This is a genomic window from Pseudogracilibacillus sp. SO30301A, from assembly GCF_037072025.1.
Classification (GTDB): Bacteria; Bacillota; Bacilli; order Bacillales; family Amphibacillaceae; genus Pseudogracilibacillus.
Window position 1 is genome coordinate 1 of sequence record NZ_JAXHDD010000028.1, and the last position, 56,095, is coordinate 56,095.

Sequence of the window (56,095 nt, forward strand, 5' to 3'; positions counted from 1 at the left end):
CTTTGGATAAAACGGCACATTTTTCGAGGATTTGGCACATCTTTGGATAAAACGGCACATTTTTCGAAGATTTGACTCATCTTTGGATAAAGCGGCACATTTTTCAAGGGATTGGCTCATCTTTGGATAAATCGGCACATTATTCAAGGGATTGGCTCATCTTTGGATAAAGCGGCACATTTTTCAAGGGATTGGGCTCATCTTTGGATAAATCGGCACATTTTTCGAGGATTTGGCTCATCTTTGGATAAAGCGGCACATTTTTCGAAGATTTGGCTCATCTTTGGATAAATCGGCACATTTTTCGAGGATTTGGCACATCTTTGGATAAATCGGCACATTTTTCGAGGATTTGGCACATCTTTGGATAAATCGGCACATTTTTCGAGGATTTGGCTCATCTTGAGAAATAACGGCACATTATTCAAGGATTTGGCTCATCTTGAGAAAAAACAGCACATAATTCGAAGATTTGGCTCATCTTGAGAAATTAACGGCATATTCTTTGAGGAAGCGGCACATTCTTTAAAATATTACACATTTTAGATGAATACTACACATTTTTTACGAAGCTAATATATTTGGGACGGGAACATCAAATTTTCCTTAGTTTCCTTCTTTAACAGAACAAACAAGAAAAGGGTTACGAAATGTAACCCTTTTTAACTTCAATTTATTTTGTTACTTTTTCACTCATTAACATTGAACCATGTTCTTTTAGACGTGTATGCCATGAGAATGCTTTATCAAGCATATGCGGTGTATGCCCACCAACTTTTTCTTTTGCCTCTTCAAAGTATTCACGTAACTGTGCTTTGTACTGAGGATGAGCGCAGTTTTCAATAATTTTTTCAGCTCTTTGAACTGGAGCTAGACCACGAATGTCAGCAAATCCTTGTTCTGTTACAATAACATCTACATCATGTTCTGTATGGTCTACATGAGATACAAACGGAACGATTGTAGAAATATCTCCGCCTTTTGCTAATGAAGATGTTACAAAAATTGTAATTCTAGCATTTCGAGCAAAGTCACCAGATCCACCGATTCCATTCATTACTCTTGTTCCACTTACATGGGTTGAGTTTACGTTTCCGTAAATATCAACTTCAATTGGAGTGTTAAAGGAAATAACACCTAAACGACGAATGTTTTCCGGATGGTTAGAAATTTCTTGTGGTCTGAATACAATTTTATCTTTATATTTAGCTAAATCTTCTCCTAAAGATTCTACACGTTTTTTAGAAAGTGAGAATGCAGTTGCAGATGCGAATTTAACAACTCCCGCATCAATTAGGTCAAAGATACCGTCTTGTAGTACCTCAGAGTAAACTTCAATATCTTTAAACTGAGAGTCTTTCATTCCGCTTAATACAGCGTTTGCTACAGAACCTACTCCTGACTGAAGCGGTGCTAAAGATTCTGGTAAACGGCCTGCTTCAACCTCACTTGCAAAGAAATCTAGTAAGTTATCAGCAATTTGCTGTGTTTCTTCATTCGGTTCGAATAATGGAGATGGAATGTCAGGCTGTTCTGATAAAATGATTCCTTTTACCTTATCAGGATCAACTTTAATTCCAATATCACCGATACGATCTCCAACACTGTACATTGGAATTTCTTTACGCTCACCTTGTTCCTCGAGCACAACAATGTCATGCAACCCTTCGTACTCTTTTGGTGCTGATGTGTTAAGTTCGACGATTACATTATCCGCTTTTTCAACGAAGATTGGTGAATTTCCAACAGATCCAGTTGGAATGATCATACCGTCTTCAGTAATTGCAGCTGCTTCAATGATAGCGTAATCAATGTTACCCAAAGTTCCTTTTCTTACCTCTTCTGCTGTATGAGATAAATGTTGGTCAATATAGAACATTTCTCCGCTATTGATCTTTCCACGCATTACCGCATTACCTTGATAAGGAACACGTAAATTTATAATATCTGACTCAGCCATTGATTGGTCTGCAGTTGGCCCTAATGATGCTCCAGTATATAGGTTTACTTTGAAATTTTCATTTTTACCACGTTCTGAAAGTGCAAGAGGAAATTCCTTTGGCTCTCCAAAAAGTGTAAATCCGCTCATTCCCAAATTCATACCATCTTTGATCCATGAAGCAGCCTCTTCAGCTGATACAACCTTGTTTAAGAACGCTTTATTTCTTATGAATTGGCTTAAATCAATTCCCACAAAAATCACCTCTTAAAAGTTTTAATTCTAACATTATTTTATCATTTTTAATGTAATATTCATGTCCTTATGTATGAAAGGGCTTAATTCTTTACTGAACTACGTTTTTCCGTACATTAAAGACATATTTAAAAATGACTATTTTTCTTAAAAACCCATAATCTTCCTGAGCCTCTTCGAATAAGTCTGACTTACCGGAACACGTGACTCATCTGACATGATTAGAATAAAGCTTGAATGTGAATCAGGTTGAATTTCCTTTATTTGATTTAAATTAATTATATACGATCTATGACAGCGATTAAACGTATTTTTTGGCAACACAACTTCAAGTTCAGTTAAATTGAAACGATGCGTGCCTTTTTTATTTTTTGATGTTACATACGTTTTGCGATTTTGCGCTTCCATATAGATGATCTGACTAAAATGTATTGGCACCCATCTATCTGTTATCTTTACTGTTAAATAAGGGATGGAGAGAAATTCAGGTTCTTGGGGAAATATCGCAGTCATAGCTCCAATTACTTTTTTATCCTGCAAAATAGGATGAGAAATTGCATAGTAATCAACACCAAACCTGTTATTATCTTTAATTTCTTTCACACGTCTTTTTTCCTGAATTGCTTTAAAAGTAACTGTGTCCGAATGCACAGGATCCCCCGGTTTAATGTTTAAATCGATATCCAAACTTGGCTGATAATAAATAAAATGGGTTAGATCTGCAATTGCGATTGAGCTTCTGTTCGGGAAAAGATTGTAATAGCTATTAAATAGTTGGTGTACAATTGATTTATCCAATTTTTCACCCCACATTGATCACTCTCTTTAAGATACTTGACAGTTTATTAGTCAAATAACATTTTTTCAAGTCGAAGTGGTTCAACATAATTCCCATTTTGATCATATACCCGCATATTGCCACCGGAAATTTCATCTATTAACATGATTTTCTCTGTTTCCTTATCTCGTCCGAATTCTAGTTTTATATCGTACAAAGATAAACCTTTTTTCTCCAATTCATTTTTAATTATTTCAGAGATTTCTTTAGTTAACTTTTCTAATTGTGCATATTCTTCTCTTTTTAAAATATGTAATGCGTCAAGTGCGTCTTTTGAAATTGGAGGATCCCCGCGTTCATCATCTTTAATTGTCACCTCAACAAACGAATCAAGTGGCTGCCCTTCTTCACAATATGCACCATAACGGCGATAAAAACTACCTACTGCTCGGTAGCGGCAAATTACTTCTAATCCATTACCGAACATCTCCGCATCCTTTACCGTCATCGACACATCATCCATATCTGCTTTTATGTAATGAGTTGGGATATTTTTCTCGTGTAATTTTTCAAAGAAATATTTCGTCATTTTTAGTCCGGACTTTCCTGCGCCTTCGATGGTTAAACCGACTGTATTCGCTCCCGGATCAAAAGTTCCGTCTTCACCTGTGACATCATCTTTAAATTTCAATTTAATATTGCCATCATTCAATCGATAGACATCCTTCGTTTTTCCTGTATAGATAAGGTTCATTAGACTTTTTCCCTTCCAAATCTCTAGATACTTCTAGTATAAAATAGTTACGAGAAAATAAAAAGAAAAAGCCCCATTGCAAAGGACTTTCAAAATTAATTAAATATTGGCAGTGTAATAACAATCATCATACCGAACACAATCGTTAAATAACTTAACGAAAAGTAAAACATGTTATTTGCATATTTCTTATGGTCTTCCATAAATAATCCACGAATCGCAAGAACGAGCCAAGCAATATTTAAAATTGACGTGATTACGACAAAACCTGTCCCTAATGAAGTTAAAAACAAGGGGAGTGGTAGTAAACACGCAATATAAACAGCAGATTGTCTTTTTGTAATATCAAATCCATAAACAACAGGTAACATTGGAACCTTCGCTGCTTTATATTCCTCATAGCGTCTGATTGCAATCGCAAAAGTATGCGGAATTTGCCAAATAAATAAAATAATAAATAATACGATAGGGATGATATGATAAGCGGATGTTACAGTTGCCCATCCAATTAGCGGTGTGAACGCACCAGAAACACTCCCGATTACAGTGTTTAACGTATATTTTCTCTTAGACCAGAATGTATATAAAACGACATAGGTGAACCAGCCTAAAAATCCATAAACCGCTGCTTCCAGCGTTGTAAAAAACAACAACACCATACCAAGAGCAGAACTTGTAATGCCCAAAATTAGCACAAACTTCATTGAGAAATTACCAGTTACCGTAGGACGTTGTTGTGTCCGGTACATCTCCTTGTCCAAATCAACTTCATACCAATTGTTTAAAATTAACGCTCCAGCCATAATGAGTGTTCCGCCGATCGTCATATAAAGAAATTTTTCCCAAATATCAAAAAATGAAACCTCCGTAAAATATAACGCAAGCCAAAATCCACTTAAAATTGGAAGTATGTTTGCAATTAACACAATGCCTTTTACAAGAGATTTTAAGTCGGCTAAAAAGCTACGAATAGTTTGTTTTTCCATACACTCCGATGAAATCAATGAACTGCACCTCTCTACACCATTTATCCAATCTTATTATAACATGCGGTTCCATGACATTCTATTTAAAAATATTACATAATACGGACATTTTATAATAGACCTAGGTTCTAAATCATTGTAAGTTACAATAGTATAATAAATGATAAAATTTAAGCACCGCCAATAAAATAGCTTTTGTGTTAAAAAATACAAACAAATATGAGGAGTGAACTTATGCTAGAAGGAAAACGGATTGCGTTAATTGGTGGAGATAAAAGATATGTACAGGCAATCCATCATTTAGCAAACAAAAATGCCGATGTTTTTATTGTAGGTTTTTCTGATATCAATTTCAAACAATCAAACATCCATCAAAAATCTATCCATGCAATTAACTTTAGTCAAATTGATCACATTGTTCTTCCAATTCTAGGATTAGATGAACATGGTTGCGTTGAATTAAATTACCCAGCCAGAAAAGCAACAATAACAGAAGAAATGATTCAAAAAACACCAGAACACTGCGTCATTTATACAGGTACAGCAAATGATACATTAAAAAAATTGGCGAAAAATTGTAACCGCAAACTTATAATCTTATTTGAACGTGATGATATGGCAATTGCCAACTCAATTCCTACAGCGGAAGCAACTTTACAAATCGCCATGGAAAATACGGATTATACGATTCATGGTGCAAATGTATTAATTACAGGTTTTGGACGTGTTGGGATAACGACGGCTCGATTGTTTCATCAAATTGGGGCAAATGTAATAGTAGCCGCCCGGAAACAGGCTGATTTTGCTAGAATTAGAGAGATGAACATGCAGCCTATCTCATTAACTAAGCTTATTGAAGTCGTTGAAGATACAAATATTTGTATCAATACGATCCCTCACCTTGTACTAACTAAAGATATAATTAATGTTATGAACAAAAATACGCTTATTATTGACATTGCGTCCAAACCAGGAGGCATCGACTTTGATGCAGCAAAAAAAGCTAGAATTAATACTTTTCATGCACTTGGACTGCCTGGAAAATTTGCTCCAAAAACAGCCGGTAACATTATCGGACATACGATTGCTGAATTAATAAATGAAAATATATGATACTATCGGAATCGTTGAAAAAGCATTCTCTACGCTTTTTTAACGATTTTTCTCATTGTAAAATTAGACAATCTAAAATAATACTTAAAAATAGGTTAATGAAATTATTTTTGCTATAGTTAAAGTAATTTACAGAAGGAGGCATAAAGCGCATGAAATTACTACGGGCTGGAGTACATTTTTATTTAGTTGGATTAATTATTCTAACATTAGGGATTTCTTTAGCTGTTTTGTCTGCGCTTGGAACTTCTCCCTATGATGCCCTCCTTGTCGGACTGTTTCGTACATTCGGGTTAACCATTGGCAGTTGGGAAATTATCACTGGTTTTATAATCGTTTTCGGAAACGCTTTAGCGGAAAGAAAACGTCCACAATATTTTGCATTAGTCACATCATTTGTTACAGGGGTTGGGATTGACGGTTGGTTGTTTTTATTAAAGTTTGGGAATTTTGCTGATTCATTAACTGGTCAATGGATTTGTCTCGTATTAGCAATTCTCTTTACTGGACTTGGCATCGCAATTTACATCCAGTCTGAAGTAGCACCTAATCCGGTTGATCATACGATGCTCATCGTTTCCAATGCAACAGGCTGGAGCGTGACCTATTCCAGAGCAACTATTAGTGTTGTACTCGTTATCACAGCATTTTTCTTCGACGGGGCTATTGGAATTGGTACACTGTTCAATGCTGTTTTAGTTGGTATGCTAATAAATTTATTCCTTCCTCATGTCAAAAAAATACGGGAATTTAGTTTACAAAAGCTTCAATTAGATAGAAAATACGCGGAAGGTGAATAAACAAAAATAGCTATGTTTATGGCATTGCCTCTTCTAACTACACCTTTTTTAGATTTAGATTGTTTTTCTACTCCAACAGGCAATACGGAATTTTCAATAATTGAAATCTTCCTTCTCATTCCAATTATGTGACAATATATAAAATAGTAGTTACAATTGTAGTTAACGTTAACAAAAAATCTAGTAAAACTTTAAGGAGATTGTATGAACAAGTACATCTATGGACTATTAGTAATTTTAACAACTTCACTAATGGGATCTGCTTTTGCAATTGGAAAAATAGGATTAATCTATTCATCTCCTATTCTATTAGTCGCTTTTCGCTTCTCTCTTGCAGGCATATTGATGGCGATATTTGTAGTTCTCTGGAAAAGACCTCATCCAAGTACATTAATAGATTGGGGTAAAATATTTGTAATTGGATTTTTTCAAACAGCTGGTGTAATGGGCTGTATTTTCGTTAGTTTGGAAACAATTACAGCTGGGGAATCTTCAATTCTTACATTTATCAACCCATTACTTGTCATCATTTTCGGCACCGTATTTTTGAAACTAGCATATAGAAGGCTTCAATGGATTGGAGTTATTCTAGGATTTCTCGGTGTATTTATTACATTTGGCGCACATTTATCGATTAAAGTCGGAACTATTTTAGGTTTTTTATCAGCCGTTTCTTGGGCAATTGGAACTTTACTTATCAAAACATGGGGACAGAAAATTGATGTTTGGGTTTTAACTGCCTACCAGATGCTATTTGGGGGTCTCATCTTATTTTTAAGTAGTTTCATTTTAGAAAAACCTTTTTTCGAAGTGACAGCAACTTCCATTCTTATCTTGCTATGGCTTGCGATTATGGCTTCTATCGTTCAATTTGCCGTATGGTTTTATTTACTCCATATCGGCGACCCGGGAAAAACGAGTGCTTTTCTCTTTTTAGCCCCGTTTTTCGGAGTCCTTTCCGGATGGATTTTATTGCAAGAACCTATTCACTGGTATGTCATGCTAGGGGGAGTTTTTATTTTCATTGGAATTTTCCTCGCTAATTGGACACCAAAAACGAAATATTTATAGGGGATTACTCAACATATGAAAACTTAAGAAAATTAGTTTATAGTGCGTGTTCAAAACTCCCATGTCTTATTAGACACCGCAATGAATGAAAATGGGGGTGTGGCGTTTAATAATTAATTACTTTGTTTATTATAGATACTATAGAGCTTGGTGATCGTACATTTCTATGACCAACACTTCTACCAGAGGAAACAACATTTTCGATGATTAGTATTCCTCGCATTAAGGGATGCCCTGGCGGAGCATCTAGTGGAAGAAAGTATCCATAATGTTCAGATTTCCATTTTGGTAGTTAATAAGCTCAAGTCCAATCAAAATGGGGGATAAAAAGCATCATATAACAAATAAAAAAAGTAATTTTACTTTTTAGAGGGGATGCTTTTTTGTGTCAAAATTGAGCTTATCTCCCATTTTCGTATAAAAAGGAGGATAAAAAGGACCAAGAAGTTCGAGGCGGCGCAGCTCCCGTCAGCGGCATGTATGCATTTTAGATACATGAGCAAAGATCTGGCACGCAGGAAAAGTGATCTTCTTTTCCAAGGAAACGCTTCTAGCACGCAGAAAAAGTGCTTTCCTTTTTCAAGGAGCGGAGAAACAAGCATTCGTGCGAAATTCGCAGTGCCATTTTTACCGGACTTTTTGAACATCCTCTAGAACTGACGTAATACCTGATAAATCTATCATAACCGCAAAAATACCTAATAAAATATAACTAAGTGCAGTTTGTGATTATCCCCAATTCCTGAAATCATTGTCGTAACGAATTCTTCCAACCCTATGCCGGACATTAAGCCTGCTGTTATGGCAGCGATAATAAGTGCAAATAGTACGTTGATTCTAAACTTGCTTAATATAACTATAACAAATACACTCATGACAACAGCATTAAGCATTAATAAACCCTCTACTATTGCTAATTTCAATATTACTTCCCTACATTAAAGTGTTACGAATGCACATTGATAAAGCATTTATGCATAAAAAAATATTTTTTCCAAATAGTAAAATGCTATAATCCCGTGATTTTAAAGTGAAAACGCTTCCTTTCCATGACAGAAGAGCTCTTGACAAACATTTTCTTTATTGTAATATGTTTGTAACATGGGAATGGGTGGATTATTTCGGCAAATAACCCCATTTTGCGGACTAATATTTTAAAGATTCTCACCTAGATACTACACCGAAGATTCATTCAACCGACCTCTAAGACTACACATCATGCTGTTAAAAACAATACAAAAATAAGATACCATTTTATAATTACGACTAAAATTTAATGTATATTCTGAAAATTACACCTTGTTAGAAATGGAGATGATTTTTTGACGAATCAACCCGTTTTAGAAGTGGATAACTTGAAAACATACTTTTATCTTGAAGATGAAAAAGTGGCTAAAGCTGTTGATAATGTTTCATTTAAAATTTATCCCGGTGAAACTGTTGCGCTAGTAGGCGAGTCTGGTAGTGGAAAAAGTATGACTGGTCTTTCAGTAATGCGTTTAGTAAAAGATCCTGGAAAAATTGTAGACGGTTCTATCACTTTAAATCAACTAGATTTGTTAGCTTTACACGACAGAGAAGTAACTTCGATTCGCGGTAACGATATTGCGATGATTTTTCAGGAACCGATGACTGCTCTAAACCCCGTTTTTACAATTGGAAATCAGATAACGGAAGTGCTACGAAAACATAAAAAAATATCAAAACAGGCCGCTAAAGAAAAAGCTATTGAACTATTACATATGGTTGGAATTCCACGAGCTAAAGAAATCATGAAAGAATACCCACATCAGTTATCAGGTGGGATGCGGCAACGTGTTATGATTGCAATCGCTATTTCTTGTGAACCGAAGTTATTAATTGCCGACGAACCGACCACAGCACTCGATGTAACAATCCAAGCCCAAATACTCGAATTACTAGAAGATTTAAAACGAAAGCTTGGCATGGGCCTTCTACTAATTACCCATGATTTAGGCGTCGTATATGAATATGCAGATCGTGTCATGGTTATGTATGGGGGACAAATTGTTGAACATTCTCATACGAAAGAATTATTAAAGCTGACAAAACATCCATATACAGAAGGATTATTAAAAAGTATACCGAATATGGACAGTGAGGTTGATCGTTTAGGAACAATTAAAGGGATCGTCCCGCCATCATATCAATTTCCCAAAGGTTGCAGATTTTCAGACAGATGCCCTTATGTTATGGAAAAATGCATTAAATCTAATCCAGACATGATTAAGATTACTCCTAATCATGATGTACGCTGCTTTTTATATGCAGAAGGGGGGAATAAGAATTGACAGAAAAAGAGGGTATCTTAGTAACAGACAAGCAAGAAATTGAACAACCCCTTCTTCATGCAAAAAATATTAAAAAGTATTTTCCAATCAAAGGTGGAATTTTAAAACGAACGATTGGTCAATTAAAAGCAGTTGACGATATTTCTTTTCATGTTTATGAAGGAGAGACATTAGGTGTTGTTGGAGAATCGGGATCAGGAAAATCTACGTTAGGTCGTGTTCTTCTTCGACTACTCGATCCTACCGCAGGACAAATAATATTTAATAGTGTAGATATTTCTACGATGGCCAATCGCGAAATACGCCCTTTCAGAAAAGATATGCAAATTATTTTCCAAGACCCTTTTGCTTCCCTCAACTCCAAAATGAGTGTTGAGGAGTTAATTGAAGAGCCTTTAGTTATCCAACAACAATTACCAAAATCGGAAAGACGTAAACGCGTAATTGACATGCTTGAAAAAGTTGGACTACGTGCTAGCGACAGACTAAAATACCCCCATGAATTTTCTGGTGGGCAAAGACAACGGATAAGTATTGCTAGAGCACTTATTATGGAGCCAAAATTCGTCATTTGTGATGAACCGGTTTCCGCCCTAGATGTTTCAATTCAATCACAAGTATTAAATTTAATGAAGGATCTTCAAGATGATCTCGGTCTTACTTATTTATTTATCGCTCATGATTTAAGTGTTATTAAACATATAAGTGATCGGGTCGCTGTAATGTATTTAGGTAGATTTGTAGAACTTACATCAAAAGAAAAGATCTATGAAAACCCTTTACATCCGTACACACAAGCGTTGCTTTCAGCGGTTCCAGTCATTGGAATCGATGATGAAGAACCAAATAGAGACAAAATTATTTTAAAAGGAGATCTTCCAAACCCAGCTGATCCACCAACTGGATGTGCTTTTCGAACAAGATGTCCACATGCCTTTGATCGTTGTGCGGTTGAGCGACCAAACTTGGTAGAAATAGAGAAAGATCATCTCGTTGCATGTCACTTATATTCATAGAAAACTTGGGAATCTTGTTACCTATTTAGGGGGGGTGGTAGGGAGCGTTCATGATTTCGTTTTCTTTACAGACAATATTATTTAAAAGGGGAGGAATTTTAGTGTTTAAACGTAAACAATTAGTTGCTTTACTCGCTTTATTATTTACCTTATTTATGTTAGCAGCTTGTGGTGGCGGGGCGGACGAAGATACTTCTACCGATGGCGAATCAGATGATTCAGAAACAACAGAAGAAGCCGAAGAATCCTCTGGCGAACCTCAAGATGGTGGAACCATTACTGGTGCAATGCACACAGCGCCTACCGGACAATTTAACCCACTTTTTTATGAAGAGGCTTATGAAGCTAATATTTTAGATTTCACTCATGAAGCATTATTTGCTCAAAATAATGACTTAGAATTTGAACCAAGTATTGCTAAGGACTGGGAATTAAATGATGACCAAACAGAGTTGACGGTTTATATGGAAGAAGGCATTAAATGGCATGATGGCGAGGAATTAACCGCACATGACGTTGTGTTTACCTATCAATCAATTGCTGATCCTGATTATGTTAATGCTGGTGGAGTGCGTGGTTATTATGCAGACCAATTAGAAGGATATGAAGCATATAACTCAGGGGAAACAGATGAATTTGAAGGTGTAATTGCAGAAGATGATTATACAGTCGTTTTCAAATTTGCCGAACCAAATGTAACACCTGAATATCTTGCAAGTTTCGCCATTGTTCCTAAGCATATATTTGAAGATATTCCTGTCAAAGATATGCCTGAAGCCGAAGAATCATTACAACCCGGAAAAGTTATTGGGTCAGGTCCATTTAAATTTACTGAAATGGTTGAACGTGAGCAATATGTTTTAGAACGTTTTGATGATTACTGGCAAGGAGCAGCTCATTTAGACAAAATAGTTTGGAAAGTTATCGAACAATCCGTCATGCTTAGCCTGCTTGAAACCGGAGAGGTTACCTTTATCGCTGAGCCAAGTAGTATTGCTCCAGCTGACTATGAAACTCTTGCGGCCAATGACCAATTAGAGATTATTGAACAACCTGATTTTGGGTATCAATTATTAGGATTTAAACATAATCACCGAACTGCAGAAGATGTAGAGTCGGGAGAAATCAACCCTGATAACTGGGTTCCAAATGAAAATATTCCAAAAGAGGTACGACAAGCAATTGCATATGCGATTGACCGAGAAGCATTAATTGGTTCTGGACCAGGGGAAGGTATACTACATGGACATGGTACCATTATCAATTCTCCTATTGCAGTACAATTTTGGGCATATGACGAAGATGCTGCAATTCCTTATGATTATGATCCAGATAAAGCAGCTGAAATCTTAGATGAAGCTGGCTATGAAATGGGTGATGATGGCTTCCGGACAGATCCGGACGGAAATGAGTGGGTCGTTAACTTGAACTATCCTACTGGAAATGAACTACGTGAGAGAGCAGCCCCAATTATTCAAGAATTTTTAGAAGAGGTTGGAATAATGAAGAATCAGAAAAACTATTAAACGAGGCATTAAAAGCTCCTGAAGCATTTGAACAAGAGTATCGTGCCGAAAAGTATTCTGAATGGACACATGTTTTCTCTGAAGATCTTCCAGCATTAATTTTATTTGCACAAAATAAAATTTGGGTACATGATAAGCGATTGCAAGGTCTTGATGTAAGACCTTACGAGTTCAATAATAACGCTCATTTATGGTGGCTAGAACCAGAAGAAGAATAATTATTAAATAAAGGGATTTTAAGAGTATGCTTCACGAGCATACTCTTCTCCTTCAAAAGGGGGATAATTTATGTACCAATATATTTTTAGACGAATTCTTATTTTTATTCCGATGCTATTTGCCTTATCCATTATTGTCTTTACATTAGCAAAAGCCGCCCCTGGGGATCCATTTACCGGGAAAATATTAGACCCAAACGTTAACCCGGAAGTATTTGAACAACAAAGAGAAGCACTTGGATTAAATAAACCTGTTCATATCCAATATGTAAATTGGGTTAGTAAGTTTGTTCAAGGTGAATTTGGAGAATCGATTACGTATAATGGTCGAACTGTAAAAAGTTTAATCGTTGAACGGTTTGGAAATACTGTTAGGTTAGGTGTGTTCTCCCTTTTTTTAACACTGATTGTATCCATTCCAATTGGGATCTATTCAGCCCGTAAACCATACTCACCACTCGATTATGCAGCAACAACTTTTGGTTTTATGGGGCTAGCTATACCAAACTTTTTCTTCGGACTTGTTGCTATTTATATCTTCGCAATTAAACTAGGTTGGTTCCCTGCACAAGGTACTATTGCTGGACCTGGAATGAAAGGAATTGCTGAATCTATGAGCCGAATCCATCATCTTGTTTTACCAGGTATAACATTAGGACTTGCTGGAACTGCAACCTATATGCGCTATATGCGTTCTGAAGTACTTGATGTATTAGATAGCGATTATGTTCGAACGGCTAGGGCAAAAGGGATGTCAGAACGAAATGTGCTTTATAAACATACATTGAGAAATGCACTTATTCCTATTATTACATTAATGGGTTTTGAATTTGGAACATTACTAGGGGGAGCGATTATTACAGAGCAAGTATTCAACTTTCCTGGACTCGGTGCACTATTCATCAGTTCTGTTGTAAATCGGGATTATCCCGTTGTAATGGCTATTTCACTCTTTTTAGGAATTGCAATTCTAGTCGGGAACTTACTTGCCGATATTTTCTATAGTATAGTTGATCCGAGGATTCGTTATGATTAAGGCGGTGATGATACATGCAATCAAATGATATGCGAACGGACGACATACAACCTCCAATCGAAGCAGATAATTATTCAGTAGTTCCTAATGGTCGTAATCGAAGTCCTCTCCAATTATCGATACGTCGCTTTTTAAAAAATAAATTAGCCATTTTGGGTCTCATTATTTTAATCTTTGTTGTCTTGGTTGCTATTTTCGCTCCTTTTTTTACCGAACATGATCCAACGAAGACAAATATGTTAAAGATAGAACAGTCACCAAGTAAAGAACACTATCTGGGCACAGATTCTTCAGGACGAGATAATTTTTCAAGACTTGTCTACGGCACTAGAGTGTCTTTAACTATCGGTTTAGCAGCAATGCTCTTTACAGTAGTAATTGGTGTTGTTCTCGGTTCATTAAGTGGATATTACGGTGGTATCGTGGACGGAATTATCATGCGAGCAACAGATATTGTTCTCGCCTTACCGTTTTTAGTGCTCGCCCTTACCATCATGTCGATTGTAGAGCGAGTTACAATTGGGGTTTTCGTAACCGTTATTGCACTTACGACGTGGCCCACATTGACGCGAATCATCCGAGGTTCTTTTTTAACTTTAAGAGAGCAAGAATTTGTTCAAGGGGCTAAAGCAATTGGCGCAAGCGACTATCGAATTATTCGCAAGCACTTCTTACCTAACGCCATTGGTCCTATTATTGTAAACGCTACCTTACTAATGGCAACAATGATAATCGCTGAATCAGCGCTAAGTTTTATTGGAATGGGTATACCTCAACCGACCCCTACCTGGGGGAATATGATTACAGAAGCACAAAATATTCGAATTTTACAGAGTCATCCTGAAGCTTGGATACCACCAGGACTAAGTATACTAGTTACCGTTCTAGCAATAAACTTTATCGGGGATGGCCTAAGGGATGCCTTTGATCCAAAAAGATAAAAAGCGATATTAGAAAACTTTGCATTCGTTAAAGAAAAATTGCCCCCACTAGGGGTATGCCGACGTTAGGCTAAAAAGCCTGTTCTTAGTCTACCTTCCTAATAGAGCCGTAATGGCGAAAGACAGAGTGATGTTGCACTTATGCTTCGTGAGCGCAATCCTTCGGGTGAGATTATGAGTTGCACTTACGAATGACCTAGTACACGCGCCTAAGACAAACGCTTTTCGGTGGAACGAATGAAAGTGCAAATCCTCTTCGATAGGGTGAGTAAGCATAGTCGCTTGCACGACGAAGTGGCTCGAAAAGATGCATAGTTGCCCCCTCACGTCGCAATTTTAGCCAGTGAGCGAGTCATAAAAGGATTTATACTTTGTTTTGAAAACCCTCTCATGATAAATGGTGACTGCACAATGCGGAGCCATGTTGGTTTCTTAACTACCAAAAAAAAGAGAGCAACATCTGCTCTCTTTTTTGATTTAATTAGTTGCTACTTGTGCTGGCGGCTCCCCTTTTGACTGATTACGGTTACTAATAAATTGCGTAATTAACATAAATACAAAAATGATTACTCCGCCGATATCTGTATATAATCCAGGATACATGAGCATTAATCCACCAATAACCGAGATTATTCTAAATATCCAATTTAATTTAGTGTACCAATATCCGATCATTCCTGCTCCAACCGCAACCATTCCGGCTACCGCTGTGACTAGAACGAGTAATACTTCAAAAAATGTCGTATCTATCATTAATAACTGTGGTTGCAATACGAACATATATGGAATGATGAACGCTGCAATTGCAAGTTTTGATGCGTTCACCCCAGTCCTGATTGGGTTTCCACCAGATATCCCCGTTGCCGCAAATGCCGCAAGTGCCACAGGTGGGGTAATATCTGCAATAATTCCAAAATAAAATACAAACATATGACCAGCTAACACTGGAATTGCTACTGGTAACATGTCATTCAATGCCAAAATTGCTGGCAAAGCAATTGTTGAAGTAATAATATAGTTTGCAGTTGTAGGTGATCCCATACCAATTATAAGTGATGTAATCATAGTAAAGACAAGCGTCAACATTAATTGCATTTGTACATTAGTTGAAATGCTTCCTGCAATACTAACTAAACTATTCCCTAGCTTTAAACCAAGACCCGTTTTTGTAACTACTCCAACGATAATTCCCGCACATGCTGTTGCAGAAGCAACTCCTAGAGCAGTCCGTGCACCAGATGTAAGAGCTTCTATAAATTTCGTAAAGTTTATTCGCGTATCTTTCAGAAATAAACTAACAATAATTGTCGATAAAATGCCATATAAAGCTGTTCTTTCAATACTGAATCCTTGGAATAATAGAACGACGATTACTAAAATTGGAATAAGTAAATGTAGCTTTTTAAGTACTACATTATATTTAGGTATTTGATCAGCTGGAAGACCAAGTAAGCCCATCTTTTTTGCTTCAAAATGTGTCATAATCCATATTCCCGAAAAATAAAGTATTGCTGGAATGATAGCAGCTTTTGCAATGGTCCAATAACTTACACCAGCAAACTCAACCATTAAAAATGCAGCTGCTCCCATAACTGGTGGCATGATTTGTCCACCCGTTGATGCCGCAGCTTCAACAGCTCCTGCAAAGTTTCGGTGATACCCAAGTTTCTTCATCAATGGAATTGTGTAAGAACCAGTTGTAACTGTGTTTGCTACAGAACTACCTGAGATCGTCCCTTGTAAGGCACTAGAAAATATTGCCACTTTTGCCGGTCCACCAATTCTTTTTCCAGCAATCGTGATCGCGAGATCGTTGAAATAATTTCCCACGCCCGTTTGAACAAGAAATGCTCCAAACAATAAAAATAAAAAGATGTAGGTTGATGATACTTGTAAAGGCGTACCCAGTATTCCCTCTGTCGTAAAGAACATGGAATCAACTAACTGGTGTAGAGTAAGCCCTCGGTGTGCAAACATACCTGGCATATAAGGCCCTAAATAAGCATAAAGCAAAAAGCATACAGCAATTATTGTTATAGGTAAACCTACTGCTCTACGAGATGCTTCTAAAACGAGCAAAATAGCAATACTACCTATAATCAATTGAGTGGTTGAAATAGTTCCTATATGCTGCACCAATGTATCATAAAAAAGTGGCCAATATGCGCAAACGACAATAGATAGTAAAATCAATATCATATCATACCAAGGCACACTATTTCTAACCGTTGATTTTTTTGCTGGAAACAAGAAAAATATTAATGTTAAGGCAAATCCTAAGTGAACAGTTCTTTGAATGTACGCCGTGTATTGCCCAAATGCTCCTGTATACAATTGAAATAATGAAAAAGCGAGTAATAGAGCAAATACAATACCAGCAGCGATCCCAGTCAACTTTCGAGTATTTGATTCTACATCAAATTTCTTCATAAGCTCCTGTTGCTGCTCTTCAGTCAGTTCTTCAATATGTTCCTCTTGTTGCTTATTATTATTATTATTTTCTTTTGATTCACTCACGAATCTTCACCTCTTTCCATATTTTTAGTAAAGATAATTTTTCAACTTTAACTGTATACCATTCTCCTGGTTCAAAATATTGATTAAAATTAACCATATGCTCTTTTCCTTTATTATCTTTCCAAATTAATCTGTGTTTTGAAACCGTCTTTCCATTTCGAATATTCATGGATGGAAAAAGGTTATTCATGTTTTTAATATGATACTTACCGTTTTCATAAATAAATTCTTCATTTCCTTCCGCATTCGAAGGCATACCAATTCCAAATTCTTCAAATACAATTTCATATTGTTTAATTTGTCTATCTTCCGTTATTTCGTATTTTTCAACTACATCTGTTAAATGAATCGAGTGCGTGAAAATGATCTGAAATGTTTGACCCACCTCAATTGGTAAGTAAGCAGAAACTTTATCGGTGTTTTTTTCGTAAAAGATTAATGCTGACTTAGTAGGAATAGTTATGAAAATAACTATGGAAAGGCTTGCAATAATGATTAATATAATAAACCAGTTTCGTTTTCCCATAACGGAATGCCCACTTTTATATTAGATTTAAAAAACCGGCAGTATTTGACCACCGGCCTTTTCTATAACCTATTATTCTACTTCAAGTCCCGCTTCTTCAAAATATTTTTTAGCACCAGGGTGAAGTTCGAAACCAATACCTTCAAGTGCATTATCAAGTGAAATATACTCTGCTTTCGCATGAGCAATTGCATCTGCATTCTCATAAAGTGCTTTTGTAATATCGTAAACGACACCTTCTGAGAGATCGTCTTTTACAACTACCATTGCATATACCGCAACTGTATTAATATCTTCTTCTAATCCATACGTCCCTTCTGAAATTGTATCTACAGCATAGTATGGATATTTCTCAATTAGCTCATCTGCTTTGTCTTGCTCAATTGGGAGGACATACACGCCAGCGGTTGCTTGTAATTCTTCTACAGCACCTGTAGGAGTACCAGCAGTAATAAATGCGGCATCAATGTTACCGTCTTTAATTCCACCTGCAGACTCACCGAAATCAAGGTTTTGTGCATCAATATCGTCCATTGTCATACCGTGTACTTCAAGAATTTGTTCCGCATTAACATACGTTCCTGATCCCGGAGCACCTACGGAAACTTTTTTCCCCGCCAAATCCTCAACAGATTCGATACCTGATTTATCCGTTGTTACAATTTGAACAGTCTCAGGATAAAGAGCTCCTAATGCGAGTACATTATCAACCGGCTCTCCTTCAAAAGCATTAATTCCTTCTACTGCATAAGCGGCAACGTCAGTCTGAGTAAAAGCTAGTTCCGCTTCCCCATCTTTTAATGCAATAATATTATCAGCAGATGCGTTGGAAGATAAAGCATCTGTTTGAATTCCAGTTTCATCAGAAATAATTTTTGCAATTGCTCCACCTAACGGATAATACGTACCACTAGTTCCACCGGTTAGGAAACTTAAGAAATCCGGATTATCTCCTCCATCACTAGAGTCCGTAGATCCCTCGTCGGATGTATTCGTTTCTTCGTCTGCATCAGTGTTAGCACCTTCATCTCCGCCGCCACAAGCGACTAGGAATAGTGATAACGTTAACATAAGTAATAGTGATAACCATAGTTTCTTCTTCATTTAAAAGTCCCCCTTATTAAAATATAGTCATCTACCAAAATACCATTTTTTATATAAAACTTCAACTAAAATATTAAATTGTTATGTACTAATTGTTATGTACTAATATAGATTGGTAGGGTACATTGAAAGGGGATTCATGACATGTACTTTCACTAAACAACCTTTAAAACAACATAATAATTCATTTGGGTGAATGCTATAAAACATAAAACACTAGTGAATTAATTAATTGTTTCAATCCACGCACACATAAAGGATGCGACAGCGAATTTTCTAGAAAACAATCATAATATTACTGTTTTACTTCTAGATAATCCACTAAATTAAAAATAATCCGAATCTTTTGATCAAATTTACCTGATTTTTAACAAATTCTTATTCAAATTAAGTGCGAACCTAACAGCATATTCATGATCGCCTTTACTTCGCACTAAAATATTAAAGGATCCTCAATATTAATAGATTCTTTCGCACCAAAATGCCCAACTTTTGTTTTATAATTTTTCCCCAATCGATAAAACCTTAAACTGTCTACTTCCTCATTAATTACCTCTTGTAGCTCAATTTTTAATGTTGTATATTGTGTAGAGGAAACGACACATTCAAAGACAGAATTTTGAACTCGTTGACCATAATTTTGACATATTTTTGCAACCTTTTTCAATCGTTTTGCACCATTCTTACTTGTAGTTTGGACATCGTAAGTTACTAATATTAACAACCGATTCACCTACTTCCATAAAAAAGGTGGATACTGATCGATATCTCCACGAAAATATCGAGCTAATAAAAGTGACTGCGTATAAGGTACAAGCCCCCAAACAATCTTTTCTTTTAAATATGGATGAGTTAATTTATCTTGTTTTCTCATTTGCCAAGCCGCTAGAAACTTTTTCCTCGCTTCATCTTTCATCAAAACTGCTCCATTTTCTTTCTTAACAAAATCATTACTATTGATAATTCTATTATTAATTAAGTTTAATACAAACTTATCTGCATAAATACTTTTTAACTCTTCCATCACATCTAGAGCAAGCGAGGCACGACCTGACGCTCTCGATGTAAGAAACCTACATAAGCATCAAGACCTACCGTTTCAAGTGCCGATGTTACATCATTGGCAAGTAAGATATATGCGAAAGAGAGCATAGCATTTACATTATCTTGCGGTGGTCTTCTTGATCGTAACTTAAAATAAAAGTCTTCTTTTTGTTGTAAGATCATTTGATTAAAAACTTTATTATAATCAATTGCTGCCTGACCTTCCCATCCCCTGAGACTTTCTAATTCACTACACTCCATGACTTCATTAATAACTGTTGATAATTGAGTAGACGTTTCTTTAAATTGATTCACATCAATTCTCATAGGATGGTCCCGAGTCATTCTTTCTATGACCCACTTATTATTAAAAATTTTTCCAATAATAAAGTTTCTTGCAATAAGAGCAGAGTGCTCCTCATTATCAGAAATTCGATATTGCTTCTTTCTTAATACAACATTGCCTCTTCTCTTCCCAATTACTCTAGCTAAATATCTACCGCTCATTGTTAAAAAAACGACAGAAATATCCTTTTCAGCACAATAACCCATAAGTGCTAGACTTGCTCCTGTATATCCAAATGCTACAATTGATCCTAAATTATGAAGGGGAACCCTACCTAACTTTTCCTTTTCCTTATTGTCTCCATCAAATGACAAGTATACATCCGGCTGGGTAACAAATAGTGTATTAAGTAGTTTCCTCATTCGTTGATCATCCCTTCAATATAACTCTTAACCGATCTCTTATTCATTAAAGTTGGTAAACAAATATTTTGAAGGGAGCAACTTCTACAATGATTACCTATCTTAACTTTAGGTGTATATCTCTTGGAATAATATTCATGCATTTCTGAAACTACTTTTTTAAATTTATCTTGCAATTTTTCTGTAATAGGCACTTCTATTCTTTGCTTAACTTCGTTATAAAACAAAAATCCAATTTTAACTTCACAAACTAGCATTTCTTCTAAACAAATTGCTTGTGCTGTTAATTGTAATAAATTAGACTCTTGACTCTTAGGCTTTACCCGCTTATATTCAACAGGTACGGGAATATATTTACCTTTCTCACCAAAAATCTCAACACCTTTATCTTCTTGAATAAACTCTACTACATCACAAATACCGGTAACTTTTAAACTTTTAGATTGAATAGGCATACCTCTTACGACAAGCTTGTTTTTTCTTTTTTCTCGTAAAAATGGTTGATCAGCTCTTTTATGAATGTGCTGTCCTTCAACAGTTCGAACGTTCTCCTCCCATTGTTGTTCGACATGAATTAATGCCCATTGGCGTTTGCAAAATTCATAGTGCTGAATACCAGAGATCATGAGATACTCTTCTTCGTTATCTACCTTCGATAATTTCAACTTTCAAGCCCTCTAGTTCTTCTATATTAAAATCGTAGTTTTCAAAAGAATTATGTTCGTCTACGTTAGCATTTATTTTTAGTGAGCGATGTACTTTAGCAGAAGAATATTGTCCCATTTTGTTATTATGCTCCCACCAGTAAACATGATGCACTTGCATACTCCCTTCTGGACGTGCAGTTGAAGCATCATTTTCAAATAAACTAACTAGTGACTCTTTTATTTTTTCAGCATCTTCTTTTGTAAATCCAGTTTTTTCAGCTAGTTGGGTATTAATACTTCCGTAAAAAACATAGACTCCAAAATCAACTCGATGCTTCATTCCGATCGTATCAGTACCTTTTCCTTCTCCCGGTTCACTATTCACACTTTTTGTAATCTGCATACTGGTTATGTTGATCGGATCGACACTTGTTGCAGTATGTACTGAGACTGGTCCTCTAACACCCACTGATACTCCCTGACTACTCCCTCTACCTTTTTTAAAAGCGAATACTTGTCCAAAGCTACGAACATCTATCCATTTCTCACATGCAACTGTAGCAAACTCCTCACTACTTCTTTTTTTATCTTTCATAATTTTTGCTAATGTTTCATTTGCTTCCGCGCGTTCTCTTAAACTAGAAAAATTATCTACCTTTTTGTCATTAGATTGAACAAAAACATTCTCACCCATATCTAGTAAACGATTTCTAATTTTACGTTTGATCGCCACATCTGAGATTTCTCCATAACCATCATAATTTTGTCTAGGCCTGTTCCCGTTCAATGGATCACCATTTGAATTAGCCTTTTCAACCGAAAGAACTACAGCGAGATCAATTTTATTATCTAATACTGACATTATTTTAACCCCTCTTCTTGAGTATTTTCTTCTCTATCTTTCTTTTTATATAATTCATGATGTTGACTATACATGCCCAAAAGATATATTCCTGATAATGGTTGGTCATTATAATCTTCAATTCTCAATTTAGATCCTATTTCGTCCATAATTTTCGTATAATATGTTGCACGTTTACCCAATTTTGCTTGATAAGGCTGTGTGCTTTCTTGAATTGTTTTCCAAGTTCGTGCAGGGTGAGTTGAGAAAGAATTCATATATTTGATAGCGTTTGTAGATCTCTCTTCTTTCTTATCCATTGCGCTCCTTTCAAGTACATCTGCAACAGCTAACAGTCTACCAAACAAATAATCCCGATCGTCATCCCATACAAGTGAGTGAATTTGTGAATAGCGCATAATCACCTATTTAAAGAAAACTCGACCCCATTCCACAATGCTTTCACCTCCTTCAAACTTTATTTGCCTTTCAATTATTTCCATTATACGCCAATAAAAACAAAAGTAAAGTTGAATTGTATATTGTATGAATAATCTTATGAATAATACTTTGTTAATTTGTTATTTTTAATAATAAATGTTAAAATAAATTGTCGCAGAAATGCGTGGATTGAAATATACATTATACTATTCAGGAACCTATCTAAATGAAAAGATAGGTTTTTGAATAGTTAATAAGACAATAAATGAAATTCACTATCCCCTTCAACGTCTACTCCATATTCAAGATCATAAGCTCCTTCTTTTAATGCATAGACTTTATCGTCAAATAACTTTATTAAACTTCCACTTTCATTTAGTAAATTTAATTGATTTTGATATAGATTAACGGTATATTGTTGTGCTTTTTGAAATAACGAAGAAAGATCCTCAATCTCCGTGTCACCATTTAATTCAGCGATAGTGTCATTCCCTTCCCTATATGGGACAATAACTGAAGTAGTAGGACTATCAATAACTTTAAAATTTTTAGCAGCAGTGTTATAACTGTTTGCAATACATAACGAGGGCAGCTTTTCATATTCAAGGTAATATTCTTTTAAATAACTATTCTCAAAACCTTCTGCCATTAATAATTGCACCATTGTTTCATTCATACCTTTTATTGGATAATCCAAATCCACTTCAAAACTTGAATAGAAATCCTTAAAATACTTTTCCATTGCCTGCATAGATAGGATACTGCCTCCATGTGCTGATACATCTTTTTTTATATCAACTAAAATGTTTTTAGAGATTTCTTTTCCTGTCAAAATTCCTTTCAGCGCCCCAAATTTTCATTTTCATAATCTATTACATAAACATTCTGCTTATCTGTTTCCCCGTGACGATTACACCTTCCAGCTGCTTGCGCAATGGAATCTAATCCGGCTAAAGATCTAACAACACATTCAAAACTATATTGACTCCAGCTTCAATTAGCTGTGTACTTACACAAATTACTTTTTCTTTGTTTTCTAAGTGGTTTATTACCTTCTCCAAAATATGAACTCTATGATTCGGACACATGGATGTACTTAAATGATAGACATGAAAGTTATTTTCTGAAACTAGAAGCGCTTCATATAGATCCTTCACGGCTTTTTTCGTATTTAATATAATTAGCACATTATTAACGTCATTTAATTTTTTATTAATAAAGTTTATTAACTTGTCTTGGTTAAAAAGAGAATCTGTTGCTTTATCAACAATGGTCACCCGGTTTAAAACTTTCTATTATATCTGGAATATCATTTATTATTTCCGCATCTGTATTTATCTCCAATTTATGTTTCACAAAATCGAGGGCTAGTTGTGTTGCTGTACATAAGATAATACTGGAATCGCAATAGCTTTTTAAAAAATTTAAAGCCTGGTTAAATAAAGAAATGCAATGTACTGGAACCTTCAGAACTTCATCAAAAATAATAATAGATTCACTTAGATCATGAAGACGTCTTATATTTCTACCGCCATACCCGTAAAAAGTATCTAAAAATTGCACCATAGTTGAAAAAACAATCGGTGAGTCCCAATTATCTTTTGCTAATCTTAACTTTTTTTGACTAATTGTATAGTCGTCATCCGAGCCACCGATATCTTCATGAATAACATTAGAATGATGTTCTAAAACATTTTCATAATCTTCAAGTATCTCTCTTACTTCTTGGGCATTTTGCTCAATGATTGTAGTATAAGGAACGATATATATGATCCTTTTCTTATTAAATAACTGCGCATGTTTTAAAGCATAACGTAAGCTTGCTAAGGTTTTTCCTCCACCAGTTGGAATAGATAATGTATAAATTCCGGACGGGTTTTTAGCAAATTGTTCACATTGTTCTGACATATTGCTTCTCAATTGATTTATAAGCGTTTGTGATTCACTATTATTTTTAAAACTATTTAATTTATGTATTAATTTTTCATAATAAGTAGAAAATACATTTGTATCATGATCATTTATTTCTGTATAGTCATTTTCTTCAAACTGTCTAGAATTTGTTCAGTCTGCATCAATCAATGTGCTGAATATAAACTTCGTTAAATACATTATCTTCCTGGCGTTACTTTTATCATTTTCTTTTTCCATATAGTCTTTCAGTTCGAGCCTGGCTATTTTCACATAAGCATTTAATTCCGTTTCATTCATAACATTATTAAAAAATGATTGTTTCATTTCCTCAAAATCTGATATTTTTCTGTCCCGTACTCTAGTTAAATAAGTTGATTCCAATTTAGAATTTAATTAATCTTGCAAATATGATTGGTGAGAAATAATTACATTGCCGATTATCTCTGCTAATAAAGTACTATAGGTGTCTTCTATAACATGATATAAATCATATAAAAATTTCCCTCCAGCTGTTGAATGATCGACACTTCCTCTTGTTGGTGGATTATCCGGCTGGTAAACCGCTTTTAAAATATAGTCTTTAAAATCTTCACTGTACTTTCCCATATCATGTAATAAACCAGCGAGTCCACATAAGGTTCCAACACCGATCTTACTTCCATATTTCTCGGCTAACTTCTTAACTTCAATCAAATGATTTTCTACAGTTTGAATTTGATTTCTCTAATATGAGCAATCGATGACATTTCTTCACCTCTGTACAAATTATTTCACTCCTTTTAGGTCATAATAATCATAACATATTCCCTATACACAAAAATGTATTTCTACAATTATTATCCAAATTGTTTAATTCGTCATTTTTCGATATTCTTATCCCGTTTTTTAAACTGTTTACTTCCTTTGCTTCTACATTTTTCTCGGTGTATGCTATAGGATACACAATTTGATTTAAGAAACTGGTGATACAATTGAAAGTAGCAATTTTTGATTTCGATGGGACGTTATATAGAAAGGAAACTTTTACACTGTTAATGAATCATTTAAAAGAGCATTCCGTATATGGTTCACGGTACAAAAGTTTTTATCGATCCATTTTAGCTCCGTATATCGGATACAAGATGCGTGTCTATCCAGAAGGAAAAATGAAAAGGGAATTAATGCAACGCTATTTACGGGCATTTTCTGGGCTGACTAAAAATGAATTAGAAGAATATTTTGCGGAAGTCGCAAAAGAAATGAAGGAAGATTTTAATAAGGAAGTTATATCAAAACTTCGTAACCATGCAGAAAAAGGTGATTACGTTATGATTGTTTCTGGCGCGTTTACTCCTTTACTCCAAGCAGCGGTAAAAGAGTTTCATACTCTCGTTGATAAAATTATTGGTACTGAAGTTCCACTTCAAAATGGTTTATTGGATGTTCATACAAATATAGATCATGTTCAAGCAGAACGGAAAACAGAACAAATCTATGTATGTTTAAAAAATAAACAAATAGACTGGGATAACAGTTATGCTTATGGGGATAGTTATTCCGATCTTCCAGTATTAAAAATTGTAGGTAATCCTGTAGCCGTTTGTCCAGACGATAAATTAAAAATAGTTGCTAATAAAAACAAATGGGAGATAATTTATTAAAATTTTAAATTCTGCATAATGATATTTTTTTATTACAATGGTAACAAGAGAAAACTTGAGGGAGGAACGATGTAACGTATGGATAACTTTAAAGCACTTGTTGTAAACAAACATGAAAACGATTTCAATATAAATATTTCTACTCTTAGTTTAGATGATCTACCTGAAGGTGATGTCGTTATTAAGGTAGCATATTCCAGCGTCAACTATAAAGACGGCCTTGCTGCTACTCCGAATGGAAAAATTGTTCGTAATTATCCGCATGTCCCAGGGATTGACCTTGCGGGAACTGTAGTTAGTTCTAAGAATAATAGATTTAAAGAAGGCAATAAAGTAATCGCTACAAGTTATGAAATTGGAGTCTCCCATTACGGCGGATACAGTGAATATGCGAGAATTCCAGCTGAATGGATTGTGCCATTACCTGAAGGATTAACCATGAAAGAAGCAATGGTGTACGGAACTGCCGGCTTTACTGCTGCACTCTCCATCCATCGATTAGAGCATAAAGGTTTGAAACCTGAAGACGGACAAGTCCTCGTTACTGGTGCGTCTGGTGGAGTAGGAAGTTCTGCTGTTTCAATGCTTGCAAAACTTGGGTATGAAGTCGTTGCAAGTACAGGAAAAACTTCTGAACATGATTATTTACATAAGATTGGTGCAAAAGAGATTATTTCTCGAGAAGATTTACAACCAGAAAAAATTAGAGCCCTTGATAAACAACGTTGGGCAGCTGCAGTCGATCCAGTTGGTGGAAAAACACTTGCATATGTATTAAGCACAACGAAATACGGTGGATCTGTAGCCGTAACTGGTCTAACAGGGGGTTCAAATGTACCGACAACAATCTTTCCATTTATTTTAAGAGGAGTAAACTTGCTGGGGATTGATTCAGTCTATTGCCCGATGGAAGTTCGTGCTGAATTATGGAAGCGAATGGGCGACGACTTAAAACCGAAACAATTAACAGAAATCTCGAATGAAATAACTTTGGAAAAACTGTCAGCTACATTAAATGATATTTTAGCTGGAAAGGTAAAAGGAAGAACGATAGTAAAACTAAATTAGACCTTGACATAATAAACCACGTTAGGAGTTCACGATGAACTAGCCTTACGTGGTTTATTATTGATAAACTATCAGCTTAAAAGGCAACTCTATTTATATCGGCGATTTGCTGATTTTAACAGCGGGTTAAAAGGGTTGACGGTTTTAGCGACGATTTGGCGACTTTAACGGCGGGTTGCTGGTTTTAACGGCGATTTGCACATTTTATCGGCGGGTTGCGTGATTATCGGTGATTTGTCGGTTTTATCGGCGAGTTGACAGTTTTATCGGAGCTTAAAAGCCCTCCCATCAATTATGTGAACAAATCATTTTTTCCCACTTTTATCATTCATATCGTAAAGACTCAATTGGATCAAGTCTGGATGCTTTGTTCGCTGGTAATAATCCGAAAATAATCCCGATAAACATGGAGAATAATATTCCACCGATGATTACTGGTAACGAAACGAGTGGTGGCCAACCTGCAAAATGCGATACCGCAAGAGCAGTACCAGACCCTAGTAGCATTCCAATAATTCCTCCCATTAAGGTTAACGTTATTGCTTCAATTAAAAATTGAAATAAAATTTGACCCCGGGTAGCTCCAAGAGACATTCGTACCCCAATTTCTCTTGTCCTTTCGGTTACGGATACGAGCATTATATTCATCACACCGATTCCACCAACTAAAAGTGAAACTCCAGCAATACTACTAATAATAATTGTCATAATCCGGGTGATTTGTCCAATCCCTTCGGCAATTTCTTCCATATTTAAAATTTGGTATGCGTCCTCTTCATCATGCATTTGATTGAGCAGGGTCGCTGCTTTTTCTCCTGCTTCTTGCAATTCATCGGTACCAACTGCTTTAATTGCCACTTCTGTAATCGATGTTCTGGCAAAAACAGATTGCCATGTTTTCATCGGCAAGTAGGCTGTATTGGAACCTAGACTAAATATTCCCCCTTCGCTCTCCATAACACCTACAATTTCAACCGGTTGCCCACCTATATAGACAACTTTTCCTAACAACTTTTCATCCTCTTCTTCAAACAATTCTTCTTGGAATTTATCACTAACAACAGCAACTCTTGCCCCTGATAGAAAATCTGCTGCCATTAAATTTCTTCCTTCAGCAATCTCTAAACCTTGTACATCTAGATACGCCTGATTTATCCCCATAATCATTCCATCCGTCGTCTCCTGTTGGTAGCGAACAGTCGACGTTTCCGTACTTGTTGCAACTACTTTTTCTACTTCCGGAATTGCCTCAATTGCTTGAATATCTTCTTGGGTAAAAGCATCTTCAAAGAGTGCACTGGAATTTGATTCAATTTCTGCATCTGAAGGCATGTAGAAAAGCCCGATTGTATTAGACTCTCCCGCAAACTGGGACTTTAATACCGCTTCTCCACCTTGCCCAATTGCGACAACCGCGATTACGGAGCCGACGCCTATAATTATCCCAAGCATTGTTAAAATGGAGCGCATTTTATGGGCACGGAGGGAGGCGAAAGCCATTTTAATATTTTCTAAAATACTCACGCCTCTCCCTCCCCTATATTGCTTCTATTACTTTCTGAATCTATTTCTACCGGTTCATCTAATTCTATTAATTTTTCCAAAGCTTCTTGACCGACCACTTCTTCAGCAGATGTCAACATTCCGTCTCTAACAAATATTGTCCGATCGGCATAACTAGCAATTTCGGCTTCATGTGTAACGAGGATAACGGTTGTTCCTTCTTTGTTCAGCATTGTAAACATATCCATTATTTGCACACCTGTTTTGGAATCAAGCGCACCTGTAGGTTCATCTGCAAGGATAATGTCAGGTTCATTGACAATTGCACGAGCAATTGCGACACGTTGTTTCTGTCCACCTGAAAGCGCATTTGGTAAATGGTCTGCTCGATCGGATAGCCCAACTTTTTCAAGAGCCTCCTTGGCACGCTCAATGCGCTCACTTTTTCCAATACCGGCATAGATCATCGGCAACTCAACATTCTGTAGTGCATTTAGCCGAGGTAATAATTGAAATTGTTGAAAAACAAATCCAACAGATTGGTTTCTAACTTGCGCTAGTTCTTTTTCGTCATAATCAGAAACCTGTTTTCCATTTAGTAAATATTCGCCACTTGAAGGTTTATCCAAACAACCAATAATATTCATTAATGTTGATTTACCTGATCCGGATGGTCCCATGATGGCTACAAATTCACCTTTATTAATTTGGAGATTGATATCTTCTAAAACGACTAAATCATCCCCGGCTACGGGATAGCTTTTTATTACTTTTTTTAGTTGAATCATTTTACTGTCACTTCCATCCCCTCAGAAATATCTGCAGGAGGATCAATGATTACTTGATCTTCATTTGTAATACCATCTTTTATCTCCATCTTTTCTGAATCGACAGACCCAATCTTCACCTCAACTCGCTTGGCTTTGCCTTCCTCTACAATATAAACAAAGTTAGCATCATCTATTTGCTCGACTGCATTGAGCGGCAATGTATTAACTTTATCTTCATTTGTAACAATTTCAATTAGCATTTTAAATCCAGGTTTTAAATTAATATCTTCATCCAAAGTAACACGAATTGGATAGGCAACACTTGCATCCGTCTGCTCCAATTCCAATGCTGTTTCCTCTGGCAAGTCCCCAATGAAACTTACTTTCCCTTTCCACTCTTCATCTGGAACGGCATCAGAGGTTAAAATAACTGCTTGCCCAACAGAAATATTTAAAGTATCATATTCCGAGATTGTTCCTTCTACAATTACTTTATTTAAAGTACCGATTCGTATAATTGATTCTTCCGCCATTTGACCTTGTGAACTCACTTCTTCATTCACCTTTAAGACTGTTCCATCGACATCAGCTTTCACGATTAATTCCTTTAACTGAGAAGCAATGGATTCTTTTTGCAAATTCGCTTGTTCAAGTTCAATATTCGTCATTTGTTGTTCTAACTTTATTTGATCATGCTCCTCCTGCAACATTTCATTGTCTTTATCCTTTTCTAACTCTTTATCTATCTCATTATGCTTTTTACGAATATTTTCCAGGTTAATTGCCGTTGATCTAATTTGTAAATCATTTTGTTGTTGTTCAAGTTCTAATTGTTTATTTTCATAGCGAATTAATTGATCCCCTTTTTCTACTTTGTCACCTTCTTCGACAAAAATCTCGGCGACTTCCCCTTTTTCAGGCTGCACATATACATATTGTTCTTTTTCTAACTTTAACGTTCCTGGAGTCATGACTGTTTCTTTCATTACTTCTTGGCTTAATGTCGCTGTTTCTACTTTAACGGTTGAACTAGCAAAGCTTTTCCAAACATTAATGCCAATTAATAAGACAATTATTGTGATAACTCCGATTACTATCCATTTTTTCTTCATGTATTAAACACCCATCATCGTATTAAATCCTGCAGAAATCATCTGGAATATGAGGCTAACAACATAAAAAACTATAACGATAGTCCAAGATAACCCTTTTGAAAATCTAGCTACAATTTGTAAACCTAACGCAGTAATAATTAATACCCATATAGAAAATACTTCAATTGAATTAAAGACAGCCCCTAAAATTCCTTCGGCACCAATGATTGAATTTAAGCTGGTAAACATTTTTTCTGGGTCTCCGCCAATAGCCATAAATACAATTCCGTTTACTATCATACTTATTGCACTAATAATAAAGATGTACGTGTTCATAGAAAACAATTGCTTAAACGTTACTTCAGAACGAACAATTTTAGCGATAATAATATGTACGACTGAACTAATAAGAAGCGTGATAACCGGTGTAAACACACCAACGATCACAAAACCAATTTGGATGAACATTGCTACCATCATCATTTCTTCTTCACTCATACCTGCCGAAGCCGAATCATCCATGAAGTCCATCCCACTCATCATAAGTAACAACCCGACAATTGAAAGTATAGTCACGATAATTAAAGCAACAATTATTTTTGGGTTTTCTCGAATTCTCTCAAACTGTTCTCGTGGATTCATGATCATCCCAAAAAGAGATGGTTTTTCTAATTTCGGTTGTTCTATTTCTGTGTTCATTTCATTTGTCATTATTCTTCAACTCCCTAAAGTTTACTTAATTTCTTCCATTTCCTCTGCCCACTGTTTCACCATGTCTAACGTGACATTTGGGTCTATAATCTCAATCGAATAGCTTAAACCTCCTTCACTCCAACTAATAAAATGTAAATCTTCAACATCAATATATACTCCTTCTTCTCCTCGAATTGTTTCTTTTTCAAAACCTGCTGCAAATATATCTTTAGTATCTTCAGTCTCTTCATCAGCGGTGAAGATGGTTAATGTCATTAAAGGTAATCCATTTCGTTTATAATCAATCGTCACATCTTGATAACTCGGATCACCTTCTATTTCTATAAAAGAAATCTTGTCTACCTCATGTTCCTCGGTATTTGGAATATGTAATACAGAAGGATTGTTCATTTTCTCCGGTATATCTGTTAACGTTATTTCCTCTTCCTCGTCAAAGTCATCAAAAGATTCAATTTCAACATCCTCAGGCAAATCTAGTTGAAACCGGGATTCGTCTATTTTAGCATTAAAATCTATCTTTTTATACTCCGTATTGATTTGGACATCTCCACTCGCTGAATTCATTTTTAAGACTACCCAATGTTCCTTATCAATCCATATTTCTTGGTCATCATATAAGGACTTTTTGTCTTTTTGCTTTTGAGCGACCATATGAAATGTCGATCTACCATTAACTTCTTCTTCCCCAACGTTTTGAATATCATGCGTATCCTGTATCATTTCTAGTAACATTTCCACTTGCTCTTTGGGATTCATATGTAATTCCTGTATTTCTCCAGCTTCAAAAGAGAAAGCTTTCTTTTCTTTTTCTTCATACACGATGAGGGATTTCCCATCATTAATCGCAATTACTCGACCGCCATCAACCTCCATTTCTACACGTGACCTTTCATTTTGACGCCACTCTTTTAAAAATGATGTTTCATTTTCACCCATACCTACAATCGACATTTCCATTTCTCCGTAATAGGACGTGCCATTATCTGTTTCTAGCGCATTGGAGAAGACTTGCTCTGGTGAATATTGATTCATGTTGCTACAACCAACTACGAATAAAGAGGATAAACCGATAAGGGCGAATATTGCTTTTTTCATACTCATTCCTCATTCCTTTTCGGTATTGAACAAATAAAACATGCTCCAATATTTTCTTTTGACAGTGCCTCCACTTCACCACCATGTTTCTCTATTATTTGTTTCGTAATCGAAAGTCCTAGCCCTGTACCATGTGAATCTTTTTTACTTCTCGCTTGATCCACTTGGTATAAAGGATCAAATAAGAAATCTAATTTTTCTGCTGGTATTCCTTCACCTTCGTTTTGTACAACAAGGTAGGCATATTGTGTAAAGTCAAATGTATACGCATTTTTCACAAATTCAAACAACCTATTTTCTAGATTATTAGCTTCAGAGAGTGTAATGATCCATATTTTCCCTGACTCAGGTGTATGTCGAATGGCGTTCATCATTAAATTATCAGCAACTCGCATCATTTGTTTTGGGTTAACTTCATATTCGCCATGAACAATATTACAAGCGAATAATTGAATATTTTTCTTATCACATAAAGCTTCATAATCAGAAATAATCATATCAAAAAATTCTTCTCCATCGACAGTTACCAGTTCTAGTTCATATTCTCGAGATTGTAGTAATGAGTGTGTAATTAAATCATCTAACATTTGTTTCATAAAGTCTGACTTATCTATAATTATGTTTTGATAGATTTCACGATCCTTGAAAGATAGTCCTTCTGTAGCATTTAGCGACTCCGCATATGCCTTGATTGATGTAAGCGGCGTTTTTAGATCATGAGAAATTGTTGCGACCATATATTCTTTTTCTTTTTGTTCCCGGTCAATTTCTTCCCGTGCGGCGTTGATTTGTTTTCGCATCGCATAAAAATGCTGTTTTAATTCACCGATTTCGTCTTTGCCCGTCTCTGTTTCCGCACGAGCATTTCCACTAGCAAATGCTGACATCTCATCCATTAATCCGTACAATCTTTTATTCAATCTTCTATTAACAGTAATAGCAATTGCCGCATAGATCAGGATGAAAGTAGTAACAAACAACCCAATTACGATCCAGCCGCGCTTTATAATTGTAGAAATTAATTCCTCTCTGGCAATTTCGATATCAAAAAAACCGACGATGTTTCCATCTTCAAAAACTGGTTCTTTATACTTGAAAGATCTTAGTCCCTGCTGTAACTCGTATAAATTTTCATATAACCTTTTGCTAGTTGCTTGCTGTACATTGTCAAAATTTACATTCGATGAATATACATTTAATCCGTCACTATTATAAAGTGAAATAGATAGTTCGCTGCTCGTTAATTTTTCAATTTCTTCCTTGGATGATGTGGGATCATATAACGCCGGATCAATTAAAACATCTTTAAGTGATTGGATTTCAGTGTATACATTCGCATATTCTTCCACCTTCTGTTCATTATGATAGGAACCAACCCATGCAAATAAAAAGTAAGCAGAGAGAAGTGGAAGTATCATAACGACAAAATAAGAAATGAGTAACCATGTTTTAATTTTCACAATAATTCCCCAATAAACTGATAGCCTTTTCCCCAAATAGTTTGGATATATTGCGGAGTTTTCACAGGGTCTTTTAATTTTGTACGTAATGATTTGATATGAACGGTAACCGTATGTAGTCCATCTTGATCAACTTGTCTCCATACATGTTCGAACAATTCTTCTTTAGAGAAAATTCTTTCTGGATTTTGTGCTAGTACTCTTAAGAGATCAAATTCCTTTACTGTTAACGGAGTTTCTTCCTCATTAACATGTACTTTGTTTTGGTCCCAATAAATCGTCACTCCACCATTAAAAGATGACTTATTTTCATGACGTGGTACTCCTTGATATCTATTCCACCGACGTAGCTGTGATTCAACTCTAGCCTTTAGTTCTTTTAAACTAAATGGTTTTGCAACATAGTCATCAGCTCCGATATCAAGCCCTTCAATTTTATCCTCATCTTCTTTTCTTGCACTTATAATAATTAATGGAATATCGCTGTTCCAACGAATATTTTTACAAAGTGTAAAACCATCCATCTCTGGAAGCATTAAGTCCACCAAAGCTATATCATAATGTGCTTCCTGAAAATCTTCCCAACCTTCAAGACCTGTTGTCGCCCAAGTAACATGATATCCGTCGCGTACAAACATATCACGAACAACACGAGCAATTTCCGGGTCATCTTCAACTAAGAGTAAACGCGTTTGCATCGTTCATTCCTCCTATTGTTTCTACTATAACATAAGCAAAAGGATACAATTTTAATTTTACAATATTTTTATTTTTAAATTAAAAGGTAATAATTGGAGAAGGTTTATGTTTATAAACAAATAATATGATAAGCGTTTTCAACTGTGTTATCCTTAAAATATAAACGTTCGCTTAAAATTTTTATAAGGAGTTGTTTTCATGGAATCAATGAAGTTATTCAAGTATTCTCGTACCTCTACGTTAATCATCCTCCCAAAGTTGGATGAAAGTCTGTGGGACATACAGCCGAAAAATTGGCCGAATACAATTCGTTGGCACGCCGGTCATATATATGCCGAAGCTGAAGGTTTTATGCATGATGCAGATCATGATTATGAAATAACTCGCCCTGGTTGGATGCCTCTATTCCTTGATGGATCTCGTCCGTCAGAATGGGAGGGAGATGTGCCTTCCAAAGACGAACTTCTTGAAGCACTTCGAGAACAAGAAGGACGCATTGAAAACTTCTTTAAAGATAAATATCATAATAAAGTCTCCAAAGTACGTAATCTAAACGGAATGTTACTCGATACAGTTGATATGTCCTTGCAGTTTATTACGTGGCATGAAGGAATTCATATTGGAGATATAAAAGGATTAAGACTAGCTACAAAATAAAAGGATTTGCCTTTCAAACTAAATGAGTTTTTAATTTTGGGAGCGAAAAGTCCATATAGCAATTGAGCATAGATTCTATCGAAATATGATACGTAAAAAACATTAAAAACTCAGATCTAATTCTGAGTTTTTAGTTTTCAATTAAAAATTTATGCATTGAATGCGCACGTTTGCCAAAAGAATCACTAAAATAGAGGTTCCTCTTGGTTAGATATTTCAACAAACAAAGGATAAACTCCAAAATATATCGGAATTAAACCTAACAAAACAAACAAGGAAATATAGGATGGGCCAAAGAAAAGATTCCCCAACATGATGAGGGTAATTAGGATGATAGAAATGATCGAACTTCTTTTTCTCAACCGTGCAGTTAGATATTGTTTTTCCTCACAATAAGGACACGGCATGCCACCACCTAATGTAAAAGACCTTTTAAAAGTTTGCTTCCAACTCCACTTTTTATGACAGTTCTGACAGGTTGGCATTTTAATCTACCCCTTTGTTCAGCAATATGATTTGATTAATAAAACAGTATACTCATTGGTTTAACTGCTATTTTCTGATACAGGCATATATTTAGTGAAATAAGCTGCTAATATTAATAGTATCACACTAATAATCCAACTGAATAATCCTAAAAGTTCAAACCAATAAGCTAATAAATTTGTTAAAGCTATAAGAAAGAAACAAATGGAAGTTAACGCACTTTTTATTCCAGTAACATTTGATTTTTTTCTTCTCCTAATGACTACAGGTATAGCAATGATAAAAATGATTGCTAGAATTATATATAAAATGTTCAGCATTTTAAATCCCTCCTCTTACAATAATAAATAACATCTTTCCAATACTAACGATCCGTTATATAAGTTTCATCTTTTCCACAATGACCCGATTGCGTATGAATAATATAATATTTGTATTTATACTAACCACTGATCTTCGTATTTTCAAACCAATTTCATGATTCACATACAAAATACCCCTCTATAATTGATATGTGATTTAATCTAGTTAACATATCCATACTGAAATTTCCAGACAAAAATGCCGAAATTGTACACTTTAATTGTTTATTATAGTCAACAGTTAAAACATGACATTTGTCACATAGAAATGATGACATATGCGTCTACCCTTATATGAGTTACTCGATTAAGATTAATAGTAAGCAAAACTTGAGGAGGATTTTATGTCTAAAGAAAAAACGAAACAATTACATAAAAGTGTTGCCCCATTTACAAAAGCCAATAATAAAAAGAGTATACTACAACTATATAATACGTTGCTACCTCTGCTTCTATTTTGGATATTAAGTTTTATAAGTCTCCAATTTTCTGTTTGGTTGACACTTCTCTTTTCCGTAATAGGATCAGCTTTCATTGTACGAACGTTTATCATTTTTCACGACTGTACACACGGTTCATTTTTTCATAATAAAAAGCTAAACGACCTCATTGGAACGATAACTGGGATTATCACATTATTTCCTTATGAAAAGTGGAAACGAGAACATGCAATTCATCACGCCTCGAGTTCCAACTTAGATAAACGAGGGATAGGCGATATTTGGGTGCTGACAATTGATGAATATATTAATGCATCAAAATGGGAACGGTTAAAATACCGATTATACCGAAATCCTATCATTATGTTCGGTCTTGGACCACTTTATTTAGTCTTGGTGTCCAACCGAATCAATCGGAAAGGTGCTCGTAAAAAAGAACGAACGAATACGTATGTGACAAATATTAGCATCATTATTTTATACGGTATCATGATCTATGTTATTGGCTGGCAAGCATTTCTGCTCGTGCAAGGTGTTATGGTATATGTGGCAGCTGCTCTAGGTATTTGGCTATTTTATATTCAGCATACATTTGAGGATTCCTATTTTGAAGAAGAATCTGAATGGAATTATGTAAAAGCAGCAGTAGAAGGCAGTTCTTACTATCAATTACCAAGGGTTTTACAGTGGTTAACTGGCAATATTGGCTTCCACCATGTACATCACCTAGCGCCCCGGGTACCTAATTATAATTTAGAGAAAGCGCATATCGAAACACCGCCCCTCCAACAAGCGACAACGATCACGATTAAAACAAGTTTAGCTTCTCTTAAATATCATTTATACGATCCAAAAACCAAGTCGTTTGTCACCTTTCGCATGCTTAAGCATTTATTAAAAGAACCGAAGAAGCATTTAGAGTTTCATAATATAAAACCAAAACGTACTAGTATAGAATGAATACATAAACAGTCGTCCTTGAAAACTGGCGACTGTTTTATCGTATAAAAAATTGGTACAATAAATAGAAAAGGTTTTATAGATGGTGTTTTATAGATGGTGGCGAATTATGTTTGTTGGTCACCAATTAATGAGCACTACGATTACGGTGAAAACAAGGACGGTGAGTTTCATGCATAGCTGGTACAGTATTTTTCCTAAAAATCCATGGCTAAGTATTTATACTTGGATCATATTTTGTTTATTACCGTTCTTTTTCATATTTAGATCTTCTTCTCTGTTCGGGATTGCAATTGGAATTATATTATTAGTTCTCTTTTTTATTTCTTATATTTTTTCATTTAAAGCAAAAAGCAATATTGTCTACATGTGGTTAAGTTTCGAAATGATTATTAATATTCTAATGACACTGTTGTTCGGATTTGTTTACTTTGCTTTATTTACTGCGTTTTTTATTGGGAACATCAGACATACTACCGGCTTTTTTATTATGTACGGGATCCATATTGCGACAACAATAGGTGCAGTTATAGCGGGATTTTTTATAAATATTGAACTATTTTTACCACAACTTCATTTCATCGTTATCTGCTTAATTGGTACTGTTCTATTACCTTTTAATCTTTACTATCGTAATAAACGAGAGAATTTGGAAGGCCAATTGGAAATCGCCAAGGAACGAATTTCTGAACTGATTGTTTACGAAGAACGACAACGAATCGCACGAGACTTACACGATACACTTGGACATAAGTTGTCGCTTATTGGATTAAAAAGTGACTTGGTTGGAAAACTTATTTCACGGGATCCAGTTCGTGCCGAGAAAGAACTTCTTGATATTCGAAAAACAGCAAGCACTGCATTGAATGAAGTAAGAGATCTAGTTTCCGATATGCGTTCAACGAATATAATGAAGGAATTGACTCGTGTGAAGCAAATTTTAAAGGCCGCAGAAATAAAATTAATTATTGTTGGTACCCCTGCCTTTTCTTCCGCATCTCCTTTAACAGAAAATGTGTTGAGTATGTGTATGAAAGAGGCTGTCACAAATGTGGTTAGACATAGTTATGCAAAGGTTTGCCAGATTACATTTTTAAGTAAGACAGATTCATTTGAAATCGAAGTGAAAGATGACGGAATTGGAATCCCAGGAGCTGGTGAACATTTACCAGGAAGCGGACTGGACGGTATCCGTGAGAGACTTGAATTTGTTAATGGAAATTTGACACTCGAAGTATCTAATGGAACTACACTCAAAATTAGTGTACCAGTAGTTCTTAAGCAAGTTACACGAGGAGGAATAATATGATCAAAATTGTCATCGCAGAAGATCAAGGCATGATGCTTGGTGCATTAGGCTCATTATTGAATATAGAAGACGATTTTGAAGTAATTGGAATGGCGAAAAATGGGGTAGAAGCAGTTGAGTTAGTTAGAGAATTAAAACCCGATATATGTATTATGGATATTGAAATGCCCTTAAAAACGGGTCTAACAGCTGCAGAAGAATTAAAAGACATTCCCTGTAAAATTATTATTTTGACGACATTTGCCAGAGCCGGATATTTTGAACGCGCACGAAAAGTTGGAGTATCCGGATATTTATTAAAAGATAGCCCAATCGAGGAACTAGCAGACTCTATTCGTACAATTATGTCCGGACGAAGAATTTATGCACCTGAGCTAGTCGATATAATATACGATTATGAAGATAGTACGGAAAATCCACTAACAGACCGTGAAAGTGAAGTGCTAAAATTAGTTTCGGAAGGGAAAACGACCAAAGAAATTGCAAACGAACTATATTTATCTCACGGAACCGTTCGTAACTATATTTCTATTATATTAGATAAATTAAATGTTAAAAACCGGATTGAAGCCATATCACGTTTTAAGGAAATGGGATGGTTTAAATAAAAAGACAGACAGGAATTAAATATCATTTCATCTAGTTTTCATCTAAGCTCTTTTCTAAAAACTTTGGAACTGCACACTGCTCGTCCCACTGAAAAGCGTTTGTTGTTTTTACGCTAAATCCATAAACTGCGACGTAAGGCTCTGCTTATTAATAAATCGATACGGATCGACTCGACATGTTTGAAAAAGACTCGCCGTTTTCCATGACCCCCACCCAAAACGGTCACGATTAACATCAAAACATGCCCGTTTTCCATGACTCTTACTCAAAACGGTCACGATTAACATCGAAACATGCCCGTTTTCCATGACTCTTACCCAAAACGGTCACGATTACTATCGAAACATGCCCGTTTTTCATGACTCTTACCCAAAACGGTCACGATTACTATCGAAACATGCCCGTTTTTCATGACTCTTACCCAAAACGGTCACGATTATTATCGAAACATGCCCGTTTTCCATGACTCTTACCCAAAACGGTCACGATTAACATCAAAACATGCCTGTTTTCCACGACTCTTACCCAAAACGGTCACGATTATTATCGAAACATGCCCGTTTTCCATGACTCTTACCCAAAACGGTCACGATTAACATCGAAACATGCCCGTTTTCCATGACTCTTACCCAAAACGGTCACGATTACTATCGAAACATGCCCGTTTTTCATGACTCTTCCCCAAAACGGTCACGATTACTATCGAAACATGCCCGTTTTTCATGACTCTTCCCCAAAACGGTCACGATTACTATCGAAACATGCCCGTTTTCCATGACTCTTACCCAAAACGGTCACGATTACTATCGAAACTACCCATCTTGCAGATCGACTCGACATGTTGGAAAAAGACTCGACGTCATGCGGATCGACTCGACATCTTAGATCTGGACTCTGCATGTTGTTAATCGACTCACATTCCGGAGCGGAGGTAGAGTCACTTTTCCCCAACGGTGATAAATAGTTACGTCACAGTATTCTTCAACTACGTCTAATCCAACTACTGAAAACGCCTATCTCTTAATCGTTCGTCTTTGGAGTGAAACGTTTTAGTTAGGTTGCCGACTTACTTTTGTATACTATTTTAAATATAAACAAAATGAAGATAACTTTCTAGTAAATAAGTCACAGGGAATTTTAATCATTTAATTTTTCCATAAACTTTTTCCCGGTGATTGTCTCTTCTTCAAACAGGTATTCCGCAATTTCATGAAGTTTACCTTCGTTATCTTTTATCATTTCGAGCGCTTTATCATAACAGGTTTTAATAGTCATTTGTACTTCTTCATCTATTTTAGAAGCAGTATCTGGGGCTACGAGTAAAGTGGTATCCTCTCCTAGGTAAGGATTTTTCACAGTTTCAAGTGCCATCATGCCAAAGTTATCACTCATGCCATATCTCGTGACCATCGTTCTAGCAATTTTAGTCGCTTGCTCAATATCATTCGCTGCACCGGAAGTAATTCGATTAAAAACAAGTTCTTCTGCAGCTCGCCCACCCATTAACGTTGTAATCTTATTCAGCATCTGTTCTTTACTCATTAACACTTGATCTGTTTCTTCCACTTGCAAAGTATAACCTAAAGAGCCTGACGTTCTTGGCACAATGGTTATTTTATGAACTGGTGCTGAATGAGACTGTTTTGCCGCCACGAGTGCATGTCCTACTTCATGATAAGCAACAGTCCATTTATCGTTTTTCTGAAGTACTTTATTTTTACGTGGATACCCAGCAATAACTACCTCAATCGACTCTTCTAAATCTTCTTGGGTTACCGCTTTTCTACCAAATTTTACAGCTCGAAGTGCACCTTCGTTCACGATATTAGCTAGATCTGCTCCGGATGCACCAGGCAGCATTTTTGCAATCTCATGTAAATCAACATCTTCCGCTAATTTAACATCTCGTACATGAACTTTCAATATAGCTTTCCTTGCAGTTAAATCTGGTAACTCTACCGGAATCCGGCGGTCAAAACGTCCCGGTCTCAGTAATGCTTTATCCAGCACTTCCGGTCTATTCGTAGCTGCCAAAATAAGAATACCTTTATCTGCATCAAAGCCGTCCATTTCAGAAAGTAATTGGTTTAATGTCTGTTCTCGTTCGTCATTACCACCTTGAATGCCACCAATACCGCGTCTTTTCCCTATTGCATCTAATTCATCAATAAACACAATACAAGGTGCTTTTTCTTCAGCTTGTTTGAACAAATCTCTAACTCTAGCAGCACCTGTACCAACGAACATTTCTACAAACTCTGATCCTGATATAGAGAAAAAAGGAACTTTTGACTCTCCTGCAAGCGCCTTTGCTATCAGTGTCTTCCCAGTACCTGGAGGACCGACTAATAAAACACCTTTAGGCATTTTAGCACCAATTTCTTTAAAGTTCTGCGGACTATGGAGAAATTTAACTATTTCTAAGAGCGCTTCTTTCGCCTCATCCTGACCTGCAACATCATCAAATGATTTACCGACTTCTGCTTCTACATACACTCTTGCGTTACTTTTTCCAAACGTTAATGCGTTTCCTGTTCCACCTGTTCCTATTCTTCTCATTAGTAGTTGTCCAATAAAAAGAAAGATGATAATAGGCACAATCCACGATAAAATAAATGTAAGAATCGGGGAATTTTCTTTCGGAATTGTTTTCGTAAACTTCACATTTGCTTTATGAAGTCGATCTACTAACCCTGGATCATCAATTACTCCCGTTTTATACTTCAGCTCATCATTCTCACTAGTCGATGTAAATTCAATAAAGTTTTGATTCATGATTACTTCATCAACATTTTCATCATCAACCATCTTTAGAAAGGTACCATAATCTACTTCTTTTATTGACTTTTCCGAAATAGCTGGAAAAATATACGCATTTAATAAAATAACGACAAAAAAGATTACTAGGTAAAGATATATCGGTTGTTTTTTCTGTGGATCCTCTTTTTTCATATCTTTTGTCATCCCCATCATGAAAATTTCTCCAAAAATGGAGAATTATCGTATTATTCATCTCTTTTATTTTAGCAAATTAGTCTCTCTCTAACTAGTGCTCTTCGCCATTATTTGTGAGGAAATAAGTACACTTTTGGTTTAAAAAGTCTTTTCACTGTTCACCACATCGTATACAGTAATGAAGTGGCTCAATTTCCCCATAAAAAAGAGCCTTTTCACAAAGTATTAACTTCGTAAAAAGACTTGAACTCAAAAAGCTATAAGTGCGTGTTCAGGAGGATAAAAAGGACCAAGAAGTTCGAGGCGGCGCAGTTCCCGTCAGCGGAATGTATGCATTTAGATACATGAGCGAACGCTTTTAGCACGCAGAAAAAGTGCTTTCCTTTTTCAAGGAGCGGAGAAACAAGCATTCGTGCGATATTCGCAGTGTCATTTTTACCGGACTTTTTGAACATCCTCTATAACATCAATACGTATGCTAATATTGTTCCAAGTAAACCACAGATCAATGTGAATGCAATATTATCAAACGTTATCCGATAAGGATTTTGTTTTGTATTAAAAGATGTTATTGTTACGAGTAATCCATACGTACTGACCGCAAAAGTAGATACGGAACTAACAATTAAAATTATCGCTAGACTGATAGGTTCAATAATTTCCATTAATGGAACCATCAATCCACTAAGAATTCCAATGGACGCAATGGAATGAACTCCGAACAAGCTCATTATCAAAATAAATAATTGAATTGCGATCATGAGCATGAGCGGAGAGTCTGAAAACTTTAAGATAAATTCATGGATATACGTCGATGCATCTGATTCTGTAATCCCGTTACTGAATAAAGCAAGTGAAATAAATAAAACAATAAAATTATGCATCCCATTTGTACTGCTTTTCCAGGCATTCCATCCGACCACAGTGAAACGTCGCAAGCGTTTGATGACAATTGCCCATAGGAACGTAAATGGAAGAATTAACAGGGTGATTGTCATAATAAAATCGATCTTGTCAAAATAGCCGGCGATGACAATAATAATTAAAAATAGTGCTAATGCTCCAATAAGTCCAATGATCTTTTTAAAGTCTTTTCTTGTGAACGTTCGTGTTTTTCCGCCTTCACGGTAAGGGTATTTTTTATATTTCAGCTTACCAATAATGTTATCTAGTATAAATATTAAGACTACAACCAACAATAACCACGGCAGTACTTCAACATATTTTACCCCTGTAACGAATACACCGACAGCAACGATAATTTCTAACGGACTCCACAATAATGCAATCGTATAACTTCTTACCGAAGCCATATTAATAAATTGATTTCTCAGGCGCTTAGGGATCGTTTTTAAATTTGATTTTATAATGCTTTGCGAAATGGTTATCGCCGGTAAGTTTAAAAACGTTCCCAAAGAAAAAGTTGCTAGTGAACTTCGATTATATAATGTCCCCAACTCTTTTGTATTCACTTTCATAATCTTACTAAGGAGTGAATCGTACCGTCCACTTCTAACGACACTATTCATCCAAGGTAACATCATAAAAAGCGTTAATAACGGGAAATTATCTTTTAATACACAGATTGTCTCCATAAAAGTTGTAGGAGTCGTTACATAAAAAAACGAACCAATTGATACAAATACAATACCTAGCACCTTAAAAATAGTTGTAGCTTTTACAAATGCAAACAAAAACATAATAATCGCACAAATGGATAAAATCAAATCAACAAATGGTATTTCCAAAAATACATTCACTAAATGAATAAGTAAGACTGCTGCATAAAATATATATATATGATTATAAATTGACTTGCTCATGATTCACTCCTTGAGCTTTTATTTTTTTGCAATTGGTGAACCATTTAATTAATTGCATCATTTTTACTGTCTATATTGTATACTAACAAGTTTACGCCTTTATATCATTATTTCAGTCTGTAAAAAGCTTGTGCTAATTTGAAAAAGTTCTCAACCACAGTGATTCACTTTTCTTATTTACTAAATAAAGCGAGCGAGAATAAGGTAGCTGCGGAATATATGCAACCATTAATAATACTGTAATCATTGCTGCATAGAATGGCAACATCCCTTTAGCTGCTTTCTCAATTCTACAGGAGGAGCGACAAACCCAATACCTAAAGTACTCGCTAATACGTTACCCAATGCGAGACCACCATGGAAGCTGATAAATCTGAGCAGTCGCCGATATTATGTGGAAATCGCTGATAAAATGCGTTAAAAGATTGCACGGATAAACCGGAAGCTTCGCGGATAAATCCATGAGCACTAGTATAAATCGAAGTCCTCCCGAAAAATTTCAAATGAATTTTTCCAAAAAGAAGCATATACTTAATAGAGAAACTATTGAAGGCGGAAAACTATGTCAAACATACCATTCAAAAAACTCCTTTCCTGGTTCCCGGTTTTCATCTGGATGGGGGAAAGGAATTTACCGGATTTTAAAGCGTCTCGTCGAAATCGGCGCAGACGGTGTGTATGGGGGATTCACTTGAAAAATGATATTCCGTCCGGAAAAATTTCAGTAGATGCTGGGCCGCGGATGGCGGGGATTTTCCCATTTGAAGTCTTGATTTGAGAAAAGAGTGGACATGTTCGCGTCCAGATTTAGCGACTTCGCCAATTGCATGTTTTATCGATTTTTATAATGATTTACAGGCGGCACGGATTCGGTCATTAAAGCCGTTTGAGCCGATTACGTATTCGGTCGGGAGCATCCAAGCCGGTTCATCTGCAAATGTGATCCCTGATGATCTTTGCTTTAGTGGAACAGCACGTTTTCTCCAAGAGGAACAAGGGAAAGCGGCAAGGCAGCTGTTTATTCGCCTATTAGATGAAGCATGTCATAAAAATAATTGTAACTACGATTTTATACAGGAGCCCGTACCGATTCATTTATTTGTAGATAACGAAGAAACTTGTTCAGAAATTGCGGCGAATGCAATTATAAAAACATTAGGAAAAAATGCGTTGACTGAACATCATGCATGGATGGCGTCAGAGTCATTTGGACTATACCAACAGTGTTTTCCAGGTGTGTTTGCTTTTGTTGGAATAAAAAATGTAGAAAAAAGAGTCGGGGCAGAACACCATAATACTCATTTTGCTATTGATGAAAACGTGTTAAAACTTGGTGTTGCGACAACCGTTCAATATGCAATTGACTTTTTAAATTATGGAGAAGAGATTCCGTATGAGAAAGAAACACGGGATGTTACGACATTGTTTAATGAGCTGAATTTCGCTATATACGAGCCTGAGGATGAGTGGACTTTGATAGGACTGTAAGTGGTGCAATTCAGGATGAAAGTCGCATGAGTCAAGCAAAACTCGCGCAAGTCATATCCGCAATTAACCCTCAAAATAAAAGAGGTGATCCTCAATCTCCCGATCACCCTTTTCGATATTTCCTTATTAATTTTGAAGCGCGGGATTGACTGATGTTTAAGTGTGTTGCCAATTTCCGAGTGCTTGGATGATCCTTGTACGCTTCTAATACGATCTTTTCCTCTAGTTTTTCAATTGCAACATCAAGGCCATGATGTTCCAGGTTTACATCATGGATGATTTGCTGTTGAAGATTATGTGATAAGTCTTTTGGTTGGATAATAGTGTCAGAAATTACAATGGCTCTTTCAATCACATTTTGCAACTCTCTAATATTTCCCGGCCAGGCGTATCTAGTAATTAATTGAAGTGCTTCCTCTGATATTAATTTATCGAAATTATAGTTTTTATTGTATCTATTTAAAAAATAATATGTCAAAGGGACGATGTCGTCAGCGCGCTCTCGCAATGCGGGGATTTCTAAATCGATCACATTCAAGCGGTAATATAAGTCTTCTCTAAATAACTTTTCCTTGACGAGTTGTTTCAAATCCTTATTCGTTGCGGTAATAAACCGGACATCTACTTTTACAGCCTCATTTCCACCGACTGGAATAAATTGCTTCTCCTGAATGACTTGTAAAAGTTTTACCTGCATCGCCATAGAAATTTCTCCGATTTCATCTAAAAACACGGTTCCTTTATTTGCAGATTCGATCAGTCCTATTTTTCCTGACCTTTTTGCACCGGTAAATGCACCTGGGGCATAGCCGAATAATTCGGATTCGATTAAACTTTCTGGAATAGCTGTACAGTTAATCGTCACCATTGGCCTATCTCTTCGTGGACTTAATTGATGAATCCTATTGGCAATAATCCCTTTCCCGGTTCCAGTTTCCCCGTGAATATGAATTGTTGAATCGACAGGTGCAACACGCTCTAACATGTTTAATAGGTGTTTCATTTTATCGTTATTCGTAACGATTTTTTCAATTTGTCCAGAAGATTCTGGTACGTCTAATTGTTTCTGTTGATGTACTGTTTTAAAGGATTGAACTTCTTTAGCTGAGATGACGACAAGTTCCAACTCATTCGTTTTGTGATCAATTATTGGAACTCCGGTCGTTAAAAGTTCCGTTCCGATATACGTAGTTTGCAGGATCGTGACAGGTTCCTTCTTTTCCATAACAGTATCAACGATCGACGGAGTCCAGTAGCCATCTTGTACGAAAATTGAATTATTTTTTCCCAGCAAATCGGTGGCTTTTAATCCGTAATGTTTTTCACATTTGTTATTAACGTAGACTATGTTCCGCTCCTTATCCAAAACATAAATCTCGTACGAAGCATAGTCCAAAATTTTTCCTAATGGACTATCTTTATCATTTATCAATTCTAAAGGACTCATTTCTTACCCCTTTCGATAATTATCAGAATTATAAATTTACTATTAGTTTAGCATACTTTTTTGGCAAATAAAAAAGTATAAAACTTTCTTGACTTGCATAAGTGCAACTTTAACTTTCACCATAAAGGCTTGGCGAATGCCAAGTTTTCTAAAAATTATATGTTGGAAAATGTCTAATTATTCCCTTTGGTGAGTTATTTACTATTCACTGAGTTCAATTAAACTCACATTCTATATAAAAATGGCTTATTAACCGTGTTTTCACTTAAAAATATAGTTGGCACGGTTTTTGCATCTAAATAAATAGAACCGTTTTTTAGGGGGAAGGTGAGGAACTATGGGATAAATATAGTAAAAAGGGACTCGATTTTGGAAATTACGCTTGATCGCCCGAAAGTAAACGCCATTCATACCGGGGTAAGTAACGAGCTAGGAGAAATTTTCAAAGAATTTAACGATGATGACTCCTTAAGGGTTGCAATTATTACAGGAGGTGGGGATAAGTTTTTTTCCGTGGGATGGGATCTAAAAGCGGGGGAAGCAGTAGATGCCAATCATGGCCCGGGTGGGTTTGCTGGATTGACGGAGATGCATCATTTACACAAACCGGTGATCGCGGCGGTAAATGGGCTTGCGGTTGGGGGGGGATTTGAATTAGCGTTAGCATGTGATTTAATTATTGCCACTGATCATGCAGAATTTTTTCTCCCTGAAACGACAATTGGAATTATCCCTGATTCAGGAGGGGTGTTACACTTGCCAAAAAGGCTTCCTCGAGCGATTGCGTTAGAAATGATGTATACGGGTATGCGATTGTCTGCAGAAAGGGCATATCATTTTGGCCTTGTAAATAAAATTGTCCCATTAGAAAAGTTGCTTGATGAAGCGTGGATGCTCGCGAAAAAAATCGTTGAGTCAGCACCACTATCCATCGCTGCTGTCAAGGAAGTATTGAAACATACCGAACATCAAAGCATTGAAGAAGGATATCGCACGATGAGAAGTGATGCACTCACCTTTTATCCGAAAATGCTTAAATCAAATGATGCAAACGAGGGGATGGCGTCGTTTGCGGAAAATAGAAATCCTATCTGGAAAGGTAATTAATAATAAATTCGTATTCAATCAATAGAAGGAGGTGTTTGGATGGAAAATGAACAAGTTTTTATTGCTGATCTATTTAAAGGAAAAAGAGCGCTCATCACAGGAGGAGGAACAGGAATAGGTTTTGCGATTGCAGAATTACTCGGAAGTCTAGGAGCGCACGTCATTATTGCCGCACGAACAGTGGAAAAGTTAGAAAATGCTACTCAACAACTGCGTGAAAAAAATATCAAAGTTGACTATCTCCCTGTAAATATTCGTGACGAAACAGAGGTAGAGGAACTATTCAAGAAAATTTTTTCAAAATGGGAGACGCTCGATTTTTTAATCAACAATGCTGGCGGGCAATTTGCCGCCCCCGCTAAAGAAATTTCACATGGTGGGTTCCGTGCAGTTGTCGATTTAAATTTACAAGGTACTTGGCATATGAGTTCGACATTTGCTAAAAAACTCATCGTAAAAGGGAGTGAAGGGCGGATTATTAACATCGTACTCTGTCTAAAATCAGGAATGCCTGGAATGGTGCATGCCGCAGCGGCACGTGCTGGAGTAATGAATATGACAAAAACTTTGGCGTATGAGTGGGGAAGTCAAGGAATTACGGTAAATACGATTGCTCCCGGAACAATTCAAACAGATGGATTAGAACAATATGATGAAAAACATTTGCAGAAATCAATTGAAGAACTTCCGATCAATCGAATGGGTACAGCTAATGAAGTTGCTCATGCTGTAGCATATTTACTATCTCCTGCCGGAAGTTATTTTACAGGGACTACGCTTGAAATTGATGGTGGGGAACATTTACTCGGTGCAAGAAGTCAGTTATAGATTTAGAAAACTTGGCTTATAGCCAAGCCTTTATGGCGAAAGCCTTAGTTGCACTTATGCAGTAAGAAAGGATTTATACTTTCTTAACTGCTAAAAAAGCCTTTAAATAATTATTTACGAGGTGAAGTCTTATGGAAAATAAAGTGAATCAAAGTTTTTATCAGTCTCTAAGTGAGGAACATCGTGAATTACAAGATAAAGCGAAGCGTTTTTCAGAAGAAATTTTAATGCCTTATGAATTGCAATGTGAAGAAAATAATGGATTACCGGCCGAAGAACTAAGCACCATTAATAAAGCGGTGTTGGACTGGGAACTGAATGCGATCAATCATTCGAAAGAAGACGGCGGGCAAGGATTGACCATTTTTGAACAAATGCTCGTTAACGAACAATTAGGAAAGGTGACGAATGCAATTTGGGATACTGTTTTTCAGCCCGCATATCCGATGCGTGATGGAACAAAACAACAAAAGGAAGAATATTTAATCCCAACGAACTTAGGAAAACGACGGGATGCATATGCGATTACAGAAGAAAATGCAGGTTCCGATCCGAAACAATGTATGACCAGAGCGGACAAAATTGATGGTGGCTTTAAAATCAACGGGGAAAAGTGGTTTGTCACTGTTGGGGATGTTGCAGATTATTTACTCGTACACGCACATGTAGACGGAGATCCTAATAAGGCGACGGTGTTTTTTATCGAGAAAGATTTACCGGGAGTGAAGGTGAAACGAACGCCGCTCTACACACACAATTTTGTATATGAACATCCGGAGTTTATTTTTGAAGACGTCATTGTTGATGATAACAAAATTTTAGGGGAGATTGGAGAAGGTTATGAGCTGACGAAAGATTGGTTTGTGGAAGCACGACTCGGTATTGCGGCAAGATGTGTCGGTGCGGCGATTCGAGCGACTGATGTGGCGAACACATTTGCTTCAGAGCGTAAGCAATTCGGAACGAGTATTCGTGATTTCCAGGCAATTGAATTTATGTTAGCCGACATGGCGATGGAAATTATGGCGGCAAAAAGTATGCTTTACCGTGTTTGTTGGGATTTATCAGAGAGCAATAACCGAAAACTGAATCATGCACTCGCTGCTGCTGTAAAACTTTTTTGTTCGGAAATGGTCGGGCGGGTTTGTGACAAGGCGGTGCAAATACTTGCTGGTCGGGGCTATATGCGTGAAAATCCGGTAGAAAGACTTTGGCGTGACGTAAGGGTTGATCGGATATGGGAAGGAACATCTGAAATCCAACGCGTCATCATCGGTGGACAGATCAAGAAGCGTGGACTGGATATTTATGTGAATTAGGGTGAGTTGGGGGTATATTTTTATGAATCTAAAACATGCAAATTTGCGTCAATTTCTCTCGCCGAGAAATATTGCCTATATTGGGAATAAACATTTTGTTCAACAAGGAATTCGGAATTGTAGAAAGTTAGGTTATAAAGGGGAAATCTTTGCAATTTGCCGTTCCGAGGAAAAAATTGACGGAATCCCGTGTTATAAAACAATTCAAGAAGTGCCTGGGAAAATTGATGCTGCGTTTTTGGCAATTCGTAACGACCGGACCATTGAAGCTATAAAGGAATTGGCTAATCTCGGTACGGCAGGATGTGTGTGTTACGCTGCTGGATTTTCTGAAATAGGGAAGGAACAGTTACAAACAGAATTGATTCAAGCAGCTGGGAACATGGCGGTAGTTGGTCCGAATTGTTATGGGGTGTTGAATTACCTTGACCGTATTTCATTGTGGCCTGACCGCCACGGTGTTTCGAATGTGGAAAAAGGGGTCGCAATAATAAGTCAAAGTGGAAATATCAGTTTGAATTTAACGATGAATGAACGTTCCTTACCACTGGCATATGTGATCGATGTAGGAAACCAAGCAGTTTTAGAAATGGCAGATTATATTAGTACTTTATGTGAAGATCCAAGAGTAACAGTCATTGGACTGCATATTGAAGGGGTAAAAGATATTAATGCCTTTAGTAAAGCTGCAAAAAAAGCGTTGGAAAAAGGTATTCCACTCGTAGCTCTGAAAACTGGAACATCAGAAATGGGGAGTAAACTTACGATGAGTCATACGAGTTCGCTTGCTGGTTCCGACGAGTTGTACCTAGCTTTATTTGATCGTTTGAATATTTGTCGTGTTCATTCTTTACACGCATTACTTGAAACGCTAAAACTATTTGCCGTGGTTGCCCCTGTTACAGGAAGGAAGTTAGGCGTACTTACCTGTTCCGGCGGGGAGTCGACGCTCGTTGCCGATTTAGCAGCGACATACAACTTCACTTTACCTAATTTACAAGAGGAGCAAGTGGAAGTCTTGGAAAAACATTTTACTGAATTTGAACATGTATCCAATCCACTTGATTATAATACGTCGATCTGGGGGAAAAAGCAGGAATTAGAAGAATGTTTTTCTGCAATTTTAAAAGGAGATTTTGATGTTTCCCTGTTAATTTTAGATTTACTAGATCAAGATAATGGTGATGTTAAGGCTTGGATTGCAGCGGTTAATGCTTTAATAGAAGCAAAAAAACAGACGAATACGAACACACTCGTCGTTTCTACTTTACCGGAAGGATTGCCGACATCTATTAGAAACAAATTAATTGAACATGGCATTGCCCCGATGCAAGGATTAAATGAGGCATTTCAAGCACTTTATTTGGTTCACCGCTATTTTGCCAAAAGAAAAAATATTGAGGAAATTCCTACTAGATTTCTAGTTTGCACATCATCAGACGCCTCAAGCGCATATGCTTTAAATGAGTGGGAAGGTAAACAGGCGTTACAAGCATACGGCGTTCCAGTACCAAAAGGAATGGTAGTCACGAAGGAAGAAGAACTTGTATTAAGTGGGATGAATGCTCCCTTTGTCGTAAAAGGTGTCAGTAAAGAACTCGCTCATAAGACGGAATTTGAAGCAGTAAAGTTACATTTACAAAACAAGACTGAAATTATCGATGCAATGGAACAAATTAATCAAAATTTAACCCATCTTCCGGTCAACGATAAGCAATTTTTAATTGAAGAGATGATTTCGAATCCGGTTGCCGAATTAAATATCGGAATCAAACGGGATGATCAATTTGGATTAGCTTTAGTGATCAGTATGGGCGGGGAACTCGTACATTTACTTAATGATAGCGTAGCAATTTTACTGCCGACTACAAGCAAAGAAATTATGGAGGGGCTGCTTACATTAAAAGGGGTAAAACTTTTACAAGGATTCCGAGGGAAAGCAGAAGGCGATATCGAAGCGGTAATTGCTACTGCAAAAGCAATTGCTTCCTATGCAGAAGACCATAGAGATAGTTTGTTGGAGCTTGACGTGAACCCGTTGTTAGTATTAACAAAAGGAAAAGGCGTCATCGCTGTAGATGCATTTATTCGTAAACAATTGATACAAGATTTAAAGATCGTTTTATAGAAATCTTGTATATTTTTTTTCAGTAAACTGAAAGCGCTAACAAAATTGAATGGTTTTTTAGACATACTCATGATATATTTATATATATTTAGAAAATTTAAAAAAAGGGGGATAATCATGATTCGGTTTCATCGAGTAAGTAAAACGATCAATGAGACTCCAATCATTAAAGGAATCGATCTGCATATTCATGAAGGAGAATTATTTGTCATTATTGGCCCGAGTGGGTGTGGTAAAACAACCGCAATGAAAATGATTAACCGGTTGATTAATCCTACCTCAGGAACGATAGAAGTAAATGGAGAAGATATTTCCCAAAAAGATCCGGTTCAGCTCCGGCGGGGTATTGGATATGTAATCCAGCAAATCGCATTATTTCCACATATGACAATTGCTCAAAACGTTGCCCTAGTACCTAGATTGAAGAAGACGCCCGCAAATGACATTCAAAAAAGAGTAGACGAATTATTAAGTATGGTCGGTCTTGATCCCGAATCGTATAAAAAGAGGTATCCATCGGAACTCAGTGGGGGGCAGCAGCAACGAGTAGGGGTAATACGAGCAATGGCTGCCGAACCGCCTATTATTTTAATGGATGAGCCTTTTAGTGCGCTTGACCCTATCTCTCGTGAACAATTACAGGATGAATTTGTCCGCCTACAACAGACGATTAAGAAAACAATTGTTTTCGTTACACACGATATGGATGAAGCCTTAAAAATTGCTGACCGGATCTGTTTAATGAAAGAAGGTCGGATTGTACAAATAGATACACCGATAAATCTATTGCAAAATCCTGCTGATGATTTTGTTGTTGAATTTATTGGTTCCGACCGATTACGAAAAAATTTAAGAGAATTTAATATTTCTTCCCGTGAAACTAAAGTTACCGAATTATCCAATGAAAAACTTCCAAGAGGGGGGGTTACATGAGTGAATTTATCGAATTCATTTTAGAAAGACATTCCGATATATTAACTGTTATTTGGGAACATCTCTATATTTCTTTCATTGCAGTCATTGCAGGGTTTATCGTTGCCATACCTATTGGCATTTTATTAACGAGAATGACATCAATCAGTACTATCGTCATTGGAATGGTAAACATCATTCAGACGATCCCTACTCTTGCACTCTTAGGGTTTATGATTCCGTTAATAGGAATCGGTACATTCCCGGCGATCGTTGCTTTATTTCTTTATTCGATTTTACCGATGCTGCAAAACACGTATACAGGAATTCGAGGCGTAGATCCTGCGATGGTAGAGGCTGCTAAAGGAATGGGAATGACAGATTTTCAAATATTATTTAAAGTTGAAATCCCTATGTCCATCTCTTTAATAATGGGAGGTTTTCGAACAGCCACTATTTATACAATCAGTTGGGCAACATTGGCATCATTAATTGGTGGTGGTGGGCTAGGATACTTAGTATTTACCGGACTTACGATTAACAATAAAAGTATGTTACTTGCGGGAGCAATTTCAGCTGCATTATTGGCAGTTTTAGCTGATTTTTTTACGAGGAGAATTCAGAAACTTGCAACTCCTAAAGGGTTGCGTAATTAACAAAGGGGGAAAGACATTTGAGAAAAATTAGTTTACTATTGATGACTTTTCTGGTACTGATTCTTGTAGTCGTTGGTTGTTCTAAAAGTTCCGGTGGAAAATCGGATGTCATTAAAATAGGATCATGGTCCACATCCGAGCACCTCATTTTATCCCATATGATTAAACTGGTCATCGAACAAGAAACGGATTTAAAAACAGAGATTGTGGAAGGGCTAACGTCCACACCTGTTGTTCTTGAAGCGATGGAAAGTAATGAAATCCAAATTTCTTCTGTTAGATATGTAGGAACAGACATATCGAGTAGTTTACAAATCGATGATGCACCTCGTGACCCGGAGGAAGCTCTTAAAATAGTACAAGAAGGTTTACTGGAAAAGTATGATCAGAAATTCTATGACTCTTATGGTTTTGAAAATACGTACGTTTTTACAGTAAGGCAAGATTTAGCGGATGAACTCGGACTTGAAAAAGTTTCTGATGTCGCAGATCACGCGGGTGATTTACACCTTGGAACAGATAATGCGTGGTTAGAACGTCCAAATGATGGATATCCAGCTTTCAAAGAAATGTACAATATGGAATTTGGAAAAACGTCACCGATGGAAATTGGAGTGGTGTATAAAGCTGTTAATAATCAAGATGTAGATATTGTTTTAGCTTATTCAACAGATGCTAGACTAAAAGAATATGATTTAAAGACATTAGAAGACGATCAGAATTTCTTCCCACCGTATCAAGCAGCGCCAGTAGTTCGAAATGATTTACTGGAAAACCATCCAGAAGTGGATGAGGCAATCAGTATGCTTATCGGCAAAATCGATACAGAAACAATGACAGAACTAAATTATTTAGGAGATATAGAAAAAATTCAGCCGGCTGAAATTGCCGAGAACTACTTAAAAGAAATCGGGTTGTTAAAAGACTAATGTTTTCCTTTCATAGGTTTGAAAGTGCAAGGTTGCACTTCCCCTACTGCGTGCAACTAAGGCACTCGCCATAAAGACCCGGCGAATGCCAAGTATTCTAAAAGGAGTGACAGTTTTATGGATACGCTAGTGAATACGCTCCAATATATGTTGGATGATTGGCAAAGTATTCTTACATTGACGATAGAGCATCTGTATATGAGCTTGAGTGGTGTATTATTTGCAATTGTCATCGGTGTCCCGATTGCTCTCATCATGACACGTAATGAAAAGTTAGCAGTCACTGTTCAAACGACAGTCAGTATGATACAGACAATTCCAAGTCTGGCATTACTATTATTAATAATGATTGTTTTTGGGCTTGGATATACGACGACGATCATTGCGCTTGTCTGTTATTCATTTTTACCAATTATAATGAACACGTATGTAGGTCTGCAGAATGTCGATGAACATTTGATAGAAGCAGGAGAAGGAATGGGAATGACACCGCTACAATTATTATTGCAAGTAAAATTTCCATTAGCTTTACCGACGATGATGGTTGGGTTTCGCGTCGCCATGGTTATTTGTATAGGAATTGCCACGATTGCAACATTTGTAGGTGCAGGTGGACTTGGCCAATTAATTTTTCGTGGCATTTTATCAACAGATGATGTGAAAATTTTAGCAGGCTCAATACCAGCGGCTTTGCTCGCCATTAGCATTGATTTTCTACTTAAATTTGCGGAAGGAAGATCAACCTTTTATTTAAAACGAGTGAGCAGTGAATAGAAAAAAAGAGAGACACAACGTTTAATCGTGTCTCTCTTTTTTGCAGATAAGAAACCAACATGGGTCCGCATTGCGCAGCCACCATCTATTATGAAAATGGTGTATCCCATTTCTGTGTGGGAATTGGGAACCATTACCACTTTAGCAATGGAATATGCGAGATTCCTAATCGGCTAAAAACGGTCACGTCCTGTGACCAACACCGACACTAGGACGTCCTGTCCGTCGTGGGAGGGAAAGGACTCGATGAGACCCTGCGCTTCAGCGATGCCGACATCGATTAACAGTGCAGTAATTGCGGAAGAATATAACAATCATCCGCATTTTGCAGCACAGATCGTCCTATTTTCGACGCTCTTCAGTGCTTTGACAGTAA

Annotated in this window: 44 protein-coding genes and 6 pseudogenes; 24 read left to right on the forward strand and 26 right to left on the reverse strand. The window is 36.4% G+C overall.

Annotation, left to right across the window (positions count from 1 at the left end; all coding sequences use genetic code 11):
- Positions 1-673: 673 nt before the first annotated feature.
- The 4 genes from SPD89_RS13710 to cyoE form a co-directional block, all read right to left on the reverse strand.
- Positions 674-2,194 carry a succinate CoA transferase gene (locus tag SPD89_RS13710; RefSeq protein ID WP_336262516.1) on the reverse strand — a complete coding sequence of 507 codons (1,521 nt, stop codon included), beginning with the start codon at positions 2,192-2,194 and terminating at the stop codon, positions 674-676.
- Between the two features lie 147 nt (positions 2,195-2,341).
- Positions 2,342-3,007, reverse strand: coding sequence for a LytTR family DNA-binding domain-containing protein (locus SPD89_RS13715; RefSeq protein ID WP_336262517.1), 666 nt, complete (start codon positions 3,005-3,007; stop codon positions 2,342-2,344).
- A 32-nt stretch (positions 3,008-3,039) separates the two neighbouring features.
- Positions 3,040-3,726 (reverse strand): phosphoribosylaminoimidazolesuccinocarboxamide synthase, encoded by a 687-nt coding sequence (locus tag SPD89_RS13720; protein WP_336262518.1) that lies wholly within the window; start codon positions 3,724-3,726, stop codon positions 3,040-3,042.
- A 95-nt stretch (positions 3,727-3,821) separates the two neighbouring features.
- Positions 3,822-4,730 carry a heme o synthase gene (gene cyoE / locus SPD89_RS13725; protein WP_336262520.1) on the reverse strand — a complete coding sequence of 303 codons (909 nt, stop codon included), beginning with the start codon at positions 4,728-4,730 and terminating at the stop codon, positions 3,822-3,824.
- A gap of 216 nt (positions 4,731-4,946) precedes the next feature.
- On the opposite strand from cyoE, the gene dpsA reads away from it, so the two are divergent.
- The 3 genes from dpsA (at position 4,947) to SPD89_RS13740 (ending at position 7,696) form a co-directional block, all read left to right on the forward strand.
- The gene (gene dpsA, locus SPD89_RS13730) at positions 4,947-5,825 is read left to right on the forward strand and encodes a dipicolinate synthase subunit DpsA (protein ID WP_336262521.1); all 879 of its coding nucleotides are present in this window, start codon (positions 4,947-4,949) and stop codon (positions 5,823-5,825) included.
- A gap of 152 nt (positions 5,826-5,977) precedes the next feature.
- Positions 5,978-6,625 carry a YczE/YyaS/YitT family protein gene (locus tag SPD89_RS13735; RefSeq protein WP_336262522.1) on the forward strand — a complete coding sequence of 216 codons (648 nt, stop codon included), beginning with the start codon at positions 5,978-5,980 and terminating at the stop codon, positions 6,623-6,625.
- A 204-nt stretch (positions 6,626-6,829) separates the two neighbouring features.
- The gene (locus SPD89_RS13740; protein WP_336262523.1) at positions 6,830-7,696 is read left to right on the forward strand and encodes a DMT family transporter; all 867 of its coding nucleotides are present in this window, start codon (positions 6,830-6,832) and stop codon (positions 7,694-7,696) included.
- Positions 7,697-8,394: 698 nt separating this feature from the next.
- On the opposite strand, the gene SPD89_RS13745 is transcribed toward SPD89_RS13740, so the two are convergent.
- Positions 8,395-8,589, reverse strand: coding sequence for a GntT/GntP/DsdX family permease (locus tag SPD89_RS13745; protein ID WP_336262524.1), 195 nt, complete (start codon positions 8,587-8,589; stop codon positions 8,395-8,397).
- Between the two features lie 429 nt (positions 8,590-9,018).
- Here SPD89_RS13745 and SPD89_RS13750 point away from each other — a divergent pair, with 429 nt between their 5' ends.
- The 5 genes from SPD89_RS13750 to opp4C all read left to right on the forward strand — a co-directional run bounded on the left by SPD89_RS13750 (position 9,019) and on the right by opp4C (position 14,745).
- Positions 9,019-10,008, forward strand: coding sequence for an ABC transporter ATP-binding protein (locus tag SPD89_RS13750; protein ID WP_336262525.1), 990 nt, complete (start codon positions 9,019-9,021; stop codon positions 10,006-10,008).
- Entirely contained in the window at positions 10,005-11,024 is a 1,020-nt protein-coding gene (locus SPD89_RS13755) for an ABC transporter ATP-binding protein (protein ID WP_442961166.1), read from the forward strand. Before SPD89_RS13750 ends, SPD89_RS13755 begins: the two co-directional genes overlap by 4 nt.
- Before the next feature lie 101 nt (positions 11,025-11,125).
- Positions 11,126-12,550, forward strand: coding sequence for an ABC transporter substrate-binding protein (locus SPD89_RS13760; protein WP_336262526.1), 1,425 nt, complete (start codon positions 11,126-11,128; stop codon positions 12,548-12,550).
- A gap of 288 nt (positions 12,551-12,838) precedes the next feature.
- Positions 12,839-13,804: an ABC transporter permease gene (locus SPD89_RS13765; RefSeq protein WP_336262527.1), complete on the forward strand. Its 966-nt coding sequence runs from the start codon at positions 12,839-12,841 to the stop codon at positions 13,802-13,804.
- A 14-nt stretch (positions 13,805-13,818) separates the two neighbouring features.
- A complete protein-coding gene (gene opp4C, locus SPD89_RS13770) occupies positions 13,819-14,745 on the forward strand; it encodes an oligopeptide ABC transporter permease (RefSeq protein WP_336262528.1) in 927 nt (308 codons plus the stop codon).
- 477 nt (positions 14,746-15,222) lie between these two features.
- Here the strand turns inward: opp4C and SPD89_RS13775 are convergent, their stop codons facing one another.
- The 9 genes and pseudogenes from SPD89_RS13775 to cas3 all read right to left on the reverse strand — a co-directional run bounded on the left by SPD89_RS13775 (position 15,223) and on the right by cas3 (position 25,233).
- Positions 15,223-17,175: a TRAP transporter permease gene (locus tag SPD89_RS13775; RefSeq protein WP_336262559.1), complete on the reverse strand. Its 1,953-nt coding sequence runs from the start codon at positions 17,173-17,175 to the stop codon at positions 15,223-15,225.
- 79 nt (positions 17,176-17,254) lie between these two features.
- Positions 17,255-17,788, reverse strand: coding sequence for a DUF1850 domain-containing protein (locus tag SPD89_RS13780; RefSeq protein WP_336262529.1), 534 nt, complete (start codon positions 17,786-17,788; stop codon positions 17,255-17,257).
- A gap of 72 nt (positions 17,789-17,860) precedes the next feature.
- Positions 17,861-18,892, reverse strand: coding sequence for a TAXI family TRAP transporter solute-binding subunit (locus SPD89_RS13785; protein ID WP_336262530.1), 1,032 nt, complete (start codon positions 18,890-18,892; stop codon positions 17,861-17,863).
- A gap of 433 nt (positions 18,893-19,325) precedes the next feature.
- A complete protein-coding gene (gene cas2, locus SPD89_RS13790) occupies positions 19,326-19,616 on the reverse strand; it encodes a CRISPR-associated endonuclease Cas2 (protein ID WP_336262531.1) in 291 nt (96 codons plus the stop codon).
- 9 nt (positions 19,617-19,625) lie between these two features.
- Positions 19,626-20,644, reverse strand: a pseudogene (gene cas1c, locus SPD89_RS13795) (type I-C CRISPR-associated endonuclease Cas1c).
- Positions 20,641-21,270 carry a CRISPR-associated protein Cas4 gene (gene cas4 / locus SPD89_RS13800; protein WP_336262560.1) on the reverse strand — a complete coding sequence of 210 codons (630 nt, stop codon included), beginning with the start codon at positions 21,268-21,270 and terminating at the stop codon, positions 20,641-20,643. Before cas4 ends, cas1c begins: the two are co-directional and overlap by 4 nt.
- Positions 21,271-21,286: 16 nt before the next feature.
- Complete coding sequence (gene cas7c, locus SPD89_RS13805) at positions 21,287-22,153, reverse strand: type I-C CRISPR-associated protein Cas7/Csd2 (RefSeq protein WP_336262532.1); 867 nt, start codon at positions 22,151-22,153, stop codon at positions 21,287-21,289.
- Positions 22,153-22,518: pseudogene (locus tag SPD89_RS13810) on the reverse strand (type I-C CRISPR-associated protein Cas8c/Csd1); the annotation flags it as partial. The gene cas7c and the pseudogene SPD89_RS13810, both read right to left, overlap by 1 nt.
- 305 nt (positions 22,519-22,823) lie before the next feature.
- Positions 22,824-25,233: pseudogene (gene cas3 / locus SPD89_RS13815) on the reverse strand (CRISPR-associated helicase Cas3').
- A gap of 216 nt (positions 25,234-25,449) precedes the next feature.
- Between cas3 and SPD89_RS13820 the strand changes: the two are divergent.
- Together SPD89_RS13820 and SPD89_RS13825 are read left to right on the forward strand one after the other, a co-directional pair.
- Positions 25,450-26,127 carry an HAD family hydrolase gene (locus tag SPD89_RS13820; RefSeq protein ID WP_336262533.1) on the forward strand — a complete coding sequence of 226 codons (678 nt, stop codon included), beginning with the start codon at positions 25,450-25,452 and terminating at the stop codon, positions 26,125-26,127.
- Between the two features lie 78 nt (positions 26,128-26,205).
- Positions 26,206-27,195 (forward strand): NADPH:quinone oxidoreductase family protein, encoded by a 990-nt coding sequence (locus SPD89_RS13825; RefSeq protein ID WP_336262534.1) that lies wholly within the window; start codon positions 26,206-26,208, stop codon positions 27,193-27,195.
- 324 nt (positions 27,196-27,519) lie between these two features.
- Here SPD89_RS13825 and SPD89_RS13830 read toward each other — a convergent pair whose 3' ends face one another.
- From SPD89_RS13830 to SPD89_RS13860, 7 genes and pseudogenes are all read right to left on the reverse strand, one after another.
- Complete coding sequence (locus tag SPD89_RS13830; protein WP_336262535.1) at positions 27,520-28,719, reverse strand: ABC transporter permease; 1,200 nt, start codon at positions 28,717-28,719, stop codon at positions 27,520-27,522.
- Positions 28,720-28,820: 101 nt separating this feature from the next.
- Positions 28,821-29,486: pseudogene (locus tag SPD89_RS13835) on the reverse strand (ABC transporter ATP-binding protein); the annotation flags it as partial.
- Positions 29,483-30,580, reverse strand: a complete 1,098-nt coding sequence (locus SPD89_RS13840; RefSeq protein WP_336262536.1) for an efflux RND transporter periplasmic adaptor subunit — start codon at positions 30,578-30,580, stop codon at positions 29,483-29,485. The pseudogene SPD89_RS13835 and the gene SPD89_RS13840, both read right to left, overlap by 4 nt.
- Positions 30,581-30,583: 3 nt before the next feature.
- Positions 30,584-31,273, reverse strand: a complete 690-nt coding sequence (locus tag SPD89_RS13845) for a Yip1 family protein (RefSeq protein ID WP_336262537.1) — start codon at positions 31,271-31,273, stop codon at positions 30,584-30,586.
- A 21-nt stretch (positions 31,274-31,294) separates the two neighbouring features.
- On the reverse strand, positions 31,295-32,371 hold the full coding sequence (locus tag SPD89_RS13850; protein ID WP_336262538.1) for a LolA family protein: 1,077 nt from the start codon (positions 32,369-32,371) through the stop codon (positions 31,295-31,297).
- 2 nt (positions 32,372-32,373) lie between these two features.
- Complete coding sequence (locus SPD89_RS13855; RefSeq protein ID WP_336262539.1) at positions 32,374-33,831, reverse strand: sensor histidine kinase; 1,458 nt, start codon at positions 33,829-33,831, stop codon at positions 32,374-32,376.
- Positions 33,828-34,529, reverse strand: coding sequence for a response regulator transcription factor (locus tag SPD89_RS13860; RefSeq protein ID WP_336262540.1), 702 nt, complete (start codon positions 34,527-34,529; stop codon positions 33,828-33,830). The genes SPD89_RS13855 and SPD89_RS13860 overlap by 4 nt, the downstream gene beginning before the upstream one ends.
- Before the next feature lie 199 nt (positions 34,530-34,728).
- Here SPD89_RS13860 and SPD89_RS13865 point away from each other — a divergent pair, with 199 nt between their 5' ends.
- The gene (locus tag SPD89_RS13865; RefSeq protein ID WP_336262541.1) at positions 34,729-35,187 is read left to right on the forward strand and encodes a DinB family protein; all 459 of its coding nucleotides are present in this window, start codon (positions 34,729-34,731) and stop codon (positions 35,185-35,187) included.
- Between the two features lie 185 nt (positions 35,188-35,372).
- Here SPD89_RS13865 and SPD89_RS13870 read toward each other — a convergent pair whose 3' ends face one another.
- Both SPD89_RS13870 and SPD89_RS13875 read right to left on the reverse strand, forming a co-directional pair.
- Positions 35,373-35,672: a TIGR04104 family putative zinc finger protein gene (locus SPD89_RS13870; RefSeq protein ID WP_336262542.1), complete on the reverse strand. Its 300-nt coding sequence runs from the start codon at positions 35,670-35,672 to the stop codon at positions 35,373-35,375.
- A gap of 60 nt (positions 35,673-35,732) precedes the next feature.
- Positions 35,733-35,993, reverse strand: a complete 261-nt coding sequence (locus tag SPD89_RS13875) for a hypothetical protein (protein WP_336262543.1) — start codon at positions 35,991-35,993, stop codon at positions 35,733-35,735.
- Positions 35,994-36,379: 386 nt separating this feature from the next.
- Here SPD89_RS13875 and SPD89_RS13880 point away from each other — a divergent pair, with 386 nt between their 5' ends.
- The 3 genes from SPD89_RS13880 (at position 36,380) to SPD89_RS13890 (ending at position 39,352) form a co-directional block, all read left to right on the forward strand.
- Positions 36,380-37,435: a fatty acid desaturase gene (locus SPD89_RS13880; protein ID WP_336262544.1), complete on the forward strand. Its 1,056-nt coding sequence runs from the start codon at positions 36,380-36,382 to the stop codon at positions 37,433-37,435.
- 109 nt (positions 37,436-37,544) lie between these two features.
- A complete protein-coding gene (locus SPD89_RS13885) occupies positions 37,545-38,744 on the forward strand; it encodes a sensor histidine kinase (protein ID WP_336262545.1) in 1,200 nt (399 codons plus the stop codon).
- Positions 38,741-39,352, forward strand: a complete 612-nt coding sequence (locus SPD89_RS13890) for a response regulator transcription factor (protein WP_336262546.1) — start codon at positions 38,741-38,743, stop codon at positions 39,350-39,352. The genes SPD89_RS13885 and SPD89_RS13890 overlap by 4 nt, the downstream gene beginning before the upstream one ends.
- A gap of 1,138 nt (positions 39,353-40,490) precedes the next feature.
- Here the strand turns inward: SPD89_RS13890 and ftsH are convergent.
- A complete protein-coding gene (gene ftsH / locus SPD89_RS13895; RefSeq protein WP_336262547.1) occupies positions 40,491-42,326 on the reverse strand; it encodes an ATP-dependent zinc metalloprotease FtsH in 1,836 nt (611 codons plus the stop codon).
- Positions 42,327-42,766: 440 nt separating this feature from the next.
- On the reverse strand, positions 42,767-44,131 hold the full coding sequence (locus SPD89_RS13900; RefSeq protein ID WP_336262548.1) for a hypothetical protein: 1,365 nt from the start codon (positions 44,129-44,131) through the stop codon (positions 42,767-42,769).
- A 774-nt stretch (positions 44,132-44,905) separates the two neighbouring features.
- Here SPD89_RS13900 and SPD89_RS13905 point away from each other — a divergent pair.
- On the forward strand, positions 44,906-45,619 hold the full coding sequence (locus SPD89_RS13905; RefSeq protein ID WP_336262549.1) for a peptidase dimerization domain-containing protein: 714 nt from the start codon (positions 44,906-44,908) through the stop codon (positions 45,617-45,619).
- Between the two features lie 103 nt (positions 45,620-45,722).
- Here SPD89_RS13905 and SPD89_RS13910 read toward each other — a convergent pair whose 3' ends face one another.
- Positions 45,723-47,066 carry a sigma-54 interaction domain-containing protein gene (locus tag SPD89_RS13910; RefSeq protein ID WP_336262550.1) on the reverse strand — a complete coding sequence of 448 codons (1,344 nt, stop codon included), beginning with the start codon at positions 47,064-47,066 and terminating at the stop codon, positions 45,723-45,725.
- Positions 47,067-47,435: 369 nt separating this feature from the next.
- Between SPD89_RS13910 and SPD89_RS13915 the strand changes: the two genes are divergently transcribed.
- The 9 genes and pseudogenes from SPD89_RS13915 to SPD89_RS13955 all read left to right on the forward strand — a co-directional run.
- On the forward strand, positions 47,436-48,173 hold the full coding sequence (locus tag SPD89_RS13915; RefSeq protein WP_336262551.1) for an enoyl-CoA hydratase-related protein: 738 nt from the start codon (positions 47,436-47,438) through the stop codon (positions 48,171-48,173).
- Positions 48,174-48,212: 39 nt separating this feature from the next.
- Positions 48,213-49,001, forward strand: a complete 789-nt coding sequence (locus SPD89_RS13920; RefSeq protein ID WP_336262552.1) for an SDR family oxidoreductase — start codon at positions 48,213-48,215, stop codon at positions 48,999-49,001.
- 131 nt (positions 49,002-49,132) lie between these two features.
- Complete coding sequence (locus SPD89_RS13925) at positions 49,133-50,320, forward strand: acyl-CoA dehydrogenase family protein (RefSeq protein WP_336262553.1); 1,188 nt, start codon at positions 49,133-49,135, stop codon at positions 50,318-50,320.
- Between the two features lie 22 nt (positions 50,321-50,342).
- Complete coding sequence (locus SPD89_RS13930) at positions 50,343-52,448, forward strand: acetate--CoA ligase family protein (RefSeq protein ID WP_336262554.1); 2,106 nt, start codon at positions 50,343-50,345, stop codon at positions 52,446-52,448.
- Between the two features lie 117 nt (positions 52,449-52,565).
- A pseudogene (locus tag SPD89_RS13935) lies at positions 52,566-53,360 on the forward strand (ABC transporter ATP-binding protein); the annotation flags it as partial.
- A 17-nt stretch (positions 53,361-53,377) separates the two neighbouring features.
- Positions 53,378-54,016: an ABC transporter permease gene (locus tag SPD89_RS13940; RefSeq protein ID WP_336262555.1), complete on the forward strand. Its 639-nt coding sequence runs from the start codon at positions 53,378-53,380 to the stop codon at positions 54,014-54,016.
- A gap of 17 nt (positions 54,017-54,033) precedes the next feature.
- Positions 54,034-54,945 (forward strand): glycine betaine ABC transporter substrate-binding protein, encoded by a 912-nt coding sequence (locus SPD89_RS13945; RefSeq protein ID WP_336262556.1) that lies wholly within the window; start codon positions 54,034-54,036, stop codon positions 54,943-54,945.
- A 117-nt stretch (positions 54,946-55,062) separates the two neighbouring features.
- Entirely contained in the window at positions 55,063-55,719 is a 657-nt protein-coding gene (locus tag SPD89_RS13950; RefSeq protein ID WP_336262557.1) for an ABC transporter permease, read from the forward strand.
- A gap of 258 nt (positions 55,720-55,977) precedes the next feature.
- Positions 55,978-56,095 (forward strand): annotated as a pseudogene (locus tag SPD89_RS13955) (AEC family transporter); the annotation flags it as partial.

Coding starts and splice junctions, on each gene's coding strand:
- SPD89_RS13940 (WP_336262555.1), top strand. CDS start 53,378: ATGAGTGAATTTATCGAATTCATTTTAGAAAGACATTCCGATATATTA.
- SPD89_RS13860 (WP_336262540.1), bottom strand. CDS start 34,529: ATGCAAACGCGTTTACTCTTAGTTGAAGATGACCCGGAAATTGCTCGT.
- SPD89_RS13900 (WP_336262548.1), bottom strand. CDS start 44,131: ATGAGCAAGTCAATTTATAATCATATATATATATTTTATGCAGCAGTC.
- SPD89_RS13735 (WP_336262522.1), top strand. CDS start 5,978: ATGAAATTACTACGGGCTGGAGTACATTTTTATTTAGTTGGATTAATT.
- SPD89_RS13865 (WP_336262541.1), top strand. CDS start 34,729: ATGGAATCAATGAAGTTATTCAAGTATTCTCGTACCTCTACGTTAATC.
- opp4C (WP_336262528.1), top strand. CDS start 13,819: ATGCAATCAAATGATATGCGAACGGACGACATACAACCTCCAATCGAA.
- SPD89_RS13845 (WP_336262537.1), bottom strand. CDS start 31,273: ATGACAAATGAAATGAACACAGAAATAGAACAACCGAAATTAGAAAAA.
- SPD89_RS13950 (WP_336262557.1), top strand. CDS start 55,063: ATGGATACGCTAGTGAATACGCTCCAATATATGTTGGATGATTGGCAA.
- SPD89_RS13840 (WP_336262536.1), bottom strand. CDS start 30,580: ATGAAGAAAAAATGGATAGTAATCGGAGTTATCACAATAATTGTCTTA.
- SPD89_RS13930 (WP_336262554.1), top strand. CDS start 50,343: ATGAATCTAAAACATGCAAATTTGCGTCAATTTCTCTCGCCGAGAAAT.
- SPD89_RS13720 (WP_336262518.1), bottom strand. CDS start 3,726: ATGAACCTTATCTATACAGGAAAAACGAAGGATGTCTATCGATTGAAT.
- SPD89_RS13875 (WP_336262543.1), bottom strand. CDS start 35,993: ATGCTGAACATTTTATATATAATTCTAGCAATCATTTTTATCATTGCT.
- dpsA (WP_336262521.1), top strand. CDS start 4,947: ATGCTAGAAGGAAAACGGATTGCGTTAATTGGTGGAGATAAAAGATAT.
- SPD89_RS13780 (WP_336262529.1), bottom strand. CDS start 17,788: ATGGGAAAACGAAACTGGTTTATTATATTAATCATTATTGCAAGCCTT.
- cas7c (WP_336262532.1), bottom strand. CDS start 22,153: ATGTCAGTATTAGATAATAAAATTGATCTCGCTGTAGTTCTTTCGGTT.
- SPD89_RS13740 (WP_336262523.1), top strand. CDS start 6,830: ATGAACAAGTACATCTATGGACTATTAGTAATTTTAACAACTTCACTA.
- SPD89_RS13850 (WP_336262538.1), bottom strand. CDS start 32,371: ATGAAAAAAGCAATATTCGCCCTTATCGGTTTATCCTCTTTATTCGTA.
- SPD89_RS13785 (WP_336262530.1), bottom strand. CDS start 18,892: ATGAAGAAGAAACTATGGTTATCACTATTACTTATGTTAACGTTATCA.
- SPD89_RS13825 (WP_336262534.1), top strand. CDS start 26,206: ATGGATAACTTTAAAGCACTTGTTGTAAACAAACATGAAAACGATTTC.
- ftsH (WP_336262547.1), bottom strand. CDS start 42,326: ATGATGGGGATGACAAAAGATATGAAAAAAGAGGATCCACAGAAAAAA.
- SPD89_RS13745 (WP_336262524.1), bottom strand. CDS start 8,589: ATGCTTAATGCTGTTGTCATGAGTGTATTTGTTATAGTTATATTAAGC.
- SPD89_RS13920 (WP_336262552.1), top strand. CDS start 48,213: ATGGAAAATGAACAAGTTTTTATTGCTGATCTATTTAAAGGAAAAAGA.
- SPD89_RS13925 (WP_336262553.1), top strand. CDS start 49,133: ATGGAAAATAAAGTGAATCAAAGTTTTTATCAGTCTCTAAGTGAGGAA.
- SPD89_RS13715 (WP_336262517.1), bottom strand. CDS start 3,007: ATGTGGGGTGAAAAATTGGATAAATCAATTGTACACCAACTATTTAAT.
- SPD89_RS13775 (WP_336262559.1), bottom strand. CDS start 17,175: ATGAAGAAATTTGATGTAGAATCAAATACTCGAAAGTTGACTGGGATC.
- SPD89_RS13870 (WP_336262542.1), bottom strand. CDS start 35,672: ATGCCAACCTGTCAGAACTGTCATAAAAAGTGGAGTTGGAAGCAAACT.
- SPD89_RS13765 (WP_336262527.1), top strand. CDS start 12,839: ATGTACCAATATATTTTTAGACGAATTCTTATTTTTATTCCGATGCTA.
- cas4 (WP_336262560.1), bottom strand. CDS start 21,270: ATGATCTCTGGTATTCAGCACTATGAATTTTGCAAACGCCAATGGGCA.
- SPD89_RS13880 (WP_336262544.1), top strand. CDS start 36,380: ATGTCTAAAGAAAAAACGAAACAATTACATAAAAGTGTTGCCCCATTT.
- SPD89_RS13885 (WP_336262545.1), top strand. CDS start 37,545: ATGTTTGTTGGTCACCAATTAATGAGCACTACGATTACGGTGAAAACA.
- SPD89_RS13890 (WP_336262546.1), top strand. CDS start 38,741: ATGATCAAAATTGTCATCGCAGAAGATCAAGGCATGATGCTTGGTGCA.
- SPD89_RS13910 (WP_336262550.1), bottom strand. CDS start 47,066: ATGAGTCCTTTAGAATTGATAAATGATAAAGATAGTCCATTAGGAAAA.